Annotated in this window: 37 protein-coding genes and 1 riboswitch (1 of these 38 only partly in view); of the genes, 26 read left to right on the forward strand and 11 right to left on the reverse strand. The window is 43.5% G+C overall.

From position 1 onward, the window contains the following. From HUJ21_RS12260 to HUJ21_RS12275, 4 genes are all read right to left on the reverse strand, one after another. Positions 1-425, reverse strand: the 5' portion of a protein-coding gene (locus HUJ21_RS12260; RefSeq protein ID WP_291370170.1) for a glycerophosphodiester phosphodiesterase family protein. It extends 286 nt beyond the left edge of the window; the window shows 425 of its 711 coding nt (coding positions 1-425); it begins with the start codon at positions 423-425; its stop codon lies off the left edge, out of view. A 179-nt stretch (positions 426-604) separates the two neighbouring features. Then, complete coding sequence (locus HUJ21_RS12265; RefSeq protein WP_291370246.1) at positions 605-994, reverse strand: VOC family protein; 390 nt, start codon at positions 992-994, stop codon at positions 605-607. An 8-nt stretch (positions 995-1002) separates the two neighbouring features. Further along, a complete protein-coding gene (metX, locus tag HUJ21_RS12270; RefSeq protein WP_291370172.1) occupies positions 1003-2070 on the reverse strand; it encodes a homoserine O-acetyltransferase in 1068 nt (355 codons plus the stop codon). An 8-nt stretch (positions 2071-2078) separates the two neighbouring features. Then, on the reverse strand, positions 2079-3383 hold the full coding sequence (locus HUJ21_RS12275; RefSeq protein ID WP_291370174.1) for an O-acetylhomoserine aminocarboxypropyltransferase/cysteine synthase: 1305 nt from the start codon (positions 3381-3383) through the stop codon (positions 2079-2081). Between the two features lie 191 nt (positions 3384-3574). Next, a riboswitch (SAM riboswitch) is annotated at positions 3575-3684 on the reverse strand. Positions 3685-3807: 123 nt separating this feature from the next. On the opposite strand from HUJ21_RS12275, the gene HUJ21_RS12280 reads away from it, so the two are divergent. The 6 genes from HUJ21_RS12280 to HUJ21_RS12305 all read left to right on the forward strand — a co-directional run bounded on the left by HUJ21_RS12280 (position 3808) and on the right by HUJ21_RS12305 (position 10753). Continuing rightward, complete coding sequence (locus HUJ21_RS12280; RefSeq protein ID WP_291370176.1) at positions 3808-4866, forward strand: acyloxyacyl hydrolase; 1059 nt, start codon at positions 3808-3810, stop codon at positions 4864-4866. Positions 4867-5015: 149 nt separating this feature from the next. Further along, positions 5016-6656: a S8 family peptidase gene (locus HUJ21_RS12285; RefSeq protein WP_291370178.1), complete on the forward strand. Its 1641-nt coding sequence runs from the start codon at positions 5016-5018 to the stop codon at positions 6654-6656. Positions 6657-6675: 19 nt separating this feature from the next. After that, entirely contained in the window at positions 6676-7824 is a 1149-nt protein-coding gene (locus HUJ21_RS12290; protein WP_291370180.1) for a cysteine desulfurase family protein, read from the forward strand. 31 nt (positions 7825-7855) lie between these two features. Beyond that, positions 7856-8341 carry a cyclic pyranopterin monophosphate synthase MoaC gene (gene moaC, locus HUJ21_RS12295; RefSeq protein WP_291370182.1) on the forward strand — a complete coding sequence of 162 codons (486 nt, stop codon included), beginning with the start codon at positions 7856-7858 and terminating at the stop codon, positions 8339-8341. After that, positions 8325-9503, forward strand: a complete 1179-nt coding sequence (locus HUJ21_RS12300) for an NTP transferase domain-containing protein (protein ID WP_291370184.1) — start codon at positions 8325-8327, stop codon at positions 9501-9503. The genes moaC and HUJ21_RS12300 overlap by 17 nt, the downstream gene beginning before the upstream one ends. A gap of 56 nt (positions 9504-9559) precedes the next feature. After that, positions 9560-10753, forward strand: coding sequence for a class I SAM-dependent RNA methyltransferase (locus HUJ21_RS12305; protein WP_291370186.1), 1194 nt, complete (start codon positions 9560-9562; stop codon positions 10751-10753). 223 nt (positions 10754-10976) lie between these two features. On the opposite strand, the gene HUJ21_RS12310 is transcribed toward HUJ21_RS12305, so the two are convergent. The 5 genes from HUJ21_RS12310 to HUJ21_RS12330 form a co-directional block, all read right to left on the reverse strand. After that, on the reverse strand, positions 10977-13082 hold the full coding sequence (locus HUJ21_RS12310) for a M28 family peptidase (protein ID WP_291370188.1): 2106 nt from the start codon (positions 13080-13082) through the stop codon (positions 10977-10979). Between the two features lie 12 nt (positions 13083-13094). Then, on the reverse strand, positions 13095-14255 hold the full coding sequence (locus tag HUJ21_RS12315) for a C40 family peptidase (protein ID WP_291370190.1): 1161 nt from the start codon (positions 14253-14255) through the stop codon (positions 13095-13097). 62 nt (positions 14256-14317) lie between these two features. Beyond that, positions 14318-15613, reverse strand: a complete 1296-nt coding sequence (locus HUJ21_RS12320) for an amidohydrolase family protein (RefSeq protein WP_291370248.1) — start codon at positions 15611-15613, stop codon at positions 14318-14320. 22 nt (positions 15614-15635) lie between these two features. After that, positions 15636-17024: an amidohydrolase family protein gene (locus tag HUJ21_RS12325; protein WP_291370192.1), complete on the reverse strand. Its 1389-nt coding sequence runs from the start codon at positions 17022-17024 to the stop codon at positions 15636-15638. Then, a complete protein-coding gene (locus tag HUJ21_RS12330; RefSeq protein WP_291370194.1) occupies positions 17024-18688 on the reverse strand; it encodes an amidohydrolase family protein in 1665 nt (554 codons plus the stop codon). Before HUJ21_RS12330 ends, HUJ21_RS12325 begins: the two co-directional genes overlap by 1 nt. 259 nt (positions 18689-18947) lie before the next feature. Here HUJ21_RS12330 and HUJ21_RS12335 point away from each other — a divergent pair, with 259 nt between their 5' ends. From HUJ21_RS12335 to HUJ21_RS12355, 5 genes are all read left to right on the forward strand, one after another. Then, positions 18948-19493, forward strand: coding sequence for a methyltransferase domain-containing protein (locus tag HUJ21_RS12335; RefSeq protein WP_291370196.1), 546 nt, complete (start codon positions 18948-18950; stop codon positions 19491-19493). A 37-nt stretch (positions 19494-19530) separates the two neighbouring features. After that, the gene (locus HUJ21_RS12340) at positions 19531-20589 is read left to right on the forward strand and encodes a PA0069 family radical SAM protein (RefSeq protein ID WP_291370198.1); all 1059 of its coding nucleotides are present in this window, start codon (positions 19531-19533) and stop codon (positions 20587-20589) included. 1 nt (position 20590) lies between these two features. Beyond that, positions 20591-20842 (forward strand): DUF3253 domain-containing protein, encoded by a 252-nt coding sequence (locus HUJ21_RS12345; protein ID WP_291370200.1) that lies wholly within the window; start codon positions 20591-20593, stop codon positions 20840-20842. A gap of 10 nt (positions 20843-20852) precedes the next feature. After that, positions 20853-21422, forward strand: coding sequence for a peptide-methionine (S)-S-oxide reductase MsrA (msrA, locus tag HUJ21_RS12350; protein ID WP_291370202.1), 570 nt, complete (start codon positions 20853-20855; stop codon positions 21420-21422). Between the two features lie 359 nt (positions 21423-21781). Further along, a complete protein-coding gene (locus HUJ21_RS12355; RefSeq protein WP_291370204.1) occupies positions 21782-23452 on the forward strand; it encodes a hypothetical protein in 1671 nt (556 codons plus the stop codon). Positions 23453-23462: 10 nt separating this feature from the next. On the opposite strand, the gene HUJ21_RS12360 is transcribed toward HUJ21_RS12355, so the two are convergent. Next, entirely contained in the window at positions 23463-25352 is a 1890-nt protein-coding gene (locus HUJ21_RS12360) for a monovalent cation:proton antiporter-2 (CPA2) family protein (protein ID WP_291370206.1), read from the reverse strand. A gap of 4 nt (positions 25353-25356) precedes the next feature. Further along, positions 25357-25941, reverse strand: a complete 585-nt coding sequence (locus HUJ21_RS12365; RefSeq protein ID WP_291370208.1) for an NAD(P)H-dependent oxidoreductase — start codon at positions 25939-25941, stop codon at positions 25357-25359. Positions 25942-26561: 620 nt separating this feature from the next. On the opposite strand from HUJ21_RS12365, the gene HUJ21_RS12370 reads away from it, so the two are divergent. The 15 genes from HUJ21_RS12370 to HUJ21_RS12440 all read left to right on the forward strand — a co-directional run. Further along, complete coding sequence (locus HUJ21_RS12370) at positions 26562-27158, forward strand: DUF4255 domain-containing protein (protein WP_291370210.1); 597 nt, start codon at positions 26562-26564, stop codon at positions 27156-27158. Between the two features lie 2 nt (positions 27159-27160). Continuing rightward, entirely contained in the window at positions 27161-28018 is an 858-nt protein-coding gene (locus HUJ21_RS12375; RefSeq protein WP_291370212.1) for a hypothetical protein, read from the forward strand. Between the two features lie 10 nt (positions 28019-28028). Further along, entirely contained in the window at positions 28029-30002 is a 1974-nt protein-coding gene (locus HUJ21_RS12380) for a phage tail sheath C-terminal domain-containing protein (protein ID WP_291370214.1), read from the forward strand. 33 nt (positions 30003-30035) lie between these two features. Beyond that, on the forward strand, positions 30036-30464 hold the full coding sequence (locus HUJ21_RS12385) for a phage tail protein (protein WP_073093359.1): 429 nt from the start codon (positions 30036-30038) through the stop codon (positions 30462-30464). Between the two features lie 2 nt (positions 30465-30466). Next, positions 30467-30910 (forward strand): phage tail protein, encoded by a 444-nt coding sequence (locus tag HUJ21_RS12390; protein ID WP_073093354.1) that lies wholly within the window; start codon positions 30467-30469, stop codon positions 30908-30910. Further along, positions 30907-31059 (forward strand): DUF5908 family protein, encoded by a 153-nt coding sequence (locus HUJ21_RS12395; protein WP_291370218.1) that lies wholly within the window; start codon positions 30907-30909, stop codon positions 31057-31059. The genes HUJ21_RS12390 and HUJ21_RS12395 overlap by 4 nt, the downstream gene beginning before the upstream one ends. Next, positions 31060-31755 carry a LysM peptidoglycan-binding domain-containing protein gene (locus HUJ21_RS12400; RefSeq protein ID WP_291370220.1) on the forward strand — a complete coding sequence of 232 codons (696 nt, stop codon included), beginning with the start codon at positions 31060-31062 and terminating at the stop codon, positions 31753-31755. Next, entirely contained in the window at positions 31745-33490 is a 1746-nt protein-coding gene (gene vgrG / locus HUJ21_RS12405) for a type VI secretion system tip protein VgrG (protein WP_291370222.1), read from the forward strand. The genes HUJ21_RS12400 and vgrG overlap by 11 nt, the downstream gene beginning before the upstream one ends. A 6-nt stretch (positions 33491-33496) precedes the next feature. Continuing rightward, positions 33497-33790 carry a PAAR domain-containing protein gene (locus HUJ21_RS12410; RefSeq protein WP_291370224.1) on the forward strand — a complete coding sequence of 98 codons (294 nt, stop codon included), beginning with the start codon at positions 33497-33499 and terminating at the stop codon, positions 33788-33790. A 14-nt stretch (positions 33791-33804) separates the two neighbouring features. Next, positions 33805-34215, forward strand: coding sequence for a GPW/gp25 family protein (locus HUJ21_RS12415; protein WP_291370226.1), 411 nt, complete (start codon positions 33805-33807; stop codon positions 34213-34215). 29 nt (positions 34216-34244) lie between these two features. Beyond that, positions 34245-37427, forward strand: coding sequence for a baseplate J/gp47 family protein (locus HUJ21_RS12420; RefSeq protein ID WP_291370228.1), 3183 nt, complete (start codon positions 34245-34247; stop codon positions 37425-37427). An 8-nt stretch (positions 37428-37435) separates the two neighbouring features. After that, positions 37436-40117 (forward strand): hypothetical protein, encoded by a 2682-nt coding sequence (locus HUJ21_RS12425; protein ID WP_291370230.1) that lies wholly within the window; start codon positions 37436-37438, stop codon positions 40115-40117. A gap of 11 nt (positions 40118-40128) precedes the next feature. Beyond that, positions 40129-42774: a hypothetical protein gene (locus HUJ21_RS12430; protein ID WP_291370231.1), complete on the forward strand. Its 2646-nt coding sequence runs from the start codon at positions 40129-40131 to the stop codon at positions 42772-42774. 258 nt (positions 42775-43032) lie between these two features. After that, on the forward strand, positions 43033-44541 hold the full coding sequence (locus HUJ21_RS12435; RefSeq protein ID WP_291370233.1) for a contractile injection system tape measure protein: 1509 nt from the start codon (positions 43033-43035) through the stop codon (positions 44539-44541). Positions 44542-44553: 12 nt separating this feature from the next. Next, positions 44554-45161 (forward strand): DUF4157 domain-containing protein (locus HUJ21_RS12440; RefSeq protein ID WP_291370235.1); only part of this gene is annotated, 608 nt, incomplete at its 3' end.

A 45161-nucleotide genomic window follows, 5' to 3' on the forward strand; every position in this document is an offset into this window, starting at 1 on the left:
TAGTCAAAGGTAATATAATCAACCCATTTTTCAGCCTTTAATTTTTTCACCAATTCCACAGATTTAGCGGCAAGTTGCTGCCCTCTCTCTTTGGATATTCCGGAAGGTTTAATTTCAAAGATCAGCTTGGTTTTATGTTGCATCATGCCATGTTTGATATAGGCTTCGACAGTAGGTATTTTCTCTCCATTGGGCAGGGGAAATTCCAGCAATTGTGCATAGGTCACTTCTTCGATCTTCATGCCTTCATGATCAGCATCATGATTGGCTACCAGTACCCCATCGGCAGTCATCCATACATCAAATTCTGATCCTTCACATCCCAGATCTATGGCTTCCTGTAAGGAGGCCAGCGAATTTTGGGGGTGGGAACTGGCCTTCCAGGCACCCCTGTGGGCGATAACCTTGTTTTTTAGAAATTCCATATTTTGGGCTTTACAAAATAAAATACCGGCACAAATAAAACATACCGTAAATAAAGTTTTGTAGATCATTTCAGTTTATCAGTTTAAAAGAATGGATGGCTGCAATATTCGAAAAGAAAAATAAAACCACAAGATAATGAGGTGAAATAACCATTAAAAAATTAATCACCTGGAAAATTTTATTCCCAAATACCCTTCGGTACGATTTCCAGCACATGGCCAAATGGATCGTCAAAATAAATGCTGTTCTGATTATTCCCCCAGTCCTGGGTATGGGTAATGGCAATACCCTTGTTGATCAGCAGGTCTTTTGTTTTCTGGAAGTCTCCGGCCGGTACTTCAAATGCAAGGTGTTGCTTGCCATAGGCAAAATGTGGGGGTAATGTGGATTCTTCTTTGGTTACCTCAGGCAAAAAACAAAGCAAAACAGTTGAGCCGCATCTAAAAAAAACATGCCTTTCCTCCACTATTGAAATCAGGGGCATTTCCAGTAATCCCTGGTAAAATTCAATTGCCTTTTGAAGGTCGTCAATATACAGGCAGGTTTCTTTAATACCGGTGTAGGGAATCATGCTATTCAGGTCCTTATGGAATGGTTATTTTCCAAATAAAAAGATTGTAAGATGTATTGAAGTTGTTCGTATTCTATCAGGAAAGCATCATGTCCATAAAGGGAACTGATTTCCCTGTAGGTTCCCTTGGGTACATGCAGACTGATAAACCGGGACTCTACGCAGGTAAACAACAGGTCCGTATCAATTCCAATGGAGAGCACCCTGCATCGGATTTTAGCCAAAGCAGCTGCAGTCCCCCCTCTGGCTCTTCCCAGGTCATGGCTATCCATGGCTTTGGATAGGGTCCAGTATGAAAGGGCATTGAACCGGTTTGCCAATTTCATGCCCTGATAGCGCAGGTAACTGCTGATTTTGAAGTTATCTCTTTTTTCCTCGGTTTCACTTTGATGCTGAATAAATGTCTGCGGATGCCTGTAGCTGAGCATGCCTATGGCCCTGGCTGTTTCCAAACCTTTTTTTCCCGCTTCAGCATCCATACTGCCCCAGGTTTGGTCAGATTCAATGGCCATCCTCTGGGTTTCATTAAAACCGATGATCCAGGGAGATGCTTTGGCATTGGAAGCGATTATAATGGCATTATTTAGCCTTTCTTTCAAGGTATAGGCCCATTCCAGGGCTACCTGACCACCTAATGATCCTCCAATCACCGTATCAATTTGATCCAGACCCAGGTGAAGCCTCAACTGATCCATGGAAGCAGCAATATCCCGGGTAGTAAGGTTCGGGAAATCGTAATAATAGGGTTTTCCTGTTTTGGGGTTTACACTCAGGGGCTGCGTTGACCCATAACAGGATCCCAGGAAGTTGGCGCAAATGATGAAATGACGGGAAGGATCATAGAATTTATCCTCACCGATCAAGCCGGCCCACCATTCCTGAGGGTTGGCATCACCTGTAAGGGCATGCAAGACCCAGACAACATTGTCTTTTTTGTTATTAAGTTGTCCCTGGGTAGTAAAGCTCAACTGAAATTCGGGCAATATTTCTCCTGATTCCAAATGGAGGGCTTCCTTGCAATAGAAAATCTCGTGGGTCATTTCAATGGACAAATGCGGCGATTGGAGGTTCATTTTAACAACTATATTTTATCAAATGCAGCACTTAGGTCTGCTTTCAGGTCATCTAAGTGCTCTATACCACAAGAAATTCTCAACATGGTAGGTGTCACTCCGGCAGCCAGCTGAGCTTCATCTGAAAGCTGCTGGTGGGTGGTGGCCGCAGGCTGAATGATCAGCGTTTTGGCATCCCCAACATTGGCCAAATGGGAAATCAATTCCAGGTTGTTGATAAAGCCAGAAGCGGTTTCCTTTTCCCCTTTCAATTCAAAACTCAAAACTCCTCCATATCCATTTGGGAGGTATTTTTTTGCCAATTTATGGTATGGACTTGAGGGCAGCCCCGGGTAATTTACTTTCTTGACCTTGGGGTGTTTCTCCAACCATTGCGCAAGGGCCAGCGCATTGTCTACAGTCCGTTGTACCCTTAAAGAAAGCGTCTCCAGGCCCTGGATTAGCAGGAAGGAATTAAAAGGGCTGGGTGCCGGACCAAAGTCTCTAAGCCCTTCCACCCTTGCACGGATAGCAAAGGCCACATTGGGCATGCCCAGGGGGTTGTCATATCCAAAGGTTTGCCAGAAATTAAGACCATGGTAACCCTCAGAAGGTTCCGAGAACTGAGGGAATTTTCCATTTCCCCAATTGTAATTTCCACCATCTACAATGATACCCCCTATGGATGTGCCATGGCCGCCAATCCATTTGGTGGCAGAAGATGTGACAATATTCGCACCATGCTTAATGGGCTGACAGAGATATCCGCCTGCTCCAAAGGTATTATCGACTACCAGGGGAATGTCATATTTTTTGGCCAAAGCAGCAACCGCTTCAAAATCCGGAACATTGAACTCCGGATTGCCGATGGTTTCAACATATATGGCTTTGGTGGTACTGTCAATTTTTGCTTCCAGGTCAGCGGCTTTGTCTGATTTTGCAAATCTGGCTTCAATCCCTATCCTTTTAAAGGATACTTTGAATTGATTGTAGGTACCTCCATATAAAAAGGGAGAAGTAACGAAATTATCACCTACGGTAAGGAAGTTATTCAAGGCCAGAAACTGGGCTGCCTGCCCAGATGCAGTAGCCACAGCAGCAACCCCGCCCTCTAAAGCTGCCATTCTTTTTTCGAATACATCCGTGGTAGGATTCATTATCCTGGTATAGATATTTCCAAATTCCTTTAAGGCAAAGAGATTGGCCCCATGATCGGCTGAATTGAACACATAAGACGTGGTCTGGTAAATGGGCACTGCCCTTGAATTGGTCGTTGGATCGGCTTCCTGACCGGCATGAATCTGTAATGTTTCGAAACGATAATCTTTTGACATGTTTGTTGTGTTTTAGGTTTATTTTTTTGATTATATAGCTATAAATATACTAAATGCATCAGGTGATTCCCTTAAGCCGGAAGCAAAGGCATGGGATGCTCATCTGAGCACTTGAATCGCAGTGAATACCTCGTAAGAAATTTTTGGAATTTTTATCCTTGAATAAATATAAAATTGAACTCATTCTATAGAATTTATATTTCCAAATGAAACTGTTTTCATCTGGCAGGAATTGGCACCTTGGATTTTCCAGGTTGCCAGAGGGTCGCCGAGCCTGTCTCTTACCTCTTCTATATAAATCCTTTATACCGTAAAAAGTTAAAGGATGATGCAAAATAAGCTTAGATTGGTATATTTTCCAATAGATCCCTGCGATTTTTTCTTTTATTGAAACAAAATCACAGGAATTCAGTGAGATAAATTGATGGAAAAGTATCTATACCTTATGCTGACAAGCCTGGTTTGGCTTTTTTTGAACATGGAAGCCTTTTCTCAGGGGCTTTCCCGAATTGGCCTGGATGGGCAAAGCGGGTGGATTATTCCGCACTCAGCAGAGTTGGTTCCCATATCTCAAAGCCATCCTCAGGGGTTTCAATTCAATTGGGAATATCTTCCGATGAATAAAACTGCCTGGGAGCATTGCAATTGTTTCTATTACTGGGGCGGTACTGTTGGTTATACCAATTTTAATCATCCCAAAGTTTTGGGAAATGCGTATTTTTTATCCGGATATTTTGAACCCATTTTATGGAGGCGAAAGGATTGGCAAATCAGCATAAGGGGAGCTATGGGCGTCACCCACCTTACCCGGGTTTTTGATGCCAACACCAATCCCCAAAACACCTTCTTTAGCAGTCCAGTAAGCTTTTTATTATCGGTAAGCCCCAAAATAAACTACCAGCTGCATGATAATTGGTCAGTAAATACCGGCTTTAACTATAACCATATATCCAATGGCGGCCAGCGGCAACCCAACCGAGGTATGAATTTCCCGGGTTTTGGACTTGGCTTAAGTTATTGGTTTACAGATGAAGATTTTCCAGAATTTGAAAAACCCCCATTTGAATCCCGCAGCTATTTTATTCTGGAAGGTTTTGGTACTTTCAGGGATAACCCCGCTGGTTCCGGAAGACTTCCTGCAATTGGCATTACAGCCGATCTGATGTATGCCATTTCGCGGATCAATAATCTCGGTATAGGACTGGAAAGCACCTGGGATCAATCTTTACGCAGCAACAGGCAGGGATCCGGTTTTATACCGGCCCTATTTATTTCCCATCACCTGACTTTTGGGAAAATGGATTTTAGCCAACGCATGGCCTATTACCTCAGCAAGCCTGATGGATATCAGGAAGGCAAGCTGTTTTACCAGCGTTATTCTTTATCCTATCAGTTTAAGACCGGGTTTCGATTGGGGGCAGACATGAAAGTACATGGTCATGTTGCTGAAAACATCGGTTTCAGGGCAGGCTGGTTGTTTTAAAACAAATATGTTTACCGTACAAAGTGAATTCCAACCAAAAAAATTTTTGAAATTTGATCCGATTCAGATCTTTAATAACTTTCATCCGTTATACAAATGAGTTTTACCATACATCATAAAAAATTCGACAATTGTTAGTATCCGATCTTATGAAAATTCATCTTAAACATCATTTTTATACCCTTTTTATGGGTATCTTCTTTTTTGTCGGCACGTCCTTTGGATTTGTCGTTGAAAGGGACAGTATCAAAACGCCGGATAATTGGTTTCTACTTGATCCATTGGAAGATGGATTTATGGGAACAGGTACCGAAAAAGCTTATGACCTGATCTTAAAAGATAAATCACCCAAACAGACGGTAATCGTTGCGGTGATTGATTCTGGAATTGATCTGGACCATGAGGACCTGGAAGGAAAAATATGGGTAAATGAAGGAGAAATTCCCGGAAATGGTATTGATGACGATGGGAATGGTTACGTGGACGATGTGAACGGATGGAATTTTATCGGTGGACCTGATGGAAGCCATGTGGATGCTGATTCTCATGAATTAACGCGTGAATTCATCAGGTTAAAGGCCAGGTATGGAGAAATGGAGCAGGACGAGGTAAAAAGAAGAAACAGGGAAGAATTTGCTTATTGGAAGCGGGTGAAAGCCAATTTTGAGGAGAGCCAGAAGGAAGCCGAAATGAACTTTAACATGTATTCCAACATGAGTAAGGGCTTTTCCGGGATGGCTGAATTGCTCAAAGAAAAATTTGATTTGGATAATTTTCGAAAAGCTGACCTGAAAGATTTTGATACCTCGGACGAGAAAGTGGCAAGTGCAGTGGACATGATGAATCAATTGTTTTCCATGGTAAACCTGCAGGATCCCGGCATCAATGAGATTCTGGAAATGTTAAAGGAGGCAGTTGAACATTATAAAGTACAAGCCGAATATGCTTACAATACTGATTTTGATCCAAGGGATATAGTCGGTGATGACCCCGATGATTATACCGAAAAATATTATGGCAACAATGACCCCACAGGTCCAGACCCATCACATGGTACACATGTGGCCGGTATCATAGCTGCCAAAAGAGGCAATAACATTGGTGTGGATGGGATAGCTGAGCATGTGTTGATCATGGCCATTAGGGCAGTACCCAATGGGGACGAAAGAGATAAAGACATCGCCAATGCCATCCGTTATGCTGTTGACAATGGTGCCCATATCATCAACATGAGTTTTGGTAAATCTTATTCTCCCGGTAAAAAACAGGTAGACAAGGCGGTAAAATATGCTGCCAGAAAAGGAGTATTGCTGATCCATGCGGCCGGCAACAGTGCCAAAGAAATCAATCCGGACAATAATTTTCCGAACCGCTGGTATGAGAGGAGAGGGGAATCCAACTCCTGGCTGGAAGTAGGAGCCTCATCGTCCCTGGATGGGGAGAACCTGCCTGCCGATTTTTCCAATTTCAGCAAGGAAAGGGTTGATTTGTTTGCTCCGGGTGTGGATATTTATTCTACTGTTCCCGGTTCTGAATACAAATCCAACAGCGGCACAAGCATGGCTGCTCCCACAGTATCCGGGGTGGCTGCCTTATTGCTGGCCTATTATCCGGATTTGAAAGCCAAAGAAGTCAGGTCAATATTGAGAAGTTCAGTTTACAAACCTGAAGTCGTAGAGGTAAACCTCCCCGGAGAAGAAAAGACCACTCGCTTTGATGAGCTCAGTGGAACGGGTGGTTTGGTCAATGCTTATCAGGCCGTTCAAATGGCAGAAAGCATGGAGAAGTAATAAACCTATTCTTCAATAAATGAAATCCTATCCCATCTATTTGGATCACAACGCCACCACTCCCTGCCACCCTTCGGTGCTGGAAGAAATGATGCCCTATTTTGGGACTCATTTTGGCAATGCATCCAGTAGTCACCATCCATACGGATGGATGGCAGAGGAAGCTGTGGAAATGGCCAGGGAGCAGGTTTCCGAATTGATAGGTGCTCAGGCAAAAGAAATTGTATTTACGAGTGGAGCCACAGAGGCCATTAACCTGGCCATCAGGGGTGTAGCATGGGCGCAGAAAGCCAAAGGAAACCACCTTATTACCCTGGAGACGGAACATAGTGCCGTTCTGGATACCATGAAATCACTTGCTAAGCAAGGTTTTGAGATCAGCTATTTGCCGGTGAATGAGGAAGGTTTGGTATCTCTGGAATTGTTGAAAAAAACTTTCAGAAAAACGACCATATTACTGGCTGCCATGCTTGCCAATAATGAAACCGGGCTTGTGCTACCTGTTCGTGAAATGGCCGCTATGGCCAAAAAGAATGACGTGCTTTTTTTTACGGACGGGGTGCAGGCTGTAGGTAAAATTCCAGTGGATGTCAGGGAGGCAGACATTGACCTGATGGCCCTTTCTGCCCATAAAATGTATGGCCCCAAAGGAGTAGGAGCATTGTATCTGAGGAAATCCCAGCCACATATCGGGCTGGAACCACAAATAACCGGAGGAGGGCAGGAGACCGGAAGAAGGAGTGGAACCCTTAACGTCCCGGGAATTGTAGGTTTGGGAAAAGCTGCGGAGTTGGCCTTGAATGAATTTCAGGAAGATGGCATCCGCCTGTCTGCTTTGAGGGATGAATTGGAAGAAGGACTGCTGAAAATTCCTGGCTCCGAAGTAAATGGGTCCAGGAAAAACAGGCTGCCACATGTAAGCAATATTTCTTTTAAAGGCATTCCCGGCAAACCTTTTCTGATCCGGGTTAACAAGGGCCTTGCAGTGAGTTCAGGTGCTGCCTGTAGCAGTATTACCGACAAACCTTCCCACGTGCTTACCGCAATGGGTTTGGATGCTGACACAGCAATGGCTACTTTGCGGTTTTCCCTGGGAAAATCTACCAACAATGACGAAATTGCGCATGCCATTGATTGGGTTAGGGAAGTGTACAGGGATTTGAAGTAATCATCAGTATCCTATAGTTAATGGAATAGCTATGTCAGAAAAAAACTTTTCCCATCTGGATAAAAAAACCGGAAATCCCAATATGGTGGATGTGGGTGAAAAACAACCCAGCCAAAGAACAGCCAGGGCTTCCTGCCGGGTGGTTTTGGGAGAAGAAATCATCAGGGAGCTATCAGCATCTGCTGATCTGATGACAAAAAAAGGCCCTGTTTTTCAGACGGCCATTATCGCCGGTACCATGGGTGCCAAACAAACTTCCAACCTGATTCCACTTTGTCATCCCATTGGATTGGATGATTGTAAGGTAAGCATTGAGTTGTACAACGAATCAGAGGTACTCGTTCAATGTAGTGTAAAGGTATTTGGAAAGACCGGCGTGGAAATGGAAGCCATGACGGGTGTTTCCGTGGCAGCGCTTACCATTTATGATATGTGCAAAGGTTTCTCACATGACATTATGGTAAAAGAGATCAGATTAGAAGAAAAAAAGGGAGGAAAACGTGATTTCAAAAGATAAACATCAAAAACATGCCAAGCTTGCCAAAGCTCAATTTGGAGATTTTGGTAGGCTTGAACTGGGATTTTTGGGAACTTCCTGTAACCTGATTCAGGAAATGGCCAGGGACATTATCCAAAAGCTTTCCCCTGATTTTGGTTTGGCTTATGTAGATGCAGATCATCAGGAGGGAGATCAGTTATTGGCCGGAGCAGGAGATCCGGATAGTCTGATGCGATATCCGGAGTTCATGGAAATGAGGGACAAAATTGTTTTCAAAAGACTGGACATGCGGCTGGAAGATACCTCTGTTTTTGAGCAAAGAGAATGGCTCAACAGACAGGATTTGGTATTGATCAATGCCAACCATTTTAAGGCAACCCATCAGGTACTGGTCATAGATCCCAAAAAACCTTTGGATAGAAAAATACCCAAATTAACCCAGGTAAGCCTTATTCTCATGAAAGAGGGAGTAAGTGAAATACCTGAAGTGGTTCGGGAGCATTTGCCCAAGTGGAAGGAAATTCCCGTTTTTGGAATCCAGGAGATAGATAGATTGGCAGGATTTGTAAAGGAATTTATCATTAATCACAGGCCAAAAGTAAACGGCTTGGTATTAGTCGGTGGTAAAAGTACCAGAATGGGCAGGGACAAATACAATCTGACCTATCATGGTAAAAGTCAAAAAGACTACATGATGGATTTGCTTGCCCCTTATTGTAATGCTGTTTACCTTTCCTGTAACCCAGACCAGGCTGGTGAATTTCAAAATTCATATCCCCTGATACAGGATACTGTTCTTCATTTAGGTCCTTTTGGAGGACTGCTCTCAGCTTTTATGAAAGATCCCGATAAAGCATGGCTTACAGTGGCTTGTGATCTACCTTTTTTGTCCGAAAAAACCATTCAATATTTGATAGCGCACCGAAATCCCTCCAAATTGGCCACCGCATTTTTGGATCCGAGGGGAGAATTTCCTGAGCCATTAATTACACTTTGGGAGCCACGTGCCTACCCGGTGATGTACCGTTTTTTAAGTCAGGGATACAGTTGCCCACGTAAGGTGCTGATCAATTCTTCTATTGAGCTACTTGACGCACCTGATACCTCGGAGTTTCAAAACATCAATTATCCCGAAGATCACGAAGCGGCCATGACGGTGCTGAAAGGCAAAAACTCCTGAAACCAAGGACTGAATTTCATTGACCCCAAGCCAAAAATTTCAGGTATATTTGTGCCATGATAGATTTTAACCAGACAGGTAGATTGGTAATTACCTGTTATGATAGAAATGCCCCTTTTTTGGAATCGGAATTAATTGAGCTGGGTTTTGAACCTGCAGGTGTTTACCGAACGCATGTGGAATTAAAGGGCAGTTTGTATGATTGCCTTTTTTTAAACATGCGCCTGAGAACGGCAAGTCATGTTTTATACGAAATTGAAAGTTTCCCCCTGGATCACATTTCAAACCTGTATCCTATTGTAAAAGACCTCCCCTGGGAGGATTTTATTGATCCTGATGGTTATTTTTCTGTAATCAGCAATGTACGGCATGAATCGGTGGATAATCCACTATTTGTCAATGTCAAAATCAAAGATGCCATTGCAGACCGGTTCCGGGAAAAATTTGGCATCCGGCCCGATTCCGGCTCTGTACTCAATGAAGCTGTATTTCAGTTTTTCTGGAAAGGGGAGGAAGCCAGCCTGTATATCAACACCAGTGGAGATACCCTGATCAAGCACGGATACCGGAAAATTCCCGGTACTGCACCCATGATGGAGTCCCTGGCGGCAGCAACGTTGATTGCCTCTGGTTGGGACAGGAAAAGCCCCTTTATTAATCCTATGTGTGGAGCAGGTACCGTTGTCATAGAGGCAGTCATGATGGCTACGGATCGGTTTCCAGGTTTGTTCAGGGATGATTATGCGATGATGTATATCAAAGGCTATGATGCCGGGGTTTATTATGATTTAAAGAAGAAATTACAGGCCAAAATCAAGGACAGGCCGGAATTGTTATTCATCGCCTCTGATATCAGCGAACGGGCGATTAATGCCAGCAAAGCTAATGCAAAAGCTGCCGGGGTGGAAGATTTAATTCAGTTTGAAACCTGTGATTTCAGGGATGCCAGCATACCTGAAACAGATAAAGGATCCTTGTTTTTTAATCCTGAATATGGGGAAAGGCTTGGCGAGGAAGAAAGCCTGGAAACGACTTACCGGGAGATTGGTGATTTTATGAAACAGCACTGTGCCGGTTATACCGGCTTGGTGTTTACCGGCAACCTGGATTTGGGCAAAAGAATAGGATTAAAGCCGAAGCGTAGGATCCCCTTTTACAATGGGACCATAGATTGCCGGCTTCTGGTATTTGAATTGTACAAAGGTAGCAGGCAGCCGGGAAAGGTTTCTCCGGTTGATGTCCCGAAATAATGGAAAATTAGAATAGGTACGAGGGTCAGGAATTTAGGTTTTCAACGACTTTTTGCGGACAAAAGCACATTCGAAATTTTAACATTCGGGTTAAATTAGGAAGTTTGCATGTGTCTGTCTGTCAGGACCCTATTATAAGGCCTGCGCACAAAATCATCGGCTACGCTTCTCAGTAGAAAGATTGGGAATGATTTTTTTGCATTTTCTGCACTTGCCAATAATTTTACCCTGTTTTTAAACCCTTACTTATACCCTGAATAGCTAGGGTAAGTTGTTGCAAAGCTGCCTCATACTTTTGATCCCATTGTTCCAAATTTGCTGATGATTGATTGGAAATTTCAAATTGAATAGCAGGTAATATCCAGGAAGCATAGCCACTGAAGGGATCATTGGATGCGTAAAGCGACTTGTACCAACTCCCAAAAGGCATGCCCTCCTCCAGGATAAAACTTTTTTCAAGGCTGAGTAGGGCCTTGTTTACGCGGGATATTTCCTTTGAGCTCAAGGCATCTTTCTCCAATGCCTGGTTTACGAGGCTGTCCATTTCTTCAGCTGCTGCTTTGAGCTCTTCCAGCATTTTGAGGCTTGCTTTAAACCCTTGAAAATCCTCATCGTATTTCTGAATTTCTGTAGTGACAGTGGCCAGATGCTGACTCAGGTCTTCGGCGTATCGAGGTACCTGGTATGGGATGATAGGTGCATTGGCCAGTCTCAGGGCCATGATACCAGCCCATTGGGCAATGGTTCCGCCCATTTGGAACTCAGGATCGGTAAATTTTTCGTAAAAATAGAAATCATCGTAGTTGGTATGGTACAAGGTCGGGCCACCTGCTCCGCCGCTAAGCGATGGGATTCCAACATGCATGTAAAAAGCTATGTGGTCCGATCCGCCCCCCAGGTTTCCAATGGAGGGGGTTGGATTGTCTTTTGCCCAGAAATCAAAAACTGTTTTATCTGAGTAAGGGTAATCAACTTTTTTGGCTGCCTCCGTCATGGTTTTTTTCAGACTTGGCGAGGCTGCTCCGCCGATGTTTTTCCCTGAAACTCCGCCATCAAAATTCAAATATGCAACCGCTTTAGCTCCTAATTCATCCTTCATCTGCTCTACCCATTCGGTGGAACCGATGACACCGTGTTCTTCACCATCCCAGTGGGCGATAAGGATGGAGCGTTTGGGTTTTTTTCCCTCCTCTGCGAGCTTGCCCAGTGCCTGGCTAAGGGTAAGAAGCATGGAAGTACCACTATTGGGGTCTGTGGCCCCAAATGCCCATGCATCGTAATGGCAGCCGAGAATGACCCATTCATCCGGGTAGGTACTGCCTTTAAGGGTGCCCACTACGTTATTGATCCGAACGAAATCTATGGGCTGTACTACCTTTACCCTTACAGTAAGCTTCGGCCCGCCTTCCACCCGGTACGTGAAGGGCAACCCACCTTGCCAGGCAGCCGGTACCGGTTTTCCCTGCATTTGGCTCAGGATTTTCTCTGCTGAGGCATAGGGGATAGGGGTGACCGGAATGTCGTGTAACTGGGTCTCTTCCGGGTCTAGCCTGGCGATACGCTTTTTACCATCCAGTGGCAGGGCAGGTTCGAAGGGAGTCAGGGGGTCCCCTGTAAAGCTTTCGGTCAACAAGGAGCCCCGTTGTATGGCACTTTCATTGTAATAGGGGCCTTCGGGAAACACCAGGCCCTTGGTAAAACCATTGTCTTTTGGGTCAGTATAGATCAATAAACCGGCAGCACCATGAGCTGCTGCGAATTTGGCCTTATACCCCCTGAAATTTCCCCCATATCTGGCAATAACAATTTTTCCGTTCAGATCAACGCCTAACGCTTCCAATTGCTCAAAATCCTCTTTGGTTCCATAATTGGCATAAACCACTTCTCCCCTTACATCTCCTGAACCTGAGAAGGCATTCCAACCCTTTTTCAATTCGGAATGCTCGCTAAAAGAATCGGCTTCCAGAATATCTTCCATTTGGTTCAGTGGCTGCCGTTTAGGGGTAATGATTTCCACCAATGAAATCCCGGGATCCTTAGGAAGATAAACATCATATGGATATTTCCGGCTATCCCATCCTGCTTCTTGCATTACGGTAAGCAGGTAATCTCCCACTGCATTATTTTCCGGGCTGCCTGCAATATGTGGATGTTTGGTGATGGTTTGCAAGTGTTTTTTAAAGCTTGAAAAATCTACTGTTTCCAAAAAGAGCTCTTCTAATGCCTCTTGTTTTTCGGATTCTTCCCTGGAAAACCCGTCTAATTTGTTTTGACAAAAACCAAAGCCAGTCAGGAGCAAAAAGGTATAAGCCAGGAAATACTTTTTCATAATTGTTTGATTTTATTGTAGGACTTGATCGACGGAAAGGATGTGTTCGCTGGGTTTATTGCGAATCCTCTTGGTTCGAAGGTAGCGGTTTAATTCATAGGCATCGTAATTTTCATCATTGGGATCAAAACTACTGATCCTCACCCGTCCTCTGGAATGAATAAATTGATTGTCTCCAATCCACATGCCCACATGCACCACTCTTTCTTTACTTTCTGCTGTGGCCGGAACACCAAAAAACAGCAGGTCACCCACCTCCAGGTTTTCCCAGTTTTTGTCCGAATCCACCAATTCACCTTCATTTATTTGTTGGGATGCGTCTCTGGGTATCACCATGCCATTCAGGAAATAGATGGTTTTGGTAAAGCCGCTACAATCCATGCCCTTGGGGGATGTGCCCCCCCAGAGGTAAGGTGATCCCATCATCAACCGGGCTGTTTGAATCAGAGATTGGTCATCTGTACTGCGGCTGTTTTTCCACCTTTCGTACGGGACGGCCTTTTCCAGGGGAATGAAACCTCTACGGTTGTCTGGCAAGGCTACACTATAGCCAGTCTGAGTAATTTCGATCAACTCCAGCACATTACCTGCAGTAATATCGCTGACGATGTCCGAAGCGCTTTCGTCTGCATAGATATTTGCGATCATTTCGGTCACGACTATTTTCTCTTTTTCCATCCATAGGTTCAGCTTTTTCTGATCTAACCTGACAATGGCAGCAGCATCTACCCAGGAAAGGTAACCGTCTGGCGTTTGTACCAGATACCAGCTCCCGGAGGCTTTCAATACATTCAACGGAGTACCCATAAGGGCCTGCGTGGCCAATTCTGCAGAATGCCTAGGCTCGCTCCGGATATTGGCCACCGAATTGGTTACCAGAGCCAGGTTTAAATCTCCCAATGCAGGATCCGGTAAGAGCTTTACACTATCTGTATAAGAAATACCTACTGTGTTCAATTTCTCCAATAATTTCTGATGGGCTTCTTTTATGTTGGTTTCTCCGGTCAAAACTCCATTATTCCAGCTAACATCGAAAAGAGCAACTCTTTTATCCGGAGCGAAGTTGCTTTGTACTTCCTCCAGCATCTCCCTCGCAAGGGTTTCATCCCTGTTGTTTTTACAAGCTGTAATCCAAAATAAAAGCAGAATGCAGAAATAGAATGTTTGTTTCATGAATAACAATTGAATTTTAACCCTAATGTATGAAAAAAGCACTAATTCAGGAAAAATAGGCCTTATTCTGCAGGTTTCATTTCTCTATCCAGAAATTCCTGATATAACCGGATATGTCGGTTGGTCATTGGTATGCGGTATCCATTGATAAAAACTTGTTCCACCTGGGTTTTAGGCTCGAAGGGATCTCCATCAGCTATGAACAAGGTGGCATTTTTGCCTACTTCAAGGGATCCCAACCTATCGGCTACTTTGAATATTTCAGCAGCATTTATGGTAATGGACTTGAGCGCGGCTTCCACTCCCAGTCCATATGCTGCGGCAAAACCGGCATGGAAAGGAAGGTTTCGGACATTTTCCGTATCCTGAGTTCTTAAAGCCAGCTTAACACCTGCTTTGTGAAGTGCGGCTGCATTGGTATAGGCCACATCGTACTTGTCAGAAGCCCTGCCGGGTAGGGTCAGTACAGGACCTGTAATCACGGGAATTTTGGATGCTGCCAGTTTTTCTGCCACTTTCCAACCTTCTGCTACCCCTGTAAAAACCACCTCCAGGTCCTTCTCTTTCACCCATTCGAGTGCCGTAAGAATGTCTTTAGCGGCATTGACCTCAATGAACAGGGGTATTTCCTTTTTGAGTACCCTGGAAAGTTGTTCCATTTCGGGATAGTATTTCAGTTGCCCGCCTTTTTCCTTGATGGAAAGGTAGTTGGCTGCTTTTTTCCAAATCTCATCAATTTCATCACGTTTTTTTTCAGCTTCTTTTTGAATGGTTTCTTCCGATCTGCTATCATAATCCCCAGATTTGGCAGCAGAAGGAAAATTCATGATCACTGCCTTAAAACCGGCATCCATTTGATCCGGGGTATAGCCATTAAGCTGAATCAGGGCAGCCGTTCCGGGAAAGTATCCGCCTCTCGGCTGGGTCAAAACGGTAGTAACGCCACTGACCCTGGTAACGGGTATGGCTACCGCATTGGGGTTGACAGCCGTGAGGGCCTGCATTTGAGGCGTAAGTTTGCCCAATTCCATAAAATCCTGTGTTTCCGGAAGGGAGTTGACCTCTACCAGTCCCAGGCTGGTACCACTGTCAATAAATCCGGGATAAACAGATTTTCCACTACAATCAACAAGGGTATAATTTTGAGGGGTTAGGTTTTGACCGATGGCAGCTATTTTTCCATCTTTAATCAACAGGTCTGTATTTTCCAAAATGCCATGCGTAACCGTAACTACCCTGGCATTTTGCAATAGAAAGTCTGCTTTATACGGTTTGACCACTGCCCCATCAATCTGTGCAAAAAGATCAGCTTTGAAAAGGCAAATGATAAACAATAAAGAAAATATGATTTTTTTCATCATCGGTCTATAGAATGATTGCTTAGTGACTGTGGCCGAAAAGATTTCTGCCAAATCCTGTAAAATAGAAATCCACATCCCGCATACAGTTGTGGTGTTCTGTATGGAGAAAAATGGGTTCCAGTGTTTCTTCGGGGTCTACTTTTAATCGCTGGTCCGAAGCATCTTTTTCCCTATCGAAGTATTTAACCCCATCTACCCAGGTCATTTGCGGTATGGCATATATGGACAAGGGATGCTTGTCAAACAGGACCAGGTCTGCTTGCTTGCCCACTTCTATAGATCCTACCAGCTTGTCGATACCCAGTTGTTTGGCCGGGTTGATGGTAATCAAAGCCAGGGCTTCATCATCTGTGAGGCCTCCATACCTTTGGGTTTTAGCTGCCTCATGATAAAGATGGCGGATCAGTTCATCAGAATCGGAATTGATGGAAGTGACCACTCCGTTTTTGGTAAGAATGGCTGCATTGTAAGCGGTAGAATAGTAAACTTCGAATTTATAGGCCCACCAATCTGCAAAAACTGAAGCACCCATGGTATATTTGGCCAGCTCAGGAGCAACCTTGAAGCCTTCATTCACATGAGAAAATACAATCTTGTCAATTCCATAGGCTTGACAAACTTTGATCAGCATGTAAATTTCATCAGCCCGGTAGGAGTGGCAATGGATGATGATTTCACCTTCCAGAATATCCACCAGAGTTTCTAATCTTGAATTGTAAACAGGAGGAATTTGTGGTTTTTCTTTCCCCTTTTCGGAAGCGTTCCAATCCTCCCAGGCGGCTTTATATTGTAAGGCTTCTTCAAACCCATTTCTAATCACTGCCTCCACGCCCATTCTGGACCGGGGTTGCAGATTTTTACCTCTCCCATGTACCCGGATAGGATTTTCCCCAAGAGCAAACTTGATCGTTCTGGGTGCCTCTTCCATGATCAATTGGTCAGGATCCCTCGTACCATAGCGGTGCTTCAGGGTGATGTTTTGACCGCCAATGGCATTGGCTGATCCATGCATGGCATGTGAAACAGTGGTGCCTCCTGCCAATGCCCTGTAAATTCCCACATCAAATGGATCGATTACATCTTCCATTTTAACTTCGGCTGTTATCGGGCTGCTGGCTTCATTGATGACCTCCAATGCCAGATGGGAGTGGGCATCAATAATTCCCGGCATCAGAAATTGGCCGCTGGCATCAACTACAGGTACACCTTTGGGTTCCTTAAGGCCGGAGCCAATTTTGCTGATGATACCATTTTCCACAAGTACATCGGTATGCTCCAAAAGACCATTGGTGATCGTGATAACATGTGCGTTTTTAATAAACACATCCCCTTTGCTGATCTCCTGTGCCTGGCTAACCACAATAAACCAGAAGGTACCTATAACGGATAGAATTAACTTTGTTCGCATTATTTTATTTCCGGTTTTTCCAGTCTTTTAGCCTTTACTGGATAATTTCCATAACCTTTTATTTCCATGTTTCCTGAAAATTTCTCTCCAGTCACTTCTCCCGAAACCTTTACCTCCAATGTGTTTTCTCCCACTTCGACGGAAAAGGTAAATGCAAGCGATTTCTCAGTAATTACTGCATTTTTAATGGGGGAGGTTTTGACACCCTCAGTCTGGGGATCATCATAGGAAACGGTCCCAGACCAGTTATCGTCTTCCTTTGTAAATTTCCATTTTCCTTTGGATTTCCTACCTTCCGTCTCCGCTTCATATTCCCATACCCTGGCTCCATCCTTTATTTTTTCTGCTTTCTCAGAATAATCAAAGAGATAGCCATCACTGATCACCATGACAACCTTGGCTTCCTCAGAGAAAAGGGTATCTGACATCAGTACCATATTGGCCATTTTTCCTTCCGAAAGAGTCCCTGCGATAGCTGAAATTTGTAATATCTCTGCAGCATTAACAGTCAATGCCGCCAGTGCACCTTTCTCGGATAAGCCGTTCGCTATCATGAGTCTGATATTTTTTATGAAGTCTGTCCTGGAAAGGTGCTTGGTGGTAAACCCAAATGGAATTCCTGCTTTTTCATATTCCCCAGCCAGGGAAAGCGATTTAAAATAAGCATTTTTTGCCCGTTCCACCCTTTTTTCAAAATCTGGGCCTTTTTCTCCTTCAGGCGGATCAGAAAACTTATCATCAGGTAAATCCAGGGTGAGCACGGCACTTGTCTTTTTTTCTTTGAGGATGGGAAGTAACCCATCACCTTCATTGATGCCTGTGATTATCAGGTCGAAATTGTTTTCTTCCTGCATTTTTATTGCCCTTCGAATATCCAATTCACCTGAGGTTTCAATAATTACCGGAATTTCTTTATTGATGACAGGGATCAGGGCATCCATTACCGGGTTATTTTCCCTGCGTCTGAGGGATGACTGCGCGCTGTACATCTCGCCGTGGGTTTCATAAAGCCTGGCATTTTGCATCAAATCTCTCCATTTTGCCATTACCCCTAAATTTGTATTGGGATAAACACCGCCCACCGTACTGAATTTAAAATAAAGGGATTGGTTCTCGGAAAGGATATTGTTTCGGCTTTCATGTCCATAGATGACCAATGCGGAACTTCCGGGAAGCATTCCTTTTCCTTTGGGAAGTTTTTGGGCGATGGTAAAGCCCAGTTTTCGCCACTCCTGATCGTGTGGGTTATTTTCCTGGTAATGGTCAACAGCTGAAAAATGAGGGTGGATGCCGGCAATTTCGGGCAATGGCTCGGAGGGATCAAAATCATCAGGTTTTTCCGGGATAGTGGGCTCCACCATACCGGTTTTGTTGGCCACATCTATAAATCCCGGGTACACCAACAATGAATCTCCTTTGATTTCCTGTGCTTCTGCGGGAATATCGATGTTTTTTCCCAGTGCTTTGATTACTCCATTTTCGAATAATAGCTGTTGTCCGGTCAATATTTTTCCGGGATAAGGAATTAAAGTGGCGTTTGAAATATAGTAAGTTCCTGTTACCCTTCTATCGCCATTTCTGTCACTTTGCCCAAACAAAAAAGCCGGGAACAAAAAACACAAATAAATAAAAGAAATTGAACTTAATAGGTTGTTGGCTCTCATTTCTGGAATTTTTCTATCCAATCAAAAATCAAAATAAAGGATAAAGAATGGAAAAAATAAATTTATTTTTTAAATGTCTGGAATCAATACAGGAATGGTAAACGTTTTTCCGTCCATTTTTTTGAGTACGATTTTTTCCTTTTTTGAAATAAAAATGATTTTATGACTTTGATTTTAGTAACTTTGAAATTTATAATCTATGCGGATTTACAGAAAATTCCGCTTTGAGTATCAAAAGATAGTTTAATCCAGTTAACCAATGAATAAAAGTTCGCTTTTTAAAGAGTTATTTGTAAATATAAAAACTACCGGTGCAGTAACCTTTAGTTCCAGGTCTTTGGTAAATAAAATGTTGTCTTTTGCAGACTTTAAAGGCGCAAAAGTAATTGTAGAACTCGGGGGCGGAGATGGCAGTATTACAAAAGGGATCATTGACCGCATGGATAAGGATGCCGTATTGTATGTCTTTGAAATCAGTGAACATTTTTGTCGCAACCTGGACAGAAGATATGGCTCCAAAAATGTTAAAATCATCTGTGATTCGGCAGAAAATATGGACAAGCATTTGAATGGGGATCTTGTTGACCTGTTTTTGTCCTCATTGCCTTTTAGTCTTATCCCAAAGGAATCCAGGACCGCCATTTACGAAAAAAGCAGTGTGATGCTGAAGCCCAGCGGTTTTTTTATTCAAATCTGCTATTCCTATTTGCTAAGGTTTCAATTTGCCTCCTATTTTAGCAATATAAAAACAGCCTTTACACTAAAAAACTTTCCCCCGGCCTTTATCATAATATGTAATTCCTGAGGCCTGAAATTCGTTCATTTTTTCTAAATTGCTCTCAATGAAAGGAGCAGATTTTAAGGGTAGGGGAACCGGCAGACAACCGGCCAATATTTATCAAAAGTCCAAACTGGTGTTGGATCATGTGGAAGGGATAGATATTCCCGAATATGAGGAAAACCCTTCAACCCAATTTTTTCCCGTAACCAGCAAAACGGCACTGAGCTTCAATGACAGCCCTGACCTGCCATTGAGTTATAGTGTAAATCCCTATCAGGGATGTGAACATGGCTGTATCTACTGTTATGCCCGAAACAGCCACCAGTACTGGGGGTTTGATGCCGGTTTGGGTTTTGAAAGCAACATATTGGTGAAAAAAGACATTGTCAGTCAATTGAAGCGGGAATTCAAGCAAAAGGGCTATGAACCTCATCCCATTATGCTTTCAGGTAATACGGATTGCTATCAGCCTGCTGAAAGAAAATTTAAATTGACAAGACAAATCTTGGAATTGTGCCTGGCCTTTCGGCACCCGGTTAGTGTCATCACAAAGAATACCCTGATTGATAGGGATATTGACATCCTTAAAGAACTTGCTTCGCACAAGCTTGTACATGTTTATTTTTCCATAAATCATCTGGACCCGGGCCTGAAGCTATTATTGGAGCCACGTACAGCGACAGCCAGGCTCAAATTAAAACTGATCCGAAAATTTTCAACAGAAAATATACCCTGTGGCATCATGGTTGCTCCGATCATTCCGGGTATCAACAGTGAAGATGTGACTAAAATCATCGAAGCGGCTGGCAAAGCCGGAGCAAAAAAGGCTGGATATACGGTTGTCCGACTTAATGGACAGATAAAGGACCTATTTGAGGAATGGCTGGAAACGCATTTTCCGGATAGAAAAGACAAGGTGATGCACCAAATTGAACAGCTACATGCGGGAAAGGCAAATGATTCCGTTTGGGGAAGAAGGATAAAGGGCGAAGGGCCATTGTCCCAAACCATTGCTGGTCTTTTCAAGCTTGCAGTGCATAAATATATTCATCCAAATGGGCGGATGCCGGAATATGACATGAGTCATTTTAAAGGCAATGGCCAAATGAAACTCTTTTAATATGGATTATTTAAAACAGGGTATACTGGTTTTGGCAACGATGGAAATGGCCAAAAGGAGAAGGGGCAGTTCCTTCTGCCCCTCAGATGTGGTCCGCTGGCTTTATCCTAATGATTGGAGACATTTTATGGAGGAGGAGATGGAAGCGGCCATGTGGCTTTTTGATCAGGATTTACTTGAAATTCGTCAGGATGGTAATTTGATCGATCAAAACTATTTGACTGAAGCGCCTGTTAGGCTAAACATAAAATAACATATAATTTATGCAGGAATTACCCAAAACCACTATTAAAATACCAGCGAAGAAAGCTGTGGCCACTTTTGGAACAGGCTGTTTCTGGTGCACAGAGGCTGTGTTTCAAAAATTGAAAGGTGTAGATGTAGTTCAGTCCGGATTTTCGGGAGGACACATTGAAAACCCTTCCTATAAGGATGTTGTAACGGGTACCACCGGTCATGCAGAAGTAGTACATTTGATTTTTGATCCGGAGCAGATTAGTTTTTCTGATTTACTTGAAGTTTTTTGGTCAAGCCATGATCCCACCACGCTGAACAGGCAGGGTGCTGATGTGGGGCCTCAGTACAGGTCAGCCATATTCTATCACTCCCCTGAGCAAGAAAAGGAAGCCACTCAAATGAAAGCTACCCTGGAGGAAGAAAGAGTTTTTGACGGCCCTATCGTGACGGAAATTACGCCATTTTCTAACTTTTATCCGGCAGAGGATTACCATACCAATTATTTTGAATTGAACGGAAGCCAGCCCTATTGTCAGTTTGTGATCCGACCTAAGGTAGAAAAATTTAAAAAGCGTTTTGCGGAAAAATTGAAATAAGGTCGGAAAGGGTTAAACCTGTCAGGTTTCACGTGTTTAAAATTTGTTTTTAATAGGTCACCCCGATTAGTCGGGGCAGGCTATGGAATCTTTAACGATTAAAATCATCATTGCCCTGTGCGTTTAATGAATGATTTTAATTGTGTCGATTTCATCTATTCAAAGTTTGTTTTGGACTGAATATCAACAAAAATCTGACAGGTTTGCGGAATTTAGTAAGGTTTTAATTTTTGGTTTTTGGAGGCCTGTTTTTAATTTGCAAAATAATATTTTGTAAATTTGTCAAATTTTTACCGATCAAAGATTACCTGTCTGCCTGAAGGGAGGCGTGTGATAGCTAAAGATCAAATTTTAAATACATGAAACGAACCAAAGCACAGGAGTCCAGATCTGCCATAGAACGGTTGTATATCACCATGAGGCATTTATTTATGCGTGGCAACTACAAACCAACCGGAGTTTCAGGGGAGTCTCTGGTTCAGGCGCTACTCACCCTTAGCCCGGAGATATATGGGCTTGTAAATGATCCTGAAAAGCTGGAGCTTGAGGGTTTGCTTTACGTCATGGAAAGATTGCCACAGGGTATTGAGGAGTGTCGTTACATCCGGCTGATCAGTAAAGAGGGCTATGAAGATTCCGGTTTTCAGGTATTGGTTCCTTCAAAAAGAAAAAGAAATTGTTACCGGGTGGACGATGAACAAATGTATGTGGAGATGACCCGGGGCAAAAGCGATATTTACGATATACTGACCCATCTTACCTTTCTCTATATCGAATCTGAAAAAATCCGCACCAATAGTACCGACCCGAAAGGCCGAATCAACCTCAACTGGAAAAAATTGAAGGAGATTGTGGATAAAGAAAACAGGGGAGAGGAATTCAACAAGGAGGCCGCTTGTTCCTACCTGACTCACCTTACCGGAAGGACTTTTGAGGAATGTATTGCCGCCGTTCAAAAGTTTGAAAGTTCACATAACAGCAACAGCCTTTTTTCCATTATTTTCCATATGGGCAGGCTCTCCATGGAAGAGTCTCTGGAAGGCAATGACCGGGAAATTTCCTTTTCTGCCACTCTGAGGGAAAGGGTAGGGCACCATGTGTATGGAGAAGCCTGGGCAAATGCCATCAAGACTGTTTTGGATGAACAAAACCTCCTGGAGCGCCCCATCCATGTGATCAGTGCAAACCTGCACAGTGTGGTGAATACCATTTACGGTCACCAGGCATTGGGTTTGGAAAATTACGAAGCCATCGAAGACATGGCTATGAAAATCAGTGTCAATAGCAAAGGCAATAAAGGGAAGGAAATCCTGGATTATGCCCGGAAAAATGGTTTGATCCAGGTGGTAGATACTTCGGGTACCAATATTGGGGTGCAGGTAATTGATACTGGGAAAATGAGTTCACCCAACCTTTTGCCCGGTGTCAAACTGGAGGAGTCTGATAAGAAAAGACCTGTTTTGGTGGTCATGGATTATGCTTTTGGCGAACAAGCCTATGAATGCTTTGATGAGCTTTTGAAGCCCTATGAAGTAGGCCAGCAAAAGGTTCCCTTAAACATCATTTCTACTGCTATAATGGGAAAGGCAGGTATTTTGGAAGGCAAAAAAGGAGATATCATGATACCCAACGCGCATGTATTTGAGGGGACTGCGGACAATTATCCGTTTAAAAATGAGTTAGATGCAGCAGACTTTGAGGGCTTTGGTTTGGGTGTTTTCGAAGGACCCATGATTACTGTTTTGGGTACTTCCCTGCAGAACAAAGAGGTTCTGGGCTATTTCATGGAATCCTCCTGGAAAGCCATCGGACTGGAAATGGAGGGGGCCCACTACCAGAAGGCCATTCAATCTGCCAGCAAAATACGGAACAGCATCCGCAAAAGTGTGAAGGTCATGTATGCTTATTATGCTTCGGATAATCCGCTGGAAACGGGCAGTACACTGGCCTCTGGTGCCCTGGGTATGGAAGGTGTAAGGCCCACCTACCTGATTACCTATAAGATTTTGGAACAAATAGGGAAAGCCTGATAGCCATCCGTTAGGATTTACCTTTTTCTTTGTTCTCTTTTAATCCTTCTTTGATCGAAGAAGCGTCCCAGGCATGGTCATTCAAACTGAAGCGACGGTGCAATTCAGACTTCAAAAGGTCCTCCTGCATAGAAATGGTTCGCCGAATGGTTGATATGTAGGCATTTTTATCATCCTTTACTTTAACCAATTCTTTGAGCGAATCTTCGTCGTATTTAATGAAATTTTGTGCCAGGCGGTGAACGGTGAATGCCCGAAATCCAAGTTTGATCAAAACATCCCTACCCATTCGTACGGCACTTTCCAAATGCTGCCTGTAAATATGCGCTACATCCAGTTCAATCATTTCGTAGGCATCGGCCCTGTTTTGAGCCCTCATCATAAGCTCAAGATGCGGAAAGTGTTTCTTGAGGAGTCGTACCAGCCTCAGGTTGGTTTCCGGATCTTCAATTGCAGAAATAAAAATGCTGGCATCCTTTGCTCCGGCCATTTCAAGTAAGTCTAGTCTGGTGACATCTCCATAATACACTTCAAATCCCATTTTCCTCAATAAATCAACCCGGTCTGAATCAAAGTCCAGAATAGTTGCCTGGATTCCATTGGCTCTTAAAAAGCGACCGACGGTACTTCCGTAATGCGAAAACCCGGCTAAAATCACTTTGTTTTTTTCATGCATGGAATCTTGTTCCCTGGACGCCTTTTCCCGGGTACCAATCCGTGGAAGAATCCATTTTTCACGAATCAGTAAAAGGATAGGCGTGCATGCCATGCTGAGGGCCGTTATGGCCATCAGAAACTCGGTGGTAGAAGGAGGGATGATGGATAGTTGGGCAGCAAATGAAACGGTTACGAAGGCAAATTCCCCAACCTGGCTCAACCCCAGGGAAAAGGTTAAGTTTTGATCTGTACCCATTTTATTGAACTTCCCGATACCAAAAAGTAGTATGCTTTTCAGGAGCAAAACAGACAGCGTGGCGGCAACTAAAAGCAAGAAATTTTCGCGAATCAATCCAAAGTTTATTGAGGCCCCTACGGCAATAAAAAATAATCCCAACAACAATCCCTTGAAAGGTTCCAGATCACTCTCCAATTCATGTTTAAATTCCGAATTTGCCAGAACCACCCCTCCGAGAAAAGCCCCTAAGGCCGGACTGAGGCCAACAAATTCCATTAAAAAGGCGATTCCAACAATTATCAATAGTGCAGAGCCGACAAATAATTCCCGCAGCCTGGTCTTTGCAATGAGTCTCAGTAAAGGAACAAGCAAGTATTTGCCAGCGATTATGATAAAGATTACAGCACCAAATACAAATAACGTTTGGACCAAAGCAGAAAATTGAGAAATGGGGCTATGAAGGGCCTCCTCAGAAATCACTGCTCCACCAGTTGCCAGCAGAGGAAGGAGTGCAAGAATCGGGATGACGGCAATATCCTGCATCAACAATACGGCAAATGAGTTCTGCCCGGCGGTACTATTCAATTGGTTTTTTTCTCCCAGAGATTGTAACACAATGGCTGTGGAGGAAAGTGCCAGCGAGCAGCTGATTGCAAGTGCCTGTCTCCAATCTTGTCCCAGTGCGAGTAAAACCACGAAAAAAAGGAGTGTAGTCAGCAATACCTGAGAAAGTCCCACCCTGCTGATCATTTTTCGCATGCTCCAAAGTTTTGCTGGTTCAAGTTCCAATCCAATCAGAAAAAGCATCATTACCACACCAAACTCCGCAAAGTGAAGGATATCTTCACCCTCTTCTCCTATGAAGCCGAGTACAAAAGGGCCTATAAGCATACCCGCTAGTAAATAACCCAATACCGAGCCCATTCCCAATTTTTTTGAAATTGGAACACAAACGATGGCTGCAGACAAGTAAATCATCGCCTGAAATAGAAATCCGTTTTCCATATGATTAAGGATTATACTGGTTGAGTTTTGGTAATTGGTGCAAACCGGAAAAATCGCTGGTTTGGGTAAGAAATTCAAGAAGGGATTTGAACAAACCAGTTTCCTGCTTTAGTTTTTGTGCCTCCAGCTCATGCGATCCACCGATATGAAAAGGCGGTAAATAGTTCATTCCACACAAGGTAGCAGTCTGTTTGAAGGGTAGCAAAAATTGGGTTAGGTCATGACCGTGCTTTCCATTAGCAGAATAGGCGGCATCATTTCCACCTGTACTAATTGCGCTAACAGCAGTTTTCCCCTTTAGATAGGTCCCCCGAGGACCATAAGCCCAATTGAATTCCAAAACCAGGTCGATCCATTGTTTCAGGAGCGGGGGGGAAGAATACCAGTAAACAGGGTGCAACCACACAAGGACATCAGCCAGAAGCAGTAATTCCTGTTCTTCCTGTACCTGTACATTAAAATCCGGATACAGCTCATACAAATCACGAATGGTTACGTTAGGCAGGCCCTGGATTTCGTCTACCATTCCTTTCATTATCCTGGAATGCTCAAATTTGGGATGGGCCATTATGACCAGAATATTTTTCATACCAACGGGTAATTTTGCTAGTGGGGAAAAGTATAGTTCTCTATATTAAAATAAGCCAATTCTTCTTCAAAATTAAATAAATTAATCTATTATTATTACCTCCTTTTTTTCTTTCTTGATGCTGCCAGTTGTGTATAACGCTCCTCGGGAGGCCGCAGACCCAGTGACTGTTACCTTCTCGCTATGCTATAGAACACGATGTACTTCTTTACCCTTTTAACAGATTGAAGCCATTTACTTCAGGGCTACGGTAAACACGTTCACACTAAACTACACGCCTCTCCCAAAAATTGCATGATCCAAATATAAATTTTCATCAAACTAATTTAATGGGTTGGTGAAAGTCTTATAAAAAGTAAAAACTGTTTTTTGACTTAATAAATTTAAATTCCTGTTAGGATTTTCGATTATTTTATTTGAAATTTGATTCTGTCAGTAGTTAATTTTGACCTGTCCTCCAGGACAGGTAATTGGATTCGGTTTGAGGTAATTTTCTTTGTGCATGCCCGAAAATTGCCTTTAAATACGATCTTTTCTTCTGTATCCTTTTGCACTATACCTATTTAAAACCAACTTTAAGCAAAAGGTTTTTCTTTAAATTCCCTCATTGGAATTGAATAATGGTTTTTGAAGTTTTTCAAATATTAAGCGAGCAGATAAATGCCTATTTTCAGGAAATAGGCCTGGAAGATTCTCAATTGGTCATTGACAACATCGCACTGGCGGAGGGTTCTTCAGATGCAGCTGAAGCCATGCGGGACAAAGTGGTGCTCACCCTGGTAAACCTGCACGAAGAGGGGACCATGAAAAACCAACCCAACCACCATGTTAGAAACGATCAGGTACAATACCGCAACAGGGTCATTCACCTGCACTTGTTTCTCTTGTTTTCTGCCAACAGAAATGCCTATGGCAAATCCCTGAAGGATTTATCGGCCATCATTTCTTTTTTCCAGGGAAAGAAATTGTTTACTCAGGGGAACACGGTTTTTGACAGGGATCTAGACACCATGCAACAAGTGGGCAATTTTCGCTTTACCATGGAGTTGTATACTCCTACCTTCGAAGAGCTTAATTTTATCTGGGGCACCCTGGGAGGAAAACAGCTTCCCTCGGTCTTGTACCAGCTGAACCTCCTTCCTTTAGAAAGAGAATTGGATCAGGCAGCCGGTCCTTTAATACAAAGTGTACATTCAGATGTTAAAAACCAACCCTGATCATGTTCACTACCCATTATACCACCCTATTTTCCATAAATATCCTTCACGGGTATCACCTCAATAACGGTGAAGAAAACTACCTGGATTTGAATGCAGAAAATCAGGAAAAAATGTTGGCCGGATACGATTGGAACCAATTTCTCAAAATAAGTCCAACAGTGGAAACCCAAAGGAAATTCAGGCGATTTCAACTCCTGGGAAAAAACACCAACAAAAGCCTTCGGGTGATGGTGCGCACCCTGGAGGTAGATTCACAGGATAGTTTTATCCCATTGGATCAGGAACTTACCCTGGCTTTCCTGATTAGCTACAGGGATCCTTATTTCGAGAATTATACCAATATGAATTTTTTATCGGGTGAAAAAATGTTTTTCAGCAATTTTCATCCTGCCCCTTTGGAGGGCCTGGACTTTCAGCCTATTTCCCTGGAAGCTACCGAAGAATATTTTTCCAACAGCTTTCTCCTTTCAGCAGAAAACTTTGACTTATTACTGGATACTTACCGCATAAAAGAAGCCGGTAAGGATACCGCAGGTCTGATTCTGATCCGGATGCAGGGGGAGACAGGTAATCTCAATGTGATCAATGTAAACAATACCCTTAAAATAAATCCCACGGTCTTTAAAATGCATTTTGCCAATCGAAGCACTTATTGGCGGTATTATCAGGCATCCAGCGATACCGGTGCGGAGACCAACCAGCCTAAGCCCTTAACCAAAAATGGGTTTGTGCAGCTGTCCACAGAGACGGATTTTGATACAGATCCGGCAGCAATCAGTCATTTGCGGTTCCCCAATCCCGGGGTAAAACACATTCAATCAGATGGAATCAATTACTATTCAGAAATTAATATTTAAAGGATGAATCATGGCAGCAAATTACAGAACACCAGGTGTCTATATTGAGGAAATTTCAAAATTTCCCCCGTCCGTAGCACAGGTAGAAACCGCAATTCCGGCCTTTATTGGCTACACGGAAAAAGCAAGGGAGAAGGAGGCAGATACCACCGAAACCCTTTTGAACCAGCCCAAACGTATCGTTTCCCTTTTGGAATATGAAACGTTCTTTGGAGGACCTGACCCTGAAATCGGAATAAAAGTGCAGATTTCAGAGACGGAAGGAGATAAATCGGTATTGGTGGAAGGGCCGGACCCTGAGGACAAATCGCCCTTTCTGATGTATTATTCCATGCAGGCCTATTTCGCCAATGGAGGCGGACCTTGTTTTATCATTTCGGTCGGTATTTACGAAGAAGCAGATCCCGCTTCCCCGGTTACCATGGCGGCACTAAACCTTGGCTTGCAGGAATTGGAAAAGGAGGATGAACCGACTTTGATCTTGTTTCCGGATGCCATATCCCTGCCGGAACCAAGTCAGTATTATTCTGTCTATAACAATGCCCTGGCACTCTGCCGGAAAATGAGGGACAGGTTTACAATCATTGACACTTATACCAATATCATGGAAACGGAGATTTCTTTGGATACAGGCGTTCGTGAATTGATTACCGGGGATCTGGAAGAGAAAAAATATGGGGCCGTTTATTACCCTTATGTGGAAACCATTCTCAATTACAGTTATGATCCGGATCAAACAGAGATTTCCCATATGATTACCGATGCTTCACCTGTTTCGGATATCATGGAGGAAATAGATGAAATTTTAGTGGAAGCCGAAGGTATCATGACCGATTTGCCGGGAGAAATTACTGCTTTTACTGATGCCAATACAGCCATTCAGGCCGGATCGGATGGAGATGCGGTTACCAATAAGGCCACCGTTGTAGATCCCCTTCAGGACATCATTGATGCCTTGAATGAGTTTTCAAGTCTGATGGCCGAAGTAGTAGATGACACCAATAATGTGGCTGCACTGGCCCAACCAACAGATGAAGCCCTGGCAACAGTAGCCACAGAGGCAGGCAATGCGCTAAATGATGAATTGGAAGAGGGTGCTAACCTTCCTGCATTTATAGCAGGCCTTCAGGGTCATTTGGATATTCTAAACCAGGATGTGGATGGAACGGCTGTAAAACAGGCATCTGGGGATGCCAATACCAGTATTACAGGAACAGATGTAAATGCCCTGCTACAGGGGATCCTGGATTTGATCGACCCCCCTATTTTGGATGCCATGCTGGATATTGAAGAGCTGGATATGGAATCCGAAGGGGCTTTACATGACCTGGCACTTAGTGAAGTGGAGGATATAGACAGCAGCACCTATAATAAAATAAAAAATGAAATCAACCGGCTCCGGGTAATATTGCCTCCGTCTCCACTTATCGCCGGAGTATATGCCCGGGTGGATGCCAACAATGGGGTTTGGAAAGCACCCGCCAATGTTTCATTGAAATATGTGGTCAAGCCTACGGTAAAAATCACCAATGAAATGCAGGACAGGTTGAATGTGGACACCACCGCCGGCAAGTCCATCAATGCCATCCGATCCTTTACGGGTAAGGGCACCTTGGTTTGGGGAGCGAGAACACTTGCCGGAAACGACAATGAGTGGCGTTATGTACCGGTTAGGCGATTTTTCAATATGGTGGAAGAATCCGTAAAAAAAGCTACGGAACAATTTGTATTTGAAGCCAACGATGCCAACACCTGGGTGAAAGTCAGGGCCATGATCGAGAATTTTCTGGTGCAACAATGGCGGGCCGGAGCTTTGGCCGGAGCCAAGCCAGAACATGCCTTTTACGTAAGAGTGGGACTGGGGCAAACCATGACTGCCATAGATATTCTGGAAGGTCGGATGAATGTGGAGATTGGCATGGCCGTCGTGAGGCCGGCAGAATTTATCATTCTGAAGTTCTCTCATAAAATGCAGGAATCCTGATTTATACAATGAACCATTTAAATGTAACATACCATGAGTTACCCATTATCTAAGTTTCACTTTCAAGTAGAGTGGGCTGGAACAAATATCGGTTTTACAGAAGTTTCCGGTCTGGATGTAGAGACCGAAGTCATTGAGTACAGACACGGGGCAAGTCCTGAATACAGCAAAACCAAAATGCCTGGCATGCAAAAATTCAGCAACATTACCCTTAAAAGAGGGACTTTCGCCAGCGACAATGAGTTTTATGCCTGGTGGAATTCGGTTCAACTCAATCAAATCGAAAGGAGAGACATTACCATTTCCCTGCTGAATGAAGAACATGAACCCGTGGTGGTCTGGAAGGTAAAAAATGCCTGGCCCACAAAAGTACAGTCCACCGACCTGAAAGCAGATGGCAATGAGGTGGCCATAGAAAGTATGGAATTGGTTCATGAAGGACTCAGCATCCAAAACGACTAATTATGGCCTATGCATATCCTCCGGTTGGCTTTCATTTTTCTGTCAGCTTTTCGGGCTTGGACGGGGAGGAGAATGATACCCATTTTCAGTCTGTTTCCGGATTGACGGTGGACATGGATACAGAGGAGTTTGCTGAGGGTGGTGAAAACAGGTTCAAGCACAAGTTTCCGGTAAAAACCAAATATGCCAATTTGGTCCTGAAAAGAGGCTTGATGGTGGGATCCGAATTGATCAGTTGGTGCAGAGATGCCCTTGAGAATTTTGAGTTCGCTCCCAAAGACCTTACCGTTCAACTGCTGAATGAGGAACATGAACCTTTGATGACCTGGAATGTGGTGCATGCCTTTCCCGTGAAATGGGCTGTGGATGATTTTAATGCACAGGAGAGCAAGCTGGTGATCGAAACCCTTGAGTTTTCCTACCAGTATTTTAAAACCATTGAATGATGCCTATAGAAATCAAAGAGTTACACATAAAAATTCATGTGGACGATCCCGGCAAGAAAAAAAAGGGGAATGTTACGGGGAAAGAGGAATTGGTAGCCCTATGCGTGGAACAGGTCATGGAAATCCTGAGGCTTCAAAATGAAAGATAAATGAGCGAAGGTAAATTGGAGAAATTGAAATTGGTGGCTTACAGTGACCCTGAGTTTAACGAAAAGGTGGCTAATGGAGAATTTACGACCCTGCTGAATCCTGAGAAATACATTTATCAATATAAAATAGATCAAAATGAGGATCAGGCTCCGGGTACCAGTGCCGCTCCAACCAGGTTCAACAAGAAGCTTCCCGAAGAACTGGATTTAGAATTTCTTTTCGACCGGACTGGAGTGGTTCCCGGAAAGGAAGCTACCGAGGATGGAGTGATTGATGATATCGAACACTTCAAAAAAGTAATCCTGGATTATAATGGCGATCAGCACAAACCCAATTATGTGATGATTTCCTGGGGCAGCCTGCTTTTCAAAGGATGCCTGACCGAGATGACTTTGGAGTTTAAGCTATTTCGGGCTGATGGTACGCCCCTCAGGGCTTTGGCAAAAGCTAAATTCAAAGGTTTTGTTGAAGATAACCTGCGTGCTGCCAAAGAAAACAACAGTTCGCCGGACCTGACCCATTTCAGGGTCGTAAAGGCGGGTGAAAATCTTTCTTTGATGTCGCAAAGGATATACGGAGATCCAAAATATTACCTGGAAGTAGCCAGAGTCAATAAGCTGATCAATTTCAGAAGCCTTAAACCCGGGCAGGTACTCTATTTTCCACCCCTACAAAAACAAGCCAATGCCCAATAACAATGTGATACAAACCAGTAGAAGTTCAGATTTAGTCACTTTTGATTTGATTATTGAAGGAGACACCTTACCCGATACTGTACATGTGCAAAGTATTGTTGTCCAAAAGGAAATCAATCGGATTCCCTATGCAAAAATAAGTATTGTAGATGGAGATGTTTCACTTGGTGACTTTCCGCTAAGCAATGAGGATACCTTTATTCCCGGAAATGAAATAGAAATTTTGGCTGGATACCATTCGGACAACGAATCCATCTTCAAAGGGATAATCGTCAATCATAATCTCAGGGTCAGGGATGGAAGGCAGGAATTGGTAATTGAGTGCAGGGACAAAGCCTATAAAATGCACGTTAACCGCAGTTCGGGATATTTCTATGATCAAAAGGACAGTGATCTGATGGAGCAATTGATTTCCCGAAATGGATTGGAGGCTGAAGTAGCCCCCACCAATTTCACCCATCCCGAACTGATCCAATACCAGTGTACCGATTGGGATTTTCTGGTAACAAGGGCCCAGGCCAATGGAAGGATAGTGTTGGTAGAAGGGGCTAAGGTACTGGTCACCGAGCCCGATTTAGCACAGGATAGCCTGGAGACGGTTACTTTTGGCGCCAATATACTGGAATTTGATGCAGAAATAGATGCCAGGAATCAAGCGGAAAGTGTGTCTGCACAAGCCTGGAATTCGGCAGACCAGGTAATGGAGAAAATTGAAGCCAATGATCCTGAAATAAGGCTCAGTGGAAATCTTACTCCTTCAAACCTCGCGGACCGAATGGGTTTGGGTCCAATTGACCTGCGAAATGGAGGAAGAATTGCCGAAGTAAGTCTTCAGGACTGGGCGGATTCAAAGTGGCTGATACAGCAATTATCCAAAATCAGGGGCAGGGTCAAATTTCAGGGGATTCCGCAGGCAGCGCCAGGTAAATTAATTGATCTCAGAGGGGTTGGTAATAGATTCTCAGGTAAGGCTTTTGTTTCAGGGGTCATGCATCAGTTGGCGGCAGGAAATTGGACAGTTGATGTACAATTTGGGATGGATCCTGAGTGGTTTTCGGAAAAATTCCCCATCCATGCCCAACCTGCCTCAGGTCTGTTTGGAGCAGTCAAAGGCCTGCAGATCGGAAAGGTGTCCCAACTACAGGACGACCCCGAGGGAGAGGACCGGATAATGGTGACCTTGCCCGTTATTAATGGAGAAGAACAAGGGATTTGGTGTCGGTTGGCCTGTTTGGATGCCGGCAATGAGAGAGGCATGGTATTCCGTCCTGAAATTGAAGACGAGGTAATCGTTGGATTTATCAATGAAGACCCCAATCAGGCGGTTGTTTTGGGATCCCTGCACAGCAGTAAAAGTCCGGCTCCCATAGCCATTGCAGACGATAACCATCAGAAGGGCTATGTGTCACGAGAAGGAATAAAGATTCTGATTGATGATGAAACGGCTGCAGTGACTATTGAAACGCCAAAGGGAAAAAAGTTTTCCCTGGATGATGATGCTGACCATATGGAGATGAGCGATGATCATGGGAATACAGTAATCCTCAATGCCGATGGCATTGAAGTGGAAAGTGCGGGTGACCTGACCCTGAAGTGCAGTGGCGACCTGAATTTGGAGGGCACCAATGTTAAGGTCAAGGCCCAGGCAGAATTTACCGCTGAGGGATCGGCCGGGTCTACGGTTTCCAGTAGTGCGACGACTACCATTAAAGGGTCTTTGATACAAATAAATTAACACAAAATGGGAATGCCGGCTGCAAGAATTACAGACATGCACATTTGCCCCATGGTCAATCCAGGAGGAGTTCCCCATGTAGGAGGGCCAATAATGCCCCCCGGTGAGCCGACGGTATTGATTGGTGGTATGCCTGCTGCGAGGGTAGGAGATATGGCCACCTGTTCCGGACCACCGGATAGCATTGTGGCAGGTTCAGCTACGGTAATGATTGGTGGCATGCCTGCAGCAAGAATGGGAGACAGTACCTCGCACGGAGGGTCCATTGCAGCGGGTTTACCATCGGTTCTGATTGGATAAAAAAACAGGTGAACATGGAAGATGAAATGGAATTTTTAGGTACGGGATGGAGCTTTCCTCCTGCCTTCAATGATAAATCCGAATCGGTAGAAATGAGTTCCGGGGTTACAGATATTCAGGAAAGCCTGTGGATTCTTTTGTCCACCCGGCTTGGGGAGCGGGTAATGCAACCCAAATATGGCTGCCAGTTGGATGAATTACAATTCAGCCCCCTGAACCGAACCACCATTACTTATGTGTCGGAATTGATCCGTACGGCCATATTGTATCATGAACCACGTATTGAAGTGGAAAAAATTGATATCACAGAAGAAGAAATGGTCGAAGGTAAGGTATTGATCCATTTAACCTACATGGTAAGAGGTACCAACTCCAGGTTTAACCTGGTTTATCCTTATTACCTCAATGAAGGAAATGCCAACTGAATCACATGCAACCGGAAAACCTGCACATATTGAAATTATTATGGAGGAAGGGCACCTCACAGGCTGATAGAAATCTTTCAGCACTTGATCCTGACAATATAGAGTTGATGGGTCTTGAAGTGGAAGATTGGTTGCTTTTTGCCCATAATTTTGCCCGGTTTTTGCCTTATTTTCCTAAAACCAATTCCCCTATCATCCACAAAGACTGGCAATTATTTTTCAAGGAATTGATTGAGATAGAGGAGTTGCCGGAAAAGGGATCCACCGCTTATCGGGATTTACAAACCTCGATAGCATCCAAACTTAATGCTTTTGCCGCCACTGCAGATCTGGCCCCTCATATGACCCTGCTGGTGGCTTTTCTTGAGCTTTTGGGCTTTTCAAAGGATCACCTGAATGGGATTACCAAAAGGCACCTTGATTTTTATTATTCCACTGTTTTGAATATCCCCAGAAAAGCGCACCAGGCTGATGAAGCTTTCCTGGTGATTGAAGCATCCAAAAGCCCTGCGGTTTTCCTTCCTGAAGGGGAGCTTTTCGATGCAGGGAAGGACAAAAAAGGAATTGCCAGGTATTATAGCAGTACCCGGGGATTTTCTCCCAATCTGGCCCGGGTGGCACATTTGAAAAACAGATGGGTGGACGAGACTGGCAAGAAAATAGGAATCAGTCAGGTGGCGAATTCCCTTGATGGCAGAGGCGAACCTTTCAATTCGGAAACTTCAGGATGGTGGCCATTTGGACATCAGATGGGTACAATGGATTTTCCGGAATTGGCCCCGGCCACTTTCGGTTTTGGACTTGCTTTTCCTTCCCTGAGAGCCGCTGCCACAGCTGACAGATATTTTAAATTTGAGTTTGAATTCACAAAAAAATTGGCTTTTTCCGGTGAAGCCAGTGATATCCCTGAAATTTTTACCGCTCATCTGAGTGGGGAAAAAGGGTGGATCACCTTGGCCCCATCCAATCACGCTGAAGTAGGGCTCAGCTGTTCGGTTACTGAAAACCAATTGGGCATCGTTATTCATCTGGGGAAAGACCAGCCCTCCCTGGTCTCGCAGGATGAAAAAATTCATGGCCAAATGGTAGGTGAGGGTTCCCCCGTCATTTGGTTTGATTTGACTGCCGGATCCCCAAAAAGCTTTAAATGGATCAAAGCACTGGGAGACACACCCGTCAAAAAGGTCAGGGTCAAATCCAAATACAAAGGTATTCAGCAACCTGTTTTGGAGTCCGATCTGGGTATACTCAATCCAACCAAACCCTTTCAACCTTTTGGCAGTGTTCCCAAAAAAGGAAGCAGCTTTTATATAAAATATCCGGAATGGGAATACAAGCAACCCAGAAGCATTTCTATAAAAGGAAAATGGTCCAACACGCCAGATAAATCCACAGAAAACCCTCCCCAGCATTTTAAGCATTGGTATTTTGGATACCGTGATTTAGGGGAGAACTATTTAAGCAAAGACAATTATCTTTCTCAACATTTCAAAGCGGTAACCACCCTGGCCGAACCCATAAAAATGTTTTTGTGGCAACCCACCGGGTTAAAAGCTCCCTTATTGGGCAATAAGATCAAGGTAAATGAGGATCCGGAAAATTTAATTGTCGGCGGTGATGATTATTTTAAAGCCAGTATTTCCGCAGGTGATGGAAACAACTGGACCAATTACACGGGATCCAAAGCACTTTTCGAGGAGAATTCGGGTCATTACAATACTTCCATAAACATCTCTCCTAAACCGGGTAAAACAAAGATCGATGTTAGGGGAGGAATTAAAATCACCCTCTTGCAGTCTTTTCTGCATGAACTTTACCCAAGGTTGTATGCTTTGGCTATGTCCAGTGACCAGCCTGAAACGCCTATCCCCAACGAACCCTATACCCCACTTTTGGAAAGCCTGGAAGTGGATTTTGATTGTGAAGTTACCTATGACCTGACTTCCAAATCAGCACATGATTTGCAGTTGTTTCTGAGGGATGATTTTGGCTACCTGGAGGAGCAAAAATCGAAAAAAGAGGGCATTGCTCATGTAAAGGAAAAGGAGCCTTTTTTACTGTCTTTCCCTGGCCCTGGAGGGGAACTTTTTGTGGGCGTTGAAAGTCTGGAAAAAAACCAGCAACTGTCCCTTTTATTTCAAGTGTTGGAAGGAAGTGAAAACCCCCGGCATGCCAATTTTTCAGAAGAAAATGCCCTTTCCTGGTCCGTCCTGGTGAATAATTACTGGAAGCCTCTGAGCAAGGATCAGATCGTTTCCAATCAAACGGGGAACCTGCTCCAATCCGGAATTATCGTATTGGATTTACCTCAGGCAGCACTTGAAAGTCAAACCAGGATGCCTAGCGACTTTACCTGGATCAGGCTTAAATCAATTGCTCCCTATGATGCGACCAGCAGGGTATTGGGAGTTTTTGCGCAGGCGGTAAAAGTGAAATTCCAGGACCGGGGAAATGAACTGGAACACCTTCAGGATGGCTTGCCTGCCGGTACTATCGGTAAAATGGCAGAACGAAAAGCGGGAGTCAAGGCCATAAGTCAACCCTATAATACATTTGGTGGGAAAGCCCTGGAGACCGATAAAAAATTCTATACCAGGGTCAGCGAACGCTTGAGACATAAAAACAGGGCTGTATCCCTTTGGGATTATGAGCATTTGGTACTTCAGCAGTTTCCGGAAGTTTACAAGGTAAAATGTTTGAACCATACCTGTGAAAAATCTCACCTGTCGCCGGGGCAGGTAATGCTGATCACCGTACCAGACACGGTGAATAAAAACGTGTACGATTTGTTTCAACCAACGCTTAGCGCTGCCACATTAAATCAGATCAAAGTTTTCCTGGAAGCAAAAGTATCTCCTCAGGTGAAACTCACTGTAATGAATCCTCTGTATGAGGAAATTAGCATCAAGGTAGTGGTGAGTTTTAAATCAGGACTGGACAAAGCCTATTATTCCAACCTCATGGAAGAAGACATTATTCATCATTTGGCACCCTGGACTGCTGAAAACAGGCAGGCCATTGATTTCAGCAATCATTTCAACTTTAGCAGTTTGATTTACTTTATTGAAAAGTTGGATTATGTGGACTTTATTCAGCAACTCAGGGTATTTAAAGATGGTATAGAAACTTCACAAGAAATATTACCCAAAAGCCCCAGGCATATTTTGGTATCTGCCAAATCACACGATATCATTTTGTACGGATCCAATTGATTTGACCAATGATGAATTCCAAAACATATGGCCCTATTTCTAAAGATGTTCACAGCAATGATGATCTGGATTTTCAATTTTTAAGGAAAGAGGGGATTTCGAAGATTCAAAAGCTGGGCTCTGGTCTATGGACTGACTTTAATACCCATGATCCGGGCGTTACCATTTTGGAGGTATTGTGTTATGCCATCACAGATTTGGGGTACCGCCTTTCTTTACCCGTGCAGGATTTACTTTTTGAAGGGGATAAGAAAAGTTTTCTGAAGGATCATTTTCATCTGGGTTCGGATGTTCTGCCTTGTAAAGCGTTAACCGAACTGGATTACAGAATGCTTTTCATTGATTTGAAGGGAGTTCGCAATTGTTGGCTTGAACCTTATCAGCAGACCCTTTATGCAGATTGCAAAAACCTCAAAATGTCCTATCATCCGGAGGTTTTGGAGGGAATAGCGCCAAAAGACAGTCGTTCATTTGAACTTAAAGGGCTGCACCGCATCCTGGTAGATGTAGAGGAGGAAGTGTCGGTTGAATTGGTGAAGAAAAGAATCAGGAAAAGCTATCATGAAAACAGGAATTTATGTGAGGATCTGGTAGAAGTTGTATCTGTAGATGAACATCCGATTCAGGTTTGTGCCATCATTGAGCTGGAAGCTGAGGCAGATGAGGAGTGGATTGCAGCCTCCATTGACCAGGCCATCCGGCAATATTTTTCTCCGGATATCCGGTTTTATTCCTTTAGTGAAATGCTTGATAAGGGATATACTACAGATCAGATATTCGAAGGACCTGCTCTAAAACATGGGTTTTTGGATCCTGAGGAGGTAAAGCAAGCTTCCCTAAGAAAAGAAATCCGGCAATCTGATATTATTCAATTGATCATGGACCTGGAGGGGGTTACAGCCATTAGGGAGATCAGGATCAACCATTGTGAGCAGGAAAATGAAGATGGTGGATGGGTCATCGCTGTGGATCCTGGGAAAAAACCCGTGCTTTGCGACAAAAGTAAATTCAACTTTTTTAAAGGTTTGTTGCCAGTAAATGTGAATCAAGAGCGGGTGGCCAATTACAAGGAGGTATTGAGAAAGGAACAACACGATTTGCAATATGGCATGAAGGAAAAGAGTTATTCTTTACCAGAACCCTACAGTTATCCTTTGGGAGAATATGCCAGTATCCGCAATGACTTTCCGGAAGTATATGGGGTGGGCCCCATTGGACTGCCCGAAACGGTTGACCCGGAGTGGAAAAGGAAGGCCAATCAACTGAAGGCCTATTTGTCCTTCTTTGACCAGGTATTGGTCAGTTATTTTCAGCACCTGTCTCAAGTAAAATCCTTATTATCAGTTTTCACAACCTCTGAAAAAACTTATTTCACCAGAACGGTGACAGATATTGGAGACCACAATGAATTTTTGATAGAGGGGTATACAACCGGGGACCTGAATGAGGAATTATTTGGAGCCTTCGATGAAGCCAATGCCCGGAACCAGAAAATCAAGGATCATCTTTTGGCAAGGTTTGCAGAGAAATTCAGTGACTATGCTTTTTTAATGAAAAAGATCTATGGAACTGGTATTGACCAGCAAGTGCTGGAAACCAAGTCCTTTTTCTTAAAAGAGTATGGAAAAATTAGTGTAGAAAGGTCCACGGCAATGAATTATTACCAGCAACCATTAAACCGGATTTGGGACAGTGACAATACGTCGGGATTCGAAAAAAGAGTGGCCTTATTGGCTGGGATCAGAAATTTTATGCGGAAAAACCTGGCCAGATCCTTCGTCGAGATTTATCCGCTTACCAATGCTCAGGGCGATAAGGTGTACCGCTGGAGGATTTATGACCATAACAGAAGCATTTTATTGACAGCAACTGAAGAATACCCTAGCCGAACTGCTGCCCATAAAGAAATTTACCTGGTAATTCAATTGGTGAAAGGTTTTTCCAGGGAAGAAATCAGTTCTTTTTTTAATGGGTTAGAAGAAATTCAGGAGACCCCGTTTTCTCTGGGCTGTTTCCGCATCACACAGTCGCCATCCGGAAGGTTTTCTTTCAGCATCATTGATCCGTCCATTACTGACACCGATGACCCGGACTATATTATCGCCAGCCAATACAGGTATTATGCCTTTCAGAACTTTCCACAGGCAGTCCTTTCCTTTAAAGATTTTATGGATCGCGAATTTGATGATGAAGGCCTATTTTTGGTAGAAAACATCTTGTTAAGGCCCAATGTCGATGAGGAAGATGACACAAATAACACTTTTTTACCCTTTTGTAAGGAAGATTGTCAACCAGGAAACTGTCTGGACCCTTATTCTTTCAGGGTAACTTTGGTTTTACCTGGAAATACCTTTCGTTTTGCGGATAGGGATTTCAGGGATTTTTTGGAAAACCTGATCAGAGAGGAATTACCGGCCCATATCCTGGCAAAAATTTGTTGGATTGGAAGAGCCAATACCGGGGATTTAGATCAGGAAGACCAGCTGTCCCTCTTTGAAGAGGCCTACCTGGAATTTTTAAAAGGTTTAAGTCAGGGAACATATGAAAATCACGGGCAATTTATAAAAATACTTTCCGAATTGCGCTCCATTTATCCCACAGGCACATTGTATAACTGTGAAGAAGAAGATGAAAGCAATGCATTGCGGGATAGCATCATATTAGGAAGAACAAATTTAGGTACCATTTAATCCCAACGGCCATGTCAAACAAACTTAGTTCCGTCATCTACCAATACAGACACTATAAGGCTGATCAGGTGCTTACCCATACCCAGCTAAACGAGACCATAGCCTACTTTGAAGATCAGGACCGGCTCACACGTATGGCCCTGTTTGGTGTAGGCATCCTCCATGGTCTGCAAATCGAGTTGGACGAGTCTTCTGAAGCGACTCAACTTATCATTCGCCAGGGAGTTGGAATTACTACCGATGGTGATTTGATTTTACTGCATCAGGCCCTAACCGAAACCCAACCCAAAGAGAAAAACATTGGCATAGATCAACTCACATTTACCCATTTCAGGGGATATGAAGATGAAAATGCCAGGTATAGTCCTTATTTTTTTCCTGAAGATGGGCAGGTACCACTGTGGGAAATGTGTCAGGAAAGCGATGAAAATGCCCAGCCATTGGATAGTCTCCCCGACTGGCAGGACAAAATCCTGCTCGCCTACCTGGAATGTTACCCCAAACCCCAGGATATATGTGGGGGTATCAATTGTGACAATCAGGGAGAGGAACAGGTTACCCGGTTGAGGATTTTGATGATGAACGAAGGTGATGTGGAACAGCTTGTCAGTCATGACCCTCTTTTCCTGAGAAAAAGACAGATCGATGATGTCGTTTCAGCCCTTTCACCGCTTCAACTGCTAAAGGTAGTGCATCAGGAAAGTAATACTTCTTCCCGATTGCAGATAGATCGCTTGTACAGGGATGCGATACTGGATGGAAATACCATCGCTGATCTTCAATCAGGTATTCAGGCTATTTTATCCGAATTTGAATTTCTTTTTGAAGATATTCCTTTTGTTACGGCATTAAAAGAGGATCTGGATGCTTTATTGGATGCTGTATTTAATTTTGAACAGGATACAGTATATCAATACAACCAGTATCGCTACTTATTGGCCAAAGATTTGGTTGGAACTTACAATGCATTAATAGCTGAATTGAAAATCTTTAATTCCTGGCCAAATCCAGAAATAGCTGCCTTTCCGAAGCACTTGCTTTTGGGGAAAATTGCTGATACGTCCTACAGGCATGCTTTTTTTCCTTCTCCTTCCCTGGGCTCAGGAATCCAACAGCTGGAATTGATCAATTCTCTTTTGAAAAAAACCTATTACCTTCTCGTTTCCTTTGGAATCAGCGGTGGGGAAGGGTTGAGAATCATTCCCAATGGGAATTCATCCTCCAATAGCCGTTTACCTTCTATTCCATTTTTCTATCAAAACAGCCAGGGCCTTACCACCCATTGGCGATTTAAGGGTAATCCACTCATTTTCAGGTATGATATTGGAAGCAACCCTTTACTGATGGAGTATAGTGGAATGGATTCGTATTGGATAGGAGGGCATTTGGGAACAGATGGAGAGCAAACCTACCAGTCGCTGCTGTCAATGGTGAAGCAGTTTGGATTGGAGTTTAAAGTATATCATTTTGATTTGTCGGCTACAGATGGAAAATTAAAGAAATTTATGCAATCCCATCCTTCCTGTATAAGTATGGGGGGAGTTGCCAAATCGGGAACATATATCCTATTGAGTCATCAAAATCAGGTATTTGGGGACTTGTCTCTTTCTTACCGTGTAGTGGATGAGATCAGCCAGTCGGGCCATACGCACGTCAAAGTGGCTGCTTGTTCCTATCCCTGGATCAGCACCCTCAAATACCTGAATAATTTATCCAGGAGCCTGAAAGGAAGCCGAAGAAGTACCGGGGTGCAACCCGATTTTTACCGTTTGGTGGTCAGGGATTACGAGATCAACGGGCAGCCGATGATCAGCGGACCTGTAACTTTGGACATTCCTTTGGAAAATATATTTAACCGAAGGATGCATGCCATTACTGAAAGCCTTAATGAGCGTTTTCCAAAGGGATTGGTCTTTGATTACGATGAATCTTTAAAGAGGTTTCTGATTACAAGACCGTTTGATGATGAGTTCACCATTAGTTTTGCTGATACCACCTTGAATATCAACAGCCCTGTCTATACCTATACTCAGGACGGAATGGAGAAAACCGACCAGACCTTCAGGCTGGATGCCATTCGTTTCGAGGAGAAAAGATTGTACAGGGAATCTACCTATATGCAGTTGCAGAATGAATTTGCCCCTGCCAATAAAGATGACGATTATGGAGCGTACAAGGGAAAGTGGCAGGAATGGTACTCGCTTATTGAACGACTCAAAACAGACGCAAGATTTACCGGAACCAATAACCCACCCAGAATCCCACAAAGTTATGAAGACCTTCCCGCCTCCCTTAGAAGGATCATCGGGCCAATGAGAAATGAACTGACGAGGACAGGAGTTGCTCATCAACTTTACCTGACAGGTGATTGGGTGAATGGGAGTTGGGCCAGTATTGAAATGATTGATGACTACAAAAACACAAGCAATACAAATGACTTGATTTTCCGGTTTTTGAACCTAAGGTCTAAATTACACGAGAAAAAACAAGCCACCAAGGCCTCCCTTTTTGTGGTATTGACCAATGAATCTGATAGAACCCAAATAGAAAACCTTATGGAACCCTGGACGGATAAGGCGGATATATATATCGAAGGGCCTCAGATAAGAGGGAGAAGAAGAATTATTGATGGTATTACTGAAAAATTAAGATTATGAAAAGGGACCAATCATACAAATTCCGGATGATGATTGGTCCCTCATGGGCTTCTTTCCTAGTTCCACAGACTTTAATCTCTAATCCAGTAACTCAACGACTCAACAGTGATGTAAACAACACAGAAAGTGCGCGATTTCCAGACATTTTGACTTCCAGACTGATTCCTATTCCATACTTATTGCCAGTAAAATAACGCTTAGTCTTACCGACTTTGCAGAAATAAAGATAAAAAATAATTGGCTACGAATCAAAATATTATGAGTAAAAATAAGACTCATAGCATACAAAAAGTTCAGGTGGATATTTTCACTTCTTCCATGGATACAGGTAAGTTGATGGAAAGGGACGTGAGGTCTTTTATCCGGGAGAGGATCTTCCCCTTGATCGAGCAATATCTGGATGAACTGGAAAGCAAACTGGATAATCGTTCTCTTCAAATACCGCTTTTGTCTCTGGAAATTGGTTTCGCCAAAAATGATTTCCCGGCCATTGCTGACCTGGAAGTTCAAATTAATTCTCAAATGGATGAAGTAATGGAAAAAGTATCCACTATTTCTTACTTAAAGGGTTCTTCTCGGCTGCCTAATAAAGCAAATGGGAAATTGAGGGATAATTTACCTGTAGAAAAGTTTTCCCGGGAAAATGAAACAGGGAAGGTCCTGCTTTTGGAAAATGAAAATAAGGATTTTCAGGCTTGGATATATTTTTTGGAAAAAGGTGAGCTGCCATGGTGGTACCCTGAAGGTAAGGCAAAAATCAATTTCCAATTCAAAAACTTGAAGCCTTTTTTGGAAGAAGACTTAAATAAAAATGCTTTATGGCAAAAAATAGCTTCTAATCGGGTGTTTTTTAACCGGCTGCTGTCGCAATATTCCGGCAAAGAGGTAAGGGAGTTATTATGGTTTATTTTGAGAGATAAAGTACCAATGAGTCTGTTGGATTTTGAGCGTATCAACAAGAAAATATCCAGCGATGAGCAAGAAGTTTTTTTTCAAATCCTTATCGGGATAAGTCATTATCAGGATAACAAACCTTTTCATGAAATACCCATCGGTAAGTCACTGATAGCAAATGGTATCCCTGATAAGCTTTTTGCTTTAATTATTGAAATGGTTCAAGATACCCTTAGCAAATCTGAATTAGCCATATGGGGACGGTTTTTCGATAAGTTTAAAAATATTATCGAAAGCCAAATAGGTTTTCAAGGTGACGATGACTCAGATGCACAGCAAGGAATGATTGATCCTTTGGACAGGAGTCAAAAGATTGATGGAGAAAGCCATTACCTTGAACATGCGGGGTTGGTCTTAATACATCCATTTCTGAAGGCATTTTTTAGCGATTGTGGGTTTTTGGATCAGGGAGGTAAACTTATTGAACCTGAACTTGCCGTACATACCCTTTATTACCTGGCTAGCAGACAGCTTGCACCATTTGATTTTGAATTGGTTTTTGAGAAATACCTCTGTGGATTGGACATTCATCAACCCATACCCAGGGATATCAAATTAAGTAGGGGTATCCGCGAAAAAGCGGCTATGTTATTGGAATCTTTACTGGAAAATTGGAGCAAACTGAAAAATACAGGTGCAGAGACAGTTCGCAATGAATTTTTGACCCGCAGTGGGAAGCTGGTTTTAGAAGACCATCAGGACCGTTTATTTATTGAGCGGAAAGCCCAGGATGTTTTATTGGATGGATTACCCTGGAACCTGTCCATTATTAAATTACCCTGGAGAAAAAAATTATTATTGGTGGAATGGTAAACAAAACAAAAAATGAAAAGGCAGGCAGTCAGAAGGTCTACGGTGGGTATCATTAATCCTGTTTTCCAAAATAAAAAAGGAAACAGTTTCTTTAGGGCTAACGCAGAACGCGCAATGCCTGCTACTGATAAGGAAGGACTGTTTATTCAGAAGCAGTCAGATGATCATGAAATGGAGGATTCCATGCAAATGGTTCCTGAGGAGGAAAATGAAGAGCAGTTGATGTCACAGCCTGAGGAAGAAGGGCAGATTCAGGCCGAGGAGGAGGAACAGGTTCAGATGAAGGAAGAGGAGGAACAAGTACAAGCCAAAGAAGAAGAGGATGAAGTTCAGACGAAAGAAGAAGAGGAAGAGGAAGTCCAGGCTAAAGAGGAGGAACAGATTCAGATGAAGGAAGAAGAGGAGCAGATTCAGGCCAAAACTGCAGGGGCAGGAGGCAGGCAAAAACAAGCGGAATTGATGGAGCCGCTTCTGCACCGAAGGAAAGGTGCCGGCAACCCATTGGAAGGTAAGAGCAGAGAGTTAATGGAACAGGGTTTTGGAGCGGATTTCAGCCAGATAAGGATTCATACAGACGCTGAGTCCCACATCATGAATCAATCCATCCACGCTCAGGCCTT

Origin of the sequence: Cyclobacterium sp. (genome assembly GCF_014762705.1) — a bacterium.
GTDB lineage: Bacteria > Bacteroidota > Bacteroidia > Cytophagales > Cyclobacteriaceae > Cyclobacterium.

Bases quoted from the DNA above. Each gene is read 5' to 3' on its own strand.
- msrA (WP_291370202.1), top strand. From the start codon at position 20,853: ATGCAGGAATTACCCAAAACCACTATTAAAATACCAGCGAAGAAAGCT.
- HUJ21_RS12410 (WP_291370224.1), top strand. From the start codon at position 33,497: ATGGGAATGCCGGCTGCAAGAATTACAGACATGCACATTTGCCCCATG.
- moaC (WP_291370182.1), top strand. From the start codon at position 7,856: ATGTCAGAAAAAAACTTTTCCCATCTGGATAAAAAAACCGGAAATCCC.
- HUJ21_RS12375 (WP_291370212.1), top strand. From the start codon at position 27,161: ATGTTCACTACCCATTATACCACCCTATTTTCCATAAATATCCTTCAC.
- HUJ21_RS12365 (WP_291370208.1), bottom strand. From the start codon at position 25,941: ATGAAAAATATTCTGGTCATAATGGCCCATCCCAAATTTGAGCATTCC.
- HUJ21_RS12400 (WP_291370220.1), top strand. From the start codon at position 31,060: ATGAGCGAAGGTAAATTGGAGAAATTGAAATTGGTGGCTTACAGTGAC.
- vgrG (WP_291370222.1), top strand. From the start codon at position 31,745: ATGCCCAATAACAATGTGATACAAACCAGTAGAAGTTCAGATTTAGTC.
- HUJ21_RS12435 (WP_291370233.1), top strand. From the start codon at position 43,033: ATGAGTAAAAATAAGACTCATAGCATACAAAAAGTTCAGGTGGATATT.
- HUJ21_RS12285 (WP_291370178.1), top strand. From the start codon at position 5,016: ATGAAAATTCATCTTAAACATCATTTTTATACCCTTTTTATGGGTATC.
- HUJ21_RS12355 (WP_291370204.1), top strand. From the start codon at position 21,782: ATGAAACGAACCAAAGCACAGGAGTCCAGATCTGCCATAGAACGGTTG.
- HUJ21_RS12370 (WP_291370210.1), top strand. From the start codon at position 26,562: ATGGTTTTTGAAGTTTTTCAAATATTAAGCGAGCAGATAAATGCCTAT.
- HUJ21_RS12305 (WP_291370186.1), top strand. From the start codon at position 9,560: ATGATAGATTTTAACCAGACAGGTAGATTGGTAATTACCTGTTATGAT.
- HUJ21_RS12290 (WP_291370180.1), top strand. From the start codon at position 6,676: ATGAAATCCTATCCCATCTATTTGGATCACAACGCCACCACTCCCTGC.
- HUJ21_RS12310 (WP_291370188.1), bottom strand. From the start codon at position 13,082: ATGAAAAAGTATTTCCTGGCTTATACCTTTTTGCTCCTGACTGGCTTT.
- HUJ21_RS12320 (WP_291370248.1), bottom strand. From the start codon at position 15,613: ATGAAAAAAATCATATTTTCTTTATTGTTTATCATTTGCCTTTTCAAA.
- HUJ21_RS12315 (WP_291370190.1), bottom strand. From the start codon at position 14,255: ATGAAACAAACATTCTATTTCTGCATTCTGCTTTTATTTTGGATTACA.
- HUJ21_RS12330 (WP_291370194.1), bottom strand. From the start codon at position 18,688: ATGAGAGCCAACAACCTATTAAGTTCAATTTCTTTTATTTATTTGTGT.
- HUJ21_RS12415 (WP_291370226.1), top strand. From the start codon at position 33,805: ATGGAAGATGAAATGGAATTTTTAGGTACGGGATGGAGCTTTCCTCCT.
- metX (WP_291370172.1), bottom strand. From the start codon at position 2,070: ATGAACCTCCAATCGCCGCATTTGTCCATTGAAATGACCCACGAGATT.
- HUJ21_RS12275 (WP_291370174.1), bottom strand. From the start codon at position 3,383: ATGTCAAAAGATTATCGTTTCGAAACATTACAGATTCATGCCGGTCAG.
- HUJ21_RS12345 (WP_291370200.1), top strand. From the start codon at position 20,591: ATGGATTATTTAAAACAGGGTATACTGGTTTTGGCAACGATGGAAATG.
- HUJ21_RS12390 (WP_073093354.1), top strand. From the start codon at position 30,467: ATGGCCTATGCATATCCTCCGGTTGGCTTTCATTTTTCTGTCAGCTTT.
- HUJ21_RS12280 (WP_291370176.1), top strand. From the start codon at position 3,808: ATGGAAAAGTATCTATACCTTATGCTGACAAGCCTGGTTTGGCTTTTT.
- HUJ21_RS12325 (WP_291370192.1), bottom strand. From the start codon at position 17,024: ATGCGAACAAAGTTAATTCTATCCGTTATAGGTACCTTCTGGTTTATT.
- HUJ21_RS12425 (WP_291370230.1), top strand. From the start codon at position 37,436: ATGATGAATTCCAAAACATATGGCCCTATTTCTAAAGATGTTCACAGC.
- HUJ21_RS12360 (WP_291370206.1), bottom strand. From the start codon at position 25,352: ATGGAAAACGGATTTCTATTTCAGGCGATGATTTACTTGTCTGCAGCC.
- HUJ21_RS12385 (WP_073093359.1), top strand. From the start codon at position 30,036: ATGAGTTACCCATTATCTAAGTTTCACTTTCAAGTAGAGTGGGCTGGA.
- HUJ21_RS12430 (WP_291370231.1), top strand. From the start codon at position 40,129: ATGTCAAACAAACTTAGTTCCGTCATCTACCAATACAGACACTATAAG.
- HUJ21_RS12340 (WP_291370198.1), top strand. From the start codon at position 19,531: ATGAAAGGAGCAGATTTTAAGGGTAGGGGAACCGGCAGACAACCGGCC.
- HUJ21_RS12395 (WP_291370218.1), top strand. From the start codon at position 30,907: ATGATGCCTATAGAAATCAAAGAGTTACACATAAAAATTCATGTGGAC.
- HUJ21_RS12335 (WP_291370196.1), top strand. From the start codon at position 18,948: ATGAATAAAAGTTCGCTTTTTAAAGAGTTATTTGTAAATATAAAAACT.
- HUJ21_RS12380 (WP_291370214.1), top strand. From the start codon at position 28,029: ATGGCAGCAAATTACAGAACACCAGGTGTCTATATTGAGGAAATTTCA.